The 57,671-nt window shown below is 30.0% G+C and carries 57 protein-coding genes, 3 tRNA genes and 3 pseudogenes (2 of these 63 running past the window's edge); 44 read left to right on the forward strand and 19 right to left on the reverse strand.

Going from position 1 to position 57,671, the window contains the following annotated elements; genetic code table 11:
* The 22 genes from SAR11G3_RS07820 to SAR11G3_RS04890 all read left to right on the forward strand — a co-directional run.
* A protein-coding gene (locus SAR11G3_RS07820) for a type III pantothenate kinase (RefSeq protein WP_013695662.1) crosses the window boundary here: on the forward strand, window positions 1–42 show its end. 183 nt of this gene lie to the left of the window's left edge; the window shows 42 of its 225 coding nt (coding positions 184–225); its start codon lies off the left edge, out of view; the stop codon is at window positions 40–42.
* A gap of 50 nt (window positions 43–92) precedes the next feature.
* On the forward strand, window positions 93–569 hold the full coding sequence (locus tag SAR11G3_RS07825; protein WP_255346867.1) for a type III pantothenate kinase: 477 nt from the start codon (window positions 93–95) through the stop codon (window positions 567–569).
* A 2-nt stretch (window positions 570–571) separates the two neighbouring features.
* Complete coding sequence (locus SAR11G3_RS04800) at window positions 572–2,242, forward strand: ribonuclease J (RefSeq protein ID WP_013695664.1); 1,671 nt, start codon at window positions 572–574, stop codon at window positions 2,240–2,242.
* A gap of 2 nt (window positions 2,243–2,244) precedes the next feature.
* Window positions 2,245–2,502 (forward strand): DUF1467 family protein, encoded by a 258-nt coding sequence (locus SAR11G3_RS04805; RefSeq protein WP_041862374.1) that lies wholly within the window; start codon window positions 2,245–2,247, stop codon window positions 2,500–2,502.
* Entirely contained in the window at window positions 2,499–3,824 is a 1,326-nt protein-coding gene (proS, locus tag SAR11G3_RS04810) for a proline--tRNA ligase (protein ID WP_013695666.1), read from the forward strand. Before SAR11G3_RS04805 ends, proS begins: the two co-directional genes overlap by 4 nt.
* Window positions 3,821–4,075 carry a hypothetical protein gene (locus tag SAR11G3_RS07380; protein WP_041862375.1) on the forward strand — a complete coding sequence of 85 codons (255 nt, stop codon included), beginning with the start codon at window positions 3,821–3,823 and terminating at the stop codon, window positions 4,073–4,075. The genes proS and SAR11G3_RS07380 overlap by 4 nt, the downstream gene beginning before the upstream one ends.
* Before the next feature lie 53 nt (window positions 4,076–4,128).
* The gene (locus SAR11G3_RS04820; protein WP_013695669.1) at window positions 4,129–5,055 is read left to right on the forward strand and encodes an FtsX-like permease family protein; all 927 of its coding nucleotides are present in this window, start codon (window positions 4,129–4,131) and stop codon (window positions 5,053–5,055) included.
* Window positions 5,048–5,728: an ABC transporter ATP-binding protein gene (locus tag SAR11G3_RS04825; RefSeq protein WP_013695670.1), complete on the forward strand. Its 681-nt coding sequence runs from the start codon at window positions 5,048–5,050 to the stop codon at window positions 5,726–5,728. Before SAR11G3_RS04820 ends, SAR11G3_RS04825 begins: the two co-directional genes overlap by 8 nt.
* Window positions 5,728–9,150, forward strand: coding sequence for a DNA polymerase III subunit alpha (dnaE, locus tag SAR11G3_RS04830; protein ID WP_013695671.1), 3,423 nt, complete (start codon window positions 5,728–5,730; stop codon window positions 9,148–9,150). The genes SAR11G3_RS04825 and dnaE overlap by 1 nt, the downstream gene beginning before the upstream one ends.
* Before the next feature lie 118 nt (window positions 9,151–9,268).
* A complete protein-coding gene (gene rpsB, locus SAR11G3_RS04835) occupies window positions 9,269–10,072 on the forward strand; it encodes a 30S ribosomal protein S2 (RefSeq protein WP_013695672.1) in 804 nt (267 codons plus the stop codon).
* Between the two features lie 7 nt (window positions 10,073–10,079).
* Window positions 10,080–10,985 (forward strand): translation elongation factor Ts, encoded by a 906-nt coding sequence (tsf, locus tag SAR11G3_RS04840; protein ID WP_013695673.1) that lies wholly within the window; start codon window positions 10,080–10,082, stop codon window positions 10,983–10,985.
* Between the two features lie 9 nt (window positions 10,986–10,994).
* A complete protein-coding gene (gene frr, locus SAR11G3_RS04845) occupies window positions 10,995–11,555 on the forward strand; it encodes a ribosome recycling factor (protein WP_041862376.1) in 561 nt (186 codons plus the stop codon).
* A complete protein-coding gene (gene uppS / locus SAR11G3_RS04850) occupies window positions 11,552–12,235 on the forward strand; it encodes a polyprenyl diphosphate synthase (RefSeq protein ID WP_041862377.1) in 684 nt (227 codons plus the stop codon). Before frr ends, uppS begins: the two co-directional genes overlap by 4 nt.
* Complete coding sequence (locus SAR11G3_RS04855; protein ID WP_049775431.1) at window positions 12,168–12,860, forward strand: phosphatidate cytidylyltransferase; 693 nt, start codon at window positions 12,168–12,170, stop codon at window positions 12,858–12,860. The genes uppS and SAR11G3_RS04855 overlap by 68 nt, the downstream gene beginning before the upstream one ends.
* Window positions 12,850–13,083: a hypothetical protein gene (locus tag SAR11G3_RS07730; protein ID WP_013695677.1), complete on the forward strand. Its 234-nt coding sequence runs from the start codon at window positions 12,850–12,852 to the stop codon at window positions 13,081–13,083. Before SAR11G3_RS04855 ends, SAR11G3_RS07730 begins: the two co-directional genes overlap by 11 nt.
* 62 nt (window positions 13,084–13,145) lie before the next feature.
* Window positions 13,146–14,018: a 1-deoxy-D-xylulose-5-phosphate reductoisomerase gene (locus SAR11G3_RS07735; RefSeq protein WP_013695678.1), complete on the forward strand. Its 873-nt coding sequence runs from the start codon at window positions 13,146–13,148 to the stop codon at window positions 14,016–14,018.
* Window positions 14,015–16,267, forward strand: a complete 2,253-nt coding sequence (bamA, locus tag SAR11G3_RS04865; RefSeq protein WP_013695679.1) for an outer membrane protein assembly factor BamA — start codon at window positions 14,015–14,017, stop codon at window positions 16,265–16,267. Before SAR11G3_RS07735 ends, bamA begins: the two co-directional genes overlap by 4 nt.
* 134 nt (window positions 16,268–16,401) lie before the next feature.
* Window positions 16,402–17,241 carry a UDP-3-O-(3-hydroxymyristoyl)glucosamine N-acyltransferase gene (lpxD, locus tag SAR11G3_RS04870; protein ID WP_237697318.1) on the forward strand — a complete coding sequence of 280 codons (840 nt, stop codon included), beginning with the start codon at window positions 16,402–16,404 and terminating at the stop codon, window positions 17,239–17,241.
* Window positions 17,242–17,248: 7 nt separating this feature from the next.
* Window positions 17,249–17,704 carry a 3-hydroxyacyl-ACP dehydratase FabZ gene (fabZ, locus tag SAR11G3_RS04875; RefSeq protein WP_041862378.1) on the forward strand — a complete coding sequence of 152 codons (456 nt, stop codon included), beginning with the start codon at window positions 17,249–17,251 and terminating at the stop codon, window positions 17,702–17,704.
* Window positions 17,697–18,464, forward strand: coding sequence for an acyl-ACP--UDP-N-acetylglucosamine O-acyltransferase (lpxA, locus tag SAR11G3_RS04880; RefSeq protein ID WP_013695683.1), 768 nt, complete (start codon window positions 17,697–17,699; stop codon window positions 18,462–18,464). The genes fabZ and lpxA overlap by 8 nt, the downstream gene beginning before the upstream one ends.
* 151 nt (window positions 18,465–18,615) lie before the next feature.
* A complete protein-coding gene (locus tag SAR11G3_RS04885; protein ID WP_237697319.1) occupies window positions 18,616–19,269 on the forward strand; it encodes an LpxI family protein in 654 nt (217 codons plus the stop codon).
* A gap of 55 nt (window positions 19,270–19,324) precedes the next feature.
* Window positions 19,325–20,377, forward strand: coding sequence for a lipid-A-disaccharide synthase (locus tag SAR11G3_RS04890; protein WP_445082402.1), 1,053 nt, complete (start codon window positions 19,325–19,327; stop codon window positions 20,375–20,377).
* Here the strand turns inward: SAR11G3_RS04890 and SAR11G3_RS04895 are convergent.
* The 8 genes and pseudogenes from SAR11G3_RS04895 to SAR11G3_RS04930 all read right to left on the reverse strand — a co-directional run bounded on the left by SAR11G3_RS04895 (window position 20,374) and on the right by SAR11G3_RS04930 (window position 29,089).
* Window positions 20,374–21,663 carry a citrate synthase gene (locus SAR11G3_RS04895; protein ID WP_013695687.1) on the reverse strand — a complete coding sequence of 430 codons (1,290 nt, stop codon included), beginning with the start codon at window positions 21,661–21,663 and terminating at the stop codon, window positions 20,374–20,376. The two genes, SAR11G3_RS04890 and SAR11G3_RS04895, sit on opposite strands and share 4 nt — an antisense overlap.
* A 41-nt stretch (window positions 21,664–21,704) precedes the next feature.
* Entirely contained in the window at window positions 21,705–23,081 is a 1,377-nt protein-coding gene (gene gltX, locus SAR11G3_RS04900) for a glutamate--tRNA ligase (RefSeq protein WP_013695688.1), read from the reverse strand.
* Between the two features lie 25 nt (window positions 23,082–23,106).
* Entirely contained in the window at window positions 23,107–23,787 is a 681-nt protein-coding gene (gene lexA / locus SAR11G3_RS04905) for a transcriptional repressor LexA (protein ID WP_041862380.1), read from the reverse strand.
* A gap of 73 nt (window positions 23,788–23,860) precedes the next feature.
* A pseudogene (locus tag SAR11G3_RS07920) lies at window positions 23,861–24,645 on the reverse strand (indole-3-glycerol phosphate synthase TrpC).
* Window positions 24,642–25,640, reverse strand: a complete 999-nt coding sequence (gene trpD / locus SAR11G3_RS04915; protein WP_013695692.1) for an anthranilate phosphoribosyltransferase — start codon at window positions 25,638–25,640, stop codon at window positions 24,642–24,644. The pseudogene SAR11G3_RS07920 and the gene trpD overlap by 4 nt, the downstream one beginning before the upstream one ends.
* An 8-nt stretch (window positions 25,641–25,648) precedes the next feature.
* Window positions 25,649–26,208, reverse strand: a pseudogene (locus SAR11G3_RS07925) (anthranilate synthase component II).
* Between the two features lie 2 nt (window positions 26,209–26,210).
* A complete protein-coding gene (gene trpE, locus SAR11G3_RS04925) occupies window positions 26,211–27,656 on the reverse strand; it encodes an anthranilate synthase component I (RefSeq protein WP_013695695.1) in 1,446 nt (481 codons plus the stop codon).
* A complete protein-coding gene (locus SAR11G3_RS04930) occupies window positions 27,656–29,089 on the reverse strand; it encodes a SurA N-terminal domain-containing protein (protein WP_041862381.1) in 1,434 nt (477 codons plus the stop codon). Before SAR11G3_RS04930 ends, trpE begins: the two co-directional genes overlap by 1 nt.
* Before the next feature lie 192 nt (window positions 29,090–29,281).
* Between SAR11G3_RS04930 and SAR11G3_RS04935 the strand changes: the two genes are divergently transcribed.
* The 8 genes and pseudogenes from SAR11G3_RS04935 (at window position 29,282) to SAR11G3_RS04970 (ending at window position 35,626) form a co-directional block, all read left to right on the forward strand.
* Complete coding sequence (locus SAR11G3_RS04935) at window positions 29,282–29,893, forward strand: triose-phosphate isomerase (RefSeq protein ID WP_202794996.1); 612 nt, start codon at window positions 29,282–29,284, stop codon at window positions 29,891–29,893.
* 7 nt (window positions 29,894–29,900) lie between these two features.
* Window positions 29,901–30,203 carry a preprotein translocase subunit SecG gene (secG, locus tag SAR11G3_RS04940; protein ID WP_041862525.1) on the forward strand — a complete coding sequence of 101 codons (303 nt, stop codon included), beginning with the start codon at window positions 29,901–29,903 and terminating at the stop codon, window positions 30,201–30,203.
* A 43-nt stretch (window positions 30,204–30,246) separates the two neighbouring features.
* Entirely contained in the window at window positions 30,247–31,863 is a 1,617-nt protein-coding gene (locus SAR11G3_RS04945) for a CTP synthase (RefSeq protein WP_013695700.1), read from the forward strand.
* On the forward strand, window positions 31,860–32,684 hold the full coding sequence (gene kdsA, locus SAR11G3_RS04950) for a 3-deoxy-8-phosphooctulonate synthase (RefSeq protein ID WP_013695701.1): 825 nt from the start codon (window positions 31,860–31,862) through the stop codon (window positions 32,682–32,684). The genes SAR11G3_RS04945 and kdsA overlap by 4 nt, the downstream gene beginning before the upstream one ends.
* A 6-nt stretch (window positions 32,685–32,690) precedes the next feature.
* Entirely contained in the window at window positions 32,691–33,947 is a 1,257-nt protein-coding gene (eno, locus tag SAR11G3_RS04955) for a phosphopyruvate hydratase (protein ID WP_013695702.1), read from the forward strand.
* Entirely contained in the window at window positions 33,948–34,250 is a 303-nt protein-coding gene (locus SAR11G3_RS04960) for a hypothetical protein (RefSeq protein WP_013695703.1), read from the forward strand.
* A gap of 2 nt (window positions 34,251–34,252) precedes the next feature.
* Window positions 34,253–35,189, forward strand: a pseudogene (gene lipA / locus SAR11G3_RS04965) (lipoyl synthase).
* Window positions 35,180–35,626 carry a type II toxin-antitoxin system RatA family toxin gene (locus tag SAR11G3_RS04970; protein WP_013695706.1) on the forward strand — a complete coding sequence of 149 codons (447 nt, stop codon included), beginning with the start codon at window positions 35,180–35,182 and terminating at the stop codon, window positions 35,624–35,626. Before lipA ends, SAR11G3_RS04970 begins: the two are co-directional and overlap by 10 nt.
* Here SAR11G3_RS04970 and SAR11G3_RS04975 read toward each other — a convergent pair.
* From SAR11G3_RS04975 to ispF, 3 genes are read right to left on the reverse strand one after another with little or no spacing between them, the layout of a single operon-like run.
* A complete protein-coding gene (locus tag SAR11G3_RS04975; RefSeq protein ID WP_013695707.1) occupies window positions 35,623–36,099 on the reverse strand; it encodes a CinA family protein in 477 nt (158 codons plus the stop codon). The two genes, SAR11G3_RS04970 and SAR11G3_RS04975, sit on opposite strands and share 4 nt — an antisense overlap.
* Window positions 36,090–36,593 (reverse strand): phosphatidylglycerophosphatase A family protein, encoded by a 504-nt coding sequence (locus SAR11G3_RS04980; protein WP_013695708.1) that lies wholly within the window; start codon window positions 36,591–36,593, stop codon window positions 36,090–36,092. The genes SAR11G3_RS04975 and SAR11G3_RS04980 overlap by 10 nt, the downstream gene beginning before the upstream one ends.
* Window positions 36,583–37,686 (reverse strand): 2-C-methyl-D-erythritol 2,4-cyclodiphosphate synthase, encoded by a 1,104-nt coding sequence (ispF, locus tag SAR11G3_RS04985; RefSeq protein ID WP_013695709.1) that lies wholly within the window; start codon window positions 37,684–37,686, stop codon window positions 36,583–36,585. The genes SAR11G3_RS04980 and ispF overlap by 11 nt, the downstream gene beginning before the upstream one ends.
* A 3-nt stretch (window positions 37,687–37,689) precedes the next feature.
* On the opposite strand from ispF, the gene SAR11G3_RS04990 reads away from it, so the two are divergent.
* The 11 genes from SAR11G3_RS04990 (at window position 37,690) to SAR11G3_RS05035 (ending at window position 48,143) form a co-directional block, all read left to right on the forward strand.
* Window positions 37,690–39,465: an ATP-binding protein gene (locus SAR11G3_RS04990; RefSeq protein ID WP_013695710.1), complete on the forward strand. Its 1,776-nt coding sequence runs from the start codon at window positions 37,690–37,692 to the stop codon at window positions 39,463–39,465.
* Window positions 39,462–39,695: a response regulator gene (locus SAR11G3_RS07590; protein ID WP_013695711.1), complete on the forward strand. Its 234-nt coding sequence runs from the start codon at window positions 39,462–39,464 to the stop codon at window positions 39,693–39,695. Before SAR11G3_RS04990 ends, SAR11G3_RS07590 begins: the two co-directional genes overlap by 4 nt.
* Window positions 39,696–39,697: 2 nt before the next feature.
* Window positions 39,698–40,810: a sigma-54-dependent transcriptional regulator gene (locus SAR11G3_RS04995; RefSeq protein WP_013695712.1), complete on the forward strand. Its 1,113-nt coding sequence runs from the start codon at window positions 39,698–39,700 to the stop codon at window positions 40,808–40,810.
* On the forward strand, window positions 40,807–42,180 hold the full coding sequence (gene trkA, locus SAR11G3_RS05000; protein ID WP_013695713.1) for a Trk system potassium transporter TrkA: 1,374 nt from the start codon (window positions 40,807–40,809) through the stop codon (window positions 42,178–42,180). The genes SAR11G3_RS04995 and trkA overlap by 4 nt, the downstream gene beginning before the upstream one ends.
* A gap of 255 nt (window positions 42,181–42,435) precedes the next feature.
* Window positions 42,436–43,593 (forward strand): TrkH family potassium uptake protein, encoded by a 1,158-nt coding sequence (locus tag SAR11G3_RS05005; protein WP_013695715.1) that lies wholly within the window; start codon window positions 42,436–42,438, stop codon window positions 43,591–43,593.
* A 58-nt stretch (window positions 43,594–43,651) separates the two neighbouring features.
* A tRNA-Arg gene (locus tag SAR11G3_RS05010) sits at window positions 43,652–43,728 on the forward strand.
* A gap of 5 nt (window positions 43,729–43,733) precedes the next feature.
* Window positions 43,734–43,988 (forward strand): GIY-YIG nuclease family protein, encoded by a 255-nt coding sequence (locus SAR11G3_RS05015; protein WP_013695716.1) that lies wholly within the window; start codon window positions 43,734–43,736, stop codon window positions 43,986–43,988.
* A gap of 84 nt (window positions 43,989–44,072) precedes the next feature.
* Window positions 44,073–45,104 carry an amino acid ABC transporter substrate-binding protein gene (locus SAR11G3_RS05020; RefSeq protein WP_013695717.1) on the forward strand — a complete coding sequence of 344 codons (1,032 nt, stop codon included), beginning with the start codon at window positions 44,073–44,075 and terminating at the stop codon, window positions 45,102–45,104.
* 60 nt (window positions 45,105–45,164) lie between these two features.
* Window positions 45,165–46,361, forward strand: coding sequence for an amino acid ABC transporter permease (locus tag SAR11G3_RS05025; RefSeq protein ID WP_013695718.1), 1,197 nt, complete (start codon window positions 45,165–45,167; stop codon window positions 46,359–46,361).
* A gap of 2 nt (window positions 46,362–46,363) precedes the next feature.
* The gene (locus SAR11G3_RS05030) at window positions 46,364–47,407 is read left to right on the forward strand and encodes an amino acid ABC transporter permease (protein ID WP_013695719.1); all 1,044 of its coding nucleotides are present in this window, start codon (window positions 46,364–46,366) and stop codon (window positions 47,405–47,407) included.
* 1 nt (window position 47,408) lies between these two features.
* Window positions 47,409–48,143: an amino acid ABC transporter ATP-binding protein gene (locus tag SAR11G3_RS05035; protein ID WP_013695720.1), complete on the forward strand. Its 735-nt coding sequence runs from the start codon at window positions 47,409–47,411 to the stop codon at window positions 48,141–48,143.
* On the opposite strand, the gene SAR11G3_RS05040 is transcribed toward SAR11G3_RS05035, so the two are convergent.
* From SAR11G3_RS05040 to SAR11G3_RS07600, 6 genes are read right to left on the reverse strand one after another with little or no spacing between them, the layout of a single operon-like run.
* Window positions 48,135–49,130 (reverse strand): cysteine synthase A, encoded by a 996-nt coding sequence (locus tag SAR11G3_RS05040; RefSeq protein ID WP_013695721.1) that lies wholly within the window; start codon window positions 49,128–49,130, stop codon window positions 48,135–48,137. The genes SAR11G3_RS05035 and SAR11G3_RS05040 overlap by 9 nt on opposite strands.
* Window positions 49,131–49,175: 45 nt before the next feature.
* Entirely contained in the window at window positions 49,176–50,351 is a 1,176-nt protein-coding gene (locus tag SAR11G3_RS05045; protein ID WP_013695722.1) for an SAM-dependent methyltransferase, read from the reverse strand.
* Window positions 50,344–51,102: a DUF1365 domain-containing protein gene (locus tag SAR11G3_RS05050; protein ID WP_013695723.1), complete on the reverse strand. Its 759-nt coding sequence runs from the start codon at window positions 51,100–51,102 to the stop codon at window positions 50,344–50,346. Before SAR11G3_RS05050 ends, SAR11G3_RS05045 begins: the two co-directional genes overlap by 8 nt.
* A complete protein-coding gene (locus tag SAR11G3_RS05055; protein WP_013695724.1) occupies window positions 51,103–52,335 on the reverse strand; it encodes an NAD(P)/FAD-dependent oxidoreductase in 1,233 nt (410 codons plus the stop codon).
* Entirely contained in the window at window positions 52,332–52,886 is a 555-nt protein-coding gene (locus tag SAR11G3_RS07595; RefSeq protein ID WP_013695725.1) for an FAD-binding domain-containing protein, read from the reverse strand. Before SAR11G3_RS07595 ends, SAR11G3_RS05055 begins: the two co-directional genes overlap by 4 nt.
* 44 nt (window positions 52,887–52,930) lie before the next feature.
* Window positions 52,931–53,746, reverse strand: coding sequence for a deoxyribodipyrimidine photo-lyase (locus tag SAR11G3_RS07600; protein ID WP_013695726.1), 816 nt, complete (start codon window positions 53,744–53,746; stop codon window positions 52,931–52,933).
* A gap of 118 nt (window positions 53,747–53,864) precedes the next feature.
* Between SAR11G3_RS07600 and SAR11G3_RS05065 the strand changes: the two genes are divergently transcribed.
* Window positions 53,865–54,227, forward strand: a complete 363-nt coding sequence (locus SAR11G3_RS05065; protein WP_013695727.1) for a helix-turn-helix domain-containing protein — start codon at window positions 53,865–53,867, stop codon at window positions 54,225–54,227.
* A gap of 4 nt (window positions 54,228–54,231) precedes the next feature.
* Here SAR11G3_RS05065 and SAR11G3_RS05070 read toward each other — a convergent pair.
* Window positions 54,232–54,307, reverse strand: a tRNA-Asn gene (locus SAR11G3_RS05070).
* Window positions 54,308–54,352: 45 nt separating this feature from the next.
* Window positions 54,353–54,426, reverse strand: a tRNA-Cys gene (locus SAR11G3_RS05075).
* Between the two features lie 70 nt (window positions 54,427–54,496).
* On the opposite strand from SAR11G3_RS05075, the gene SAR11G3_RS05080 reads away from it, so the two are divergent.
* Both SAR11G3_RS05080 and SAR11G3_RS05085 read left to right on the forward strand, forming a co-directional pair.
* Entirely contained in the window at window positions 54,497–55,153 is a 657-nt protein-coding gene (locus tag SAR11G3_RS05080) for a protein-L-isoaspartate O-methyltransferase family protein (protein ID WP_013695728.1), read from the forward strand.
* Window positions 55,154–57,671 carry the 5' portion of a valine--tRNA ligase gene (locus SAR11G3_RS05085; protein WP_013695729.1) on the forward strand. It continues 137 nt past the right edge of the window, so 2,518 of the gene's 2,655 nt are visible here — the first part of the coding sequence; its start codon is at window positions 55,154–55,156; its stop codon lies off the right edge, out of view.

The raw sequence follows: 57,671 nt of genomic DNA on the forward strand, positions 1-57,671 counted from the left end.
GTTTTTTTGAAAATTAAATCTGTATTGAAAAAAAAAATATAAAATGTTATGAGATTTTAGATAAAAAGTTAAAAAACCCAATTAAAATTAAGATTAGAAAGCCTAAGCAGTTAGGTTCTGATAGGTTAGCAAATGTATTTGCAGCTAACCAACTTTATAAATCTAATTGTATTGTGATTGATTTTGGCACAGCAACCACTTTTGATATTTTGTCTAAAAATGGAATTTATAATGGAGGGTTGATTACTCCTGGTGTTAGACTCTCTTTATCTACACTAAGTTCATTAACCGCACTGTTACCATTAATAAAGCTAAAGAAAACGAAGCAAATTATAGGAAAAGATACTATTTCAGCTATCAATTCAGGAGTTTATTGGGGCTATGTGGCAATGATTGATGGATTGTTAAAAAAAATTATATCAACTACTAAAAAAAAATATAAAGTAATTTTAACTGGTGGTTTGGCACATATTTTTTCAAATTCACTTCAATACAAATCTACAATCAATACAAACATCACCCTACATGGTGTTGTTGAAACCATTAAATACAATAAAAAATTATTTTAAATATGACGCAAGATAAAAATGAATTAGTTTTCTGTCCTCTGGGAGGAGCTGGTGAGATCGGCATGAATATGAATTTATATGGCTATGGATCTCAAGATGAAAAAAAATGGATTATGATAGATATTGGAGTTGGATTTACGGACGATTCCGTTCCGGGAATAGATTTGATGGTTGCTGATCCTGATTTTGTTGTGCAAAGAAAAAAAGATTTATTAGGAATCTTGTTAACTCATGCTCATGAAGACCATATAGGAGCTATTGCGCACCTTTGGCCATTATTAGAATGTCCAATATACGCAACTCCTTTTACTGCTTCTTTAATTAAAGAAAAACTAAGAGAAAAAAGAGTTCAAATAGGGGAGAACCTTAAAATCATTCAATTAAATGGAAATGTAAATTTAGGTCCTTTTGATATTGATTATGTATCGCTCACACATTCTATACTAGAGCCTAATGCCCTTTCTATAAAAACTCCTGCTGGTACATTATTTCATACAGGAGATTGGAAATGTGACAGTGAGCCTTTGATTGGTGAAAAAATGGATGAGGGTAAACTTAAGGACATAGGGGACAAGGGTGTTCTTGCTATGATTTGTGATTCTACCAATATATTTTCAGAAGGTAGATCAGGTTCTGAAAAAGATGTTCGTGATAGCATGATGACTATTATGGAAAATATTAAAAATAGAATTGTTGTTACTACTTTTGCTTCTAACGCTTCAAGAATGGAAACAGTTTTTAAATGTGCCGAAAAAGCAGGAAGGCACTTGTCTTTAGTGGGCAGGTCGATGCACAGAATTTATAACACAGCACGAGATTGTGGTTATCTACAAGATATTAAGCCACCATTAGATCCAAGGGATGCAAAAAAAATTCCAAGAAATAAAATTGTTTATCTTTGCACCGGTAGTCAAGGAGAGCCGATGGGAGCTATGAATAGAATAGTAAATGAAGAGCATCCAGATGTATTTTTAGACAAAGATGATACGGTTATTTTTTCTTCAAGAATTATTCCTGGGAACGAAAAAAAATTATTTAAAATGCATAATATACTGGTCAAAAGAGAAATAAATGTCTTATCTGAAGACAATGCTTTCATCCATGTCTCTGGCCATCCTGCAAGAGATGAAATGAAAGACATGTATAGTTGGATTAGACCCAAAATAGCAATTCCTGTTCATGGTGAACATCGTCATCTAAAAGAGCATTATGATTTTGCAAAACTTCAAGGAGTTAAACACCCAGCACTAATAGAGAATGGAGATATAATTAAAATATATCCTGGAGAACCAAAAATTATAGACAAGGTTCATAATGGAAAAATGCTAGTGGATGGGAATAGACTGATAGATGAGGATTCAAGATTTTTAAAAGATCGAAAAAATATTGCTAGCAATGGATTGATGGATGTAACTTTGCTTATATCTAAAAAGGGTCAGTTAGATCGAAACCCTATTATTAATTTAAGAGGTTTGCCATTGAATGAGGAGGAGTTTGATGAAATTTTATACGACCTTGAAGATGAGATAGTTAATATTACTAGCACCTACTCTCTCAATAATAAAAAACAAGAAAAAAATTTAATAGACGGGCTAAAATCTAATCTGAAAAAAATTATTTATAGCAAAACTAAAAAAAGACCTTACACCAATATAATTCTAATTCGTTTATAGGCATGTCCATAGGGGGTGGTTTTGTAATTTTTGTAGTTATTTGGATGGTAGTGTTATTCATGATTTTGCCAATTAGAATTTCTTCACAAATTGAAAATGACAATATCACCCCTGGAACCGATCCTGGTGCTCCCTCCAATCCTAATATAGTTAAAAAATTCTTAATAACCACTCTGGTTTCAGTAATAATATTTGCGATTATTATTCTTTTGACATATTTTGAAATTATAAATTTAAGAGAATATTTTTCACAACAATGAAACTATCAAACTTTTTTTTACCCATTCTTCGAGACGTTCCATCAGATGCCACAATAAAATCACATCAACTAATGCTTAGATCTGGAATGATACGACAGTCTGCTTCAGGAATCTATTCATGGCTACCTCTTGGCTTCAAAGTATTAAAAAAAATAGAATCCATTGTAAGGGATGAGCAAAATAAAGCTGGTGCTCAAGAGATGCTGATGCCCACTATTCAATCTGCAGATTTGTGGAAAGAAAGTGGACGTTATGACGGTTACGGATTGGAAATGTTAAGGATTAGAGACAGGCAAGATAGAGAACTTTTGTATGGCCCAACCAACGAAGAGCTTATTACACAAATTTTTAGAGATAATGTAAAGACTTACAAGTCATTGCCGTTAATTCTTTACCATATTCAATGGAAGTTTAGAGACGAAATTAGGCCTCGTTTTGGAATTATGAGATGTAGAGAATTTTTAATGAAAGATAGCTATTCTTTTGACGAAAATAAAGAAGGGGCCATTATTTCATATAACAAAATGTTTTGCGCCTACCTTAAAACTTTTGAGCGCTTAGGTTTAAGGGCAATCCCTATGGCAGCAGATACCGGTCCTATTGGAGGAGACCTTTCTCATGAGTTTATAATCTTGGCTGATACTGGAGAAAGTCAAATTTTTACAAGCAAAAAAATATTAGATTTGAAGATCAGCGATTTTAAGAATGATTCAGAAAGTTTAGCAAAAATGGTAAAATCTTACACAGATATATATTCTGCTACAGATGAAAAGTTTAACCAGTCTGATTTTGACAAATCTGTAGAAAAAAAAGATCAGCTTGTAACAAGGGGAATTGAAGTTGGGCACATCTTTTATTTTGGAGACAAGTATTCTAAGCCTATGAAGGCACTGGTAAACTCCAGTGAGGGAAAAAATATAACTATAGAAATGGGCTCCTATGGTATTGGCGTTTCAAGATTAGCTGGAGCAATTATAGAAGCTAATTATAAAGACAATGTTATGAAATGGCCTGCTAGCGTAACCCCGTTTCATGTAGCTGTTATATATTTAGGTAAAAAAAATGATGAAACTTTAAAGAAAAAAACTTCTGATGTTTATGAGAAGTTATTAAATAATTCTTTTGAAGTCCTTTTGGATGATACTGACGAAAGTCCAGCGAGTAAATTTAAAAATTTTGATCTCATTGGAATACCTTATCAGATTATTATAGGCGCAAAACAAAGTGGTGATGAGTTTGAGTTTAAAGAGCTAGGAGAAGAAAAAGAAATTATTAATCTTGATATTATTATAAACAAATTAAAGAAAATATATTTCAATTGATAACACAATCGGAGCTTCTTATTGTTAAAAGATACTTAAAACCCAAGAAAAAAGAAGGCATTCTTAAAATCATTTCAATTTTTTCATTTTTGGGAATTGGCTTGGGTGTAGCTACCTTAATCATTGTTATGTCTGTTATGAATGGTTTTCGATCCGACTTGATTGGAAAGCTCCTGTTATTTCAGCCACATATTTTAATTTATGAATTCGATAGTTTTAAGAAAAACAAAAAAAAATTGAAGGAATCTTAAGCAAGAATAAAATCAATCATCAAAGCATAAAACTTTCCTATAGTATTCAAGGATTGGTTATTAGTCAGGGAATAAATAAGGGAACTAATATTAGAGCAATTACTAAAAATGATTTTTTATCTGATGAGTTAATTAAAAAAAACATTATTAAAGGTGAATTAAAAAATTTTGAAAACAATTATGCCTCTATAGGTTCCAATTTTGCAGCAGATTTAGGTGTCACAGTAGGTGATAAAATTACAATTTTATCCTCCACAACAGAAAGCACTCCATTTGGAAACATTCCAGAGCAATTTGATTTTATTGTAGGTTCGGTATTTCATTCTGGCATTTACGAATTTGATAGCAATTTTGTTTTAATAAATGCAGAAAGCTCACCAGATTTTATAAAAAAACAAGGTACTAATAAAAATATAGAATTAAAGCTTAATAACCCTGATCAAGCCCAAAAAGTTAAAGATCTTTTAGAAGAAAATAAATTTAAAGTTTTTTCATGGATTGATAATAATAAAACTTTCTACGATGCTTTGTTGGTAGAAAGAAATGTTATGTTTATTATCTTAACTTTAATTATAATAGTTGCAGCTTTTAACATAGTCTCAGGACTAACAATTCTTGTTAAAAATAAGACTAAAGAAATTGCCATATTAAAAACAATCGGTTTTTCCAGCCTATCAATAAATAAAATATTTTTTATAACAGGATCTTTTATTGGAGCGGCAGGAACTTTGTTTGGCGTTGTTTTGGGTGTTTTGTTTTCTTATAATATCGAAAGTGTACGAATTTTTTTAAGTAATGTTTTAAATATAGAGATATTTCCAGCAGAAATATATTTTTTAAGCAAAATGCCTAGCGAGATTAGCATTCCAACTATTTTAACTATTTCTGGTATAGCTCTGGCTATTACTTTTTTGTCATCAATTATTCCTTCGATTAAAGCTTCAAAAATAAACCCAATTCAATCTTTAAAGTATGACTGATAATTTTTTAAATATTTCTGCTTTAAACAAATCTTATACAGACAGTAATGAAAAAATAAATGTTTTGTCAGATCTCAATTTAACATTGGCAGATAATTTAATTGTATCTCTATTGGGTCCTTCTGGTTCAGGAAAAAGTACATTGTTGCACCTTTTGGCACTCCTAGATAAGCCAAATTCAGGTGTGATAAAATTTAACAATACTGACCTAACAACCTTGTCAGATTTTGAAATGACCATTTATAGAAGAAATGAAATTTCTATAATTTATCAGAACAATAATTTGATTTCTGATTTAACAGCATTAGAGAATGTAGCAATTGCAAATATTTGCAAAAATAATGATAAAAAAAATGCAAACATATTAGCAAAGAAACTGCTGGTAGATTTTGGATTGGAAAATAGGGTAAATCATTTTCCCTATCAGATGTCTGGAGGAGAACAGCAGAGAGTTGCTATTGCTAGAGCAGTCATCAATGAGCCAAAATTAATTTTTGCAGATGAGCCAACAGGTAGTTTGGACCAAAAAAATTCGGATCTAGTTTTAGATTACCTATTTCAATTAAGAAAAAAAAATCGTTTGATTGTAATTGCAACCCACAATAGAGATTTGGCCCGCAAAACAGATTTAAGATTAACTTTATCAGATGGCAATGTTAAAGTTGATTCTTAATGCCTGAAAATAATTATTTTAATCACTTTAAAGTTCATACTCAGTATTCAATATGCGAAGGTGCTTTAAAAATTGTTGATCTAGCAGTGCATTGTACATCTAATAATGTTGCTTCAGTCGGTATTTCTGATTCTTTCAATATGTGTGGTGTTTTAGAATTTTCGCAAGAAATTTCAAAAGCAGGATGCCAGCCTATTATTGGCACTCAAATAAACTTTTCTTTTTCAGAAAATAATCTTGAGAAGATGGGTAAAATTTCTCTTGTTGCTAAAAATGACACTGGTTATAAAAATTTATTAAAACTTTCTTCAAGCTCTTACCTATCCATAGAAAAAAATGAAGACCCTCATTGCGATATTCAAGAATTAATTGACAATTCTGATGGTTTAATAGTTTTAGTGGGAGCCAGCCACTCTTTATTATCTTCCCTGGTACTAGAAAACAATATTTTAGATTCTGAACTTCTTCTTCAAAAGATTCAAAAATTTTTTGAAGGAAATCTTTATATCGAAATACAAAGACATAATGAACCTCATGAGCAAGCTTTAGAAACTCAACTTCTTTATTTTAGTGAAAAATTTTCCATTCCAATAATAGCTACGCACGAAGTTTTTTATTTAAAAAAAGACATGTATGAAGCTCACGACGCTTACATTTGTGTTGGTCAAAAAACTTACGTAAATGATATCAAGCGTCTTAGATATTCAGAAGAGCATTATTTTAAGTCAGATTATGAAATGAGCGAGCTTTTTTTGGATTTACCAGAAGCCTTAGAAAACAACAAGAACCTAGCCTTGAGATGTAGCTATAGACCCTTGACTAGTAAGCCGATGTTGCCAAATTTTAATACAGAATCTTCCAATGTTAATGACGAACTAAAAATTAATGCAAACAAAGGTCTGGAAGATAGGCTTAAGAATTTTATTTTAATTAATATAGCTGATGAAGATCAAAGACTAGCAACCAAACAGGTATATAAAGAAAGGCTAAATTATGAAATTGAGATGATTTCTAAAATGAAATTTTCAGGATATTTTTTAATTGTATCAGATTATATTAAATGGGCTAAAAGTAATAATATTCCTGTAGGACCAGGAAGAGGATCTGGTGCAGGATCATTAGTTGCCTGGTGCTTATCCATAACAGACCTTGATCCTATTAAGTTCGGTTTGATTTTTGAACGATTTCTAAATCCAGATAGAATTTCAATGCCAGATTTTGATATAGATTTTTGCCAAGAAGATCGTGATAAAGTTATTAATTACGTTAAAGACAAATACAAAAACAAGGTTGCGCAAATAATTACTTTTGGAAAACTTCAGGCTAGAATGGCTTTGCGTGATATTGGTAGAGTTATAGGTTTGCCGTATGGACGCGTAGATCAATTATCTAAAATGATTCCCTTTGATCCTTCAAGACCCTTAACGCTAGCAGAATCTGTTGCTATGGAACCAAGACTTCAAGAAGCTCAAAAAGAGGATCCGACAATCGAAAAACTTATCAATCTAGCTTTGAAGTTAGAAGGTTTATTTAGAAATATTGCAACTCATGCTGCAGGAATTGTAATTGGTGATAAAAATTTAACAGAAATAGTTCCATTGTACAAAGATCATGATTCAAGCATTCCTATTCCCGTTACCCAATTTGATATGAACTGGTCTGAGCAAGCGGGATTAGTAAAATTTGATTTTCTAGGATTAAAAACACTTACAGTTATTAAAAAAACAATTGAGTTAATAGAAAAAGATAGTCAAAAGCTAGATATAGAAAAAATTCCTTTAGATGATAGCAAAACATTTGAACTCCTCAGTTCAGGAGAGACAATGGGAATTTTTCAGTTGGAAAGCGCCGGCATGAGGGAAGTTTTAAAACAAATGATACCTAATAAGTTTGAAGATATTATAGCATTAGTAGCTTTGTATAGACCTGGCCCTATGCAAAATATTCCCTCATATAATAATCGAAAACATGGACTTGAAGAGCCTGATTATCTTCACCCTAAAATTGAAAACATATTAAAAGAAACTTATGGTGTGATTATCTATCAAGAACAAGTTATGCAAATTGCTCAAGCTTTATCAGGTTTTTCAGCAGGAAAAGCAGATATTTTAAGAAAAGCAATGGGTAAGAAAAAATCAGCTGAAATGGATAGGCAAAAAAAAGATTTCATTGAAGGCGCTATTAAAAATGACATTCCAAAAGAGCAGGCTGTTTATATATTTCAGTTAGTGGAGAAATTTGCTCAGTACGGATTTAACAAAAGTCATGCAGCTGCCTATGCTTTAATAGCTTATCAAACAGCTTATTTGAAGACTCATTATCCATTAAGTTTTTTTTCAGCATCTATGAGTATGGAGATGTCCAATACTGATAAGCTAAATCAGTTTTATGAAGAGTTAAAAAGACTTTCTATAAAAGTACATAACCCATGTATCAATCATTGTTTTGCAGATTTTGTCCCAAAGGATGGTACAATTTTTTATGCACTATCGGGAATTAAAGCCGTAGGATTTGAGGCAATATCTAATGTTATCAAAGAGAGAGAGGAGAATGGAAAGTTTTTATCTATGGAGGATTTTCTTAAGAGGGTAAGTAGCAAAGATATAAACAAGCTGCAACTCGAAGGCCTTATTAAAGCCGGTGCATTTGACTGCATAGATAAAAATCGTAGTAAACTTTATGAAAATGTCCCTGAAATTATTAAGCAATCAAAAAGTTACGATGAAAACCTTCAGGTAGATCAAATAAATCTATTTGAATCTCAGACAAATGACAATTTCAAAATTAACTTTACTGTACATCCAGCATGGGATGAGCCTGAAAAAATTAAAAGGGAATTTGAATCTATTGGTTTTTTTGTAAGTGAACATCCATTAAAAAACTATAAACACATTTTAGATAATTACAGTGTTGTTCAATTTCAGAGTTTTTCAGATAATAAAAATATTAATGAATGCATGTTGTCAGGCACAGTTATGGCTATACAGGAAAAAAAAACTGCAAAGGGTATGCCTTTTGCAATAGTTAAGTTTAGTGACCTAAGTAGAATGTTTGAGTTTTTTATTTTTTCAGAAGTGTTGGTTACCAATAGAGAAAAGTTATCTGCAGGAAAGTCTTTTTTAATAAATGTTAAAAGAGAAGTGCTCAAAAGCGGAATTGAAAGAACAAATGTTACAAAAATTTTTTTAATTAATGATATTTCTGAAAAGAAAATAGACAATCTCGATGTTACAATTAATAAGTTGGATGATATTGGAAGTTTAAAAAATCAGCTTTCCAAAAACGGAAAAACAGCAGTATCCTTATCTCATGTTGATAATGGTAAAAAAATGATTTTTAACCTTAAAAACAAAAGAACTGTTACTCTAGAATCGGTCAAAACCATTGAAAATGAAGGTTTTTTAACAAAAATTAATAATTAATAACCTTGATTTAAATTTTCATTCTTTTATAAGATCTTAAAATTTCGCACGAAGAAAATGGCGTAAGCTCCCGGTCCTGAAAAGGTAGTTTCTTCGGTGGATTAACCGAAAATATTTTATGAACTTACCAAGTGTAACAATTAAAGACCTTTTAGAAGCAGGAGTACATCTGGGTCATAAGACTTTTAGATGGAACCCAAAAATGAAACCTTTTATTTTTGGAGAAAAAAACTCAGTACACATTATCGACCTTTCACAAACCTTAGAACTTTTGAACAAAGCTCTTTTAGAGCTTCATAGATGTGCATCAAATAATGGAAAAATTCTTTTTGTTTCTACTAAAAAGCAGGCTTCAGAATTGGTTGCTAACGTAGCAAAAGAAACTAATAATTTTTATGTAAATCATAGATGGCTTGGTGGAATGTTAACAAATTGGAATACGATCAACAAATCAATAAAAAGATTAAAAAGAATTGAAGAAGATCTAAAACTAGAGGATACGGGATTCACTAAAAAAGAACTTATTAAAATGAGTATGGAAAAAGAAAAGTTAGATCGATCGTTGGGTGGTATCGCTAATATGAAAAAACTTCCAGATATGATTTTTATTATTGATACGAACATAGAATCTTTAGCAGTACTAGAAGCAAAAAAATTGAATATTCCAATAGTTGCTGTTGTAGATAGCAATTCAAATCCAGAGTTTATTGATTTTCCTATTCCAGGCAACGATGATGCTAGACGATCTATAGATTTGTATTGTGATCTCGCATTAAAAACAATTCAAGATGCACAATCTAAAATGAGCGGAGATAAAGATCAAGTATCAAATATTTCTGATATTTCTGAAAAAGTATCGGAAATTAAAAAAGAATCAAAACCTGAAGTATCTTTAGAAATTGATAAAAAGTTAATTAATTAATTTTTTCATGAGCATTTTTGATAAAGTAAAAGAATTGCGTGACCTTACAGGTGCAGGAATGGTTGATTGCAAAAACGCCCTTTCAGAGAATGATGAAAATATTGATTTAGCTATTGAATATTTAAGAAAAAAAGGAATTGCAAAAGCTGCAAAGAAATCCGACAGAAGTGCTGCAGAAGGTTTAATTACTATTGTTAAATCTTCAACAAAAGCATCTATTGTTGAAATAAACTCCGAAACAGATTTTGTTGCAAAAAATCCAGAATTTAATTCTTTTTGTGAGCAGGTTTCAAATCTTTGCTTAGAATCAAATAGTTTAGAATCTCTAAAAGAGAAGAAGACAGATAAAGATTTAACTGTATCTGAAACTTTAATAAATTTAATTGCAAAAATTGGAGAAAATATTCAAATAAGAAGATTTAAAAACATTCATTGCAAGTCTCAAGTGTCTACCTATATTCACAATAAGCAAAATGATAATTCTGGTAAATTGGCAGTACTTTTGTCTTATGCGTCTGACAATAAGGATTTAAGTAAAGATTTTGCAAATCAATTATGCATGCACATAGCGGCGATGTCTCCTCAGTCATTAGATGAAAGAGGAATTAGTCAAGAATTTTTAGAAAGTGAGAAAAAAATTATGAAAGATCAATTGTTAGAGGGCGGGAAAAAACCAGAGATGATTGATAAAATTATTTTAGGAAAAGTTTCTAAAATCATTAAAGACAATACATTATTAGGACAGAAGTGGGTTATCAACCCTGAACTAACAGTGCAACAAGCAATTGATGGTTTTGTAAAAGACAACAAATCCTCATTTTCAATAGAGGACTTTGTTAGATATAAAGTTGGTGAAGGTATAGAGGTAAAAAAATCTGACTTTGCCAATGAAGTTAAAGATTTAACTAGCTAGGTTTGTTCTATGAGTACGAATTCTAAACTCATTTCTTTTGAAGCTAAGATGCAAAACACCATTCAAAGTCTCACACAAGACTTGTCAACTATAAGAACAGGTAGAGCGCATGTTTCTATGCTAGATTTAATTAAGGTTGAAGTCTATGGACAAAAAATGCCCATCAATCAAGTTGCTACAATTTCTACTCCAGAATCTCAATTATTGACAGTTCAAGTTTGGGATGCAGCTAATGTAAAATTTGTAGATAAGGCTCTTAGAGAATCTGATTTAAATATCAATCCCACAGTTGATGGTCAAATAGTAAGAGTCCCTGTCCCAAAGCTTTCAGAAGAAAGAAGATTGGATCTTATAAAGATTGTAAAAAATCAGTCTGAGAAAATAAAAATATCTATAAGAAATATTAGAAGAGAAGGCATGGACTTATTAAAAAATTTACTAAAAAATAAAGACATTTCAGAAGATGATAACGCCAAACTCTCGAATGAACTACAGCAAATAACCGACAAGTTTATTAATGAGGTCGACAAAAAAATATCAGAAAAAGAACAAGAAATCATCAAGGTATGAATAAAGTAAACCACGTTGCTATCATTATGGATGGTAATGGGAGGTGGGCATTAAAAAGAAATAAGCCGAGAAATTTTGGTCACCAAGAAGGTTTGAAAAATATTTCATCTTTAATTGATTTTGCTAAAAAAAATAAAATTAAGTTTTTAACATTATTTGTTTTTTCTTTAGACAATTGGAAAAGGTCCAAAAGAGAAGTAAATTTTTTATTTAATCTTTTAGAGAAATTCTTAGATAAAAATATTAACGAATTAATAAAAAAAAAGATAAAAATAAAATCAATTGGTGAGAGAAAAAATCTAAGCAAAAAACTTATTAATAAAATTAAAAAAGTAGAAAAGCTATCCTCTGTTAATTATGACATTACAGTTAATCTTGCATTTAATTATAGCTCGAAAACTGAAATAATTGAATCTTTAAAAAAATCCATTAAGCAAAAAGCAAAGATTACTGTAGATACCATTAAAAACAATCTTTATACCAAAAATATTCCTGATCCCGAGCTGCTTATTAGGACTGGAGGTAAAAATAGACTTAGCGATTTCATGCTTTGGCAAATGTCTTACACAGAAATTTTCTTTCTAAATAAATTATGGCCCGATTTTAATAAGAATGATTTTAAAAAAATTCTTCGAGAGTATCAAAAAATTAAAAGAAATTTTGGAAGTATTGATGATTAATTTTTTCTTTAGAATGATCAGCAGTTTAGTTTTGGTACCTCTTTTTTTATGGGTTGCTTATATTAATAATATCTTTTTTCATCTACTTCTCTTGCTAATTTTTACTATCTCTTTGTACGAATTAAAATTTGTTTTTATAAAAAATAAGATTTTTTTTATTTTTTTATTTTTCTTAATACTTGCATTTCTATTCTCCACATTGGGTGTCAGGGGGAATTCTAATAATGGTTTTTATTATTTCTTATGGATAATATTAGTCGTCTGGTTAAGCGATATAGGGGGTTATCTATTTGGCAATATTTTTAAAGGACCACCTTTTAGCAAATGGAGTCCCAAAAAAACCCTTTCAGGATTGTTTGGTTCTTTGACTTTGTCACAATTTGCATTTGCAATTCCATCTATGTTAGGACAAGGATTTCAATATAGTTTGGCCATTTTTTTATCTCAATTTCTTTTAGCAATAATAGCCATACTAGGAGATTTATTTTTTTCATTTATAAAAAGAAGTTATAATATTAAAGATTATTCAAATTTAATTCCTGGTCACGGTGGTCTTTTAGATAGAATTGATGGAATGATTTTTGTTATGGTATTTGCATATTTGTTAAAAAGTTATGGCTATTAAAAAAATAAATATTGGGATTGTTGGCTCGACTGGAAGTGTAGGAAAGACATCATTAAAAATATTCAAAAAATATAAAAAACAGTTTAATATTGAATTGTTGGTTTGTGATCAAAATTTGAAGGAAATTACAAATCAAATAAAAATATACAGTCCTAAATATGTATTTGTTAACAATCTTCAAGCCTACAATTCTATTAGGTTAAAAAAATTTAAAAAAAAGTAATTCTTTTTAATGATTTTTTTCTTTTTCAAAAAAAATTTAAATCTAAATTAGACAAGGTAATTTTGGGTACTCCAGGACTGTCAGGACTTAAGTTTGCTTTTTTTTTCACCAAAAATTCAAAAGAACTTTTGATTGCCAATAAAGAAAGCTTAATATGCGGAGCTTCAATTTTATTAAAAAAAGCTAAAGCTAATAACTGCAAAATTACGTCTATTGATTCAGAACATTTTTGTATTAAGCAAATCATTAAAGATAAAAGTTTAAATGAGATTGATTCTGTTTTTTTAACAGCATCAGGAGGGCCGTTTTTAAAAAAAAAGGAAAGTTCTTATTCACGAGCCGGTATTGCAAAAGTTACAAATCATCCAAAGTGGAGTATGGGGGGTAAAATTTCAGTAGATTCTGCTACTATGTGTAATAAAATTTTTGAATTAATAGAGGCACATGTTCTTTTTAATATTCCAATTAATAAATTAAAAATAAAAATACATGAAGAATCCCATATTCATTCTGCTGTAATTTTTAAAAATGGGCTTGTGCACATGATTATGCACGATACTACCATGATTATACCAATTAGAAATTCTTTATTTGATAATAAATTCAACAATCAATCTAATAATTTTTTCAAATCAAAAAAAAATATTCAGTTAAATTTTGATGAAATAAAATTATCAAAATTCAAAATTCTAAAGACAGGTTATAAGGTTCTTAAATTAGGCCACACAGCCTGGATATTATTCAATGTTATAAATGACAATTTGGTTGAAAGATTTTTGAATAAGAAAATTTTTTTCTATGAAATTGTTAGAAATTTGATAAAAATATTTAGTCGAAAAAGTATTATACTTTATTGCAAAAAAACAAAAGTTAACAACATGAGCGATATAAATAAAATCATTAATTATGGAAACGTTGTAGCTGATAAATTATGAAACTTTTAAAAACTTTTCTTTCTGCATTTGTTTTCTTAATTTTGTTTTTAAACAGTTCTTTTGCTGAAAGTGTAAAAAATTCAAATATTATAATAGAAGGTAATAAGAAAATTTCTTCAAATACCATTGTTGAGCTTCTTAATTTAACTGGCAATATTGCAAATTCTAAAAATTTAAATAGATATCAAAAAAAACTTTTTCAAAGTAATTTTTTCTCATCTGTAGATGTTTCTTTTAGTAATAAAAAAATTTTTATAAGAGTAATGGAAAACCCAATAGTCGATTATATTTTTATAGAAGGTATTGAGTCTGACCAATTGTTAAATAAAATTAAAGACATTCTTCAGCTAAAAGAAAATGCTTTATTTTCTGAAGTATTATTAAACTCTGATATTAAAAAAATATCCACTTTCTTAAGATCACAAGGTTACTTCAAAAGCAATATTAAATTCACGGCTGTGAAGCCAAGTGCAGATAAAATTAATATCTTTCTTAATATTGACATAAATAAAAAGTTTTCCATTAAAAATATTTTTTTTATTGGAGATAAGAAAATTAAAAATTCGAAATTACTTTCAGTGGTCACATCTAGACCTAAAAGTTTTTTTAGTTTTTTTTCTAGTGCAAATACCCCATCATCTGAAAGAGTTGATTTTGACATATCTCTGCTCAAAAAGTATTATTTAAATAGAGGTTATTATAATGTTCAAATTCCTAGCGGTTCGATTAAAGTCATTGACGATTCTAGTGTGGACATTGTTTTTACAGTAAATGCGGGCAATCAATTTACAATAAAAAATATTCAAATCGAAGATGCAAACAGTATTTTGCTAGATGCTAATATTACATCAATTAGAAAAATCGTAGAGCCATTGCAGAATGATATTTATAGTTTAAGTTTTTTGAAAAGAATTCAAAATAAAATCTCTACATATCTAGATAAAAATAGTCTTAATGCGACTCTAGCTTATAATATTCAACAACTTGATATTAACAATATGGCTATAGTTTTTAATATCAATGAAAATTCAAAAAAAAGCTATATTAGAAATATTATTATAAAAGGAAATGATCTTACTGAAGAGAAAGTTCTACGTAATAATATTGATTTCGCTGAAGGGGATCTTTTAACTAAGTTAAAAATTTCAAACTCTATTGATAAGCTTAAAACAACTGGTTTTTTTAAAGATGTAAAAATTAAACAAAACAATGTTGTTAATACCGACAACGTAGATATTGTAATTAAAATTGTAGAGTCTCCCACTGGGGAAATAGGAGCTGGAGTCGGCGTTGGAAGCAATGGGTCTAATGTTTCTTTTAATTTTAAAGAAAATAACTTACTTGGAAAAGGTTTGGGCTTTAGCGTGCTTGGTAGCTTCGGAACAGAGAGTTTATCTGCAAATATTTTTCTTACAAATCCAGACTTTGCCAATTCTGGAAATTTATTAAAAACAGGAGTTTATGTATCAAAATATGAAAATGAAACATCAGGATATGAAAATAAAATAATTGGAAGCAGTGTATCTACAGGCTTTGAATGGTTTGAAGATGTTAATCTAAACTATGGAATTTCAGTTGATATTGATGATTTAACAGCTGAGGGAAGTGCCTCTAGCTTGATTAAGTCAAGGGACGGTCAGTTTTTTACTAATAAATTTTTCTATTCTGTGACAGAAGACAAGAGAGACAAAAAATTTAAATCTGAAGATGGATATATTTTTGGCTTCGGTCAGGATATTGCTCACCTGGGCTCTGATATTCCATATTTACAAAATAGTATTTTTGGATCTTTTTATAATAAATTTAACGAATCTTTCACTGGTACAATCCGCTATAAAGTCAAATCAATAAATAGCTTTGAAAGTAGCAAAGACATTAAGCTTAGTGATCGCCTGTTCTTATCTGATAATGAGTTACGTGGTTTTAAATTTAGATCATTTGGACCCAAGGTTGATAAGGATTTTATAGGAGGTAATTATTCTTACTCAACGACCTTTTCCAGCACAGTACCTAATTTTTTGCCTGAATCCTGGAACTCTTCATCCAGTGTTTTTTTAGACGTAGGAAATATATGGGGAACCGACTTTGAAGTTACTAATGAGGCTAATCAAATGAGATCCTCTATAGGTCTAGGTTTTTCTTGGTTTTCTCCAATTGGCCCGATAGCTGTGTCGTATGCAGAACCAATTCAAAAAAGCTCTTCAGATGAAATAGAAAAATTTAATTTTAAATTGGGTGGTGTTTTTTAATTTAAAATTATGAAAAAAAAAGTATTTTTTTTGAATCAGTTGCTTAAAGCTGTTGATTTGCAAGTAATTTTAGATAAAAAAAAAATATTAAAATTATTAATGTTGCTGATCTTACTTTAGCAACGAAAAATACGATATCTTTTTTTTCTAATGTCAAATACTTAGAACAATTAAAAAAAACAAAAGCATCTTGTGTTTTTACTAAAGAAAAATATCTTAACTTAATTCCAAAAAAGATTACTGCAGTTATATGCAAAAACCCTGAGATAGAATTTATTAAAGTAGCAAATTTTTTTTATCCAGACAGTTATTATTCAAAAGTATCTAATAGAAAATTAAGTTTAAAAAAAATTGATAAAAAATTTAAAACATTAAAATACGGCGTTAATCTTTATTTGGAAAAAGATGTAAAAATTGGAAAAAATGTATTCATAGGAAACAATGTTTCAATAAAAGAAAATTGTATTATAGGAAATGATGTCGTAATAGGATCGAATGTTATTATGGAGAATTCAGAAATTGGTAACAAGACGCATATTTGTGACGGTGCTATTTTAGGAAAAAAAGGTTTTGGGTTTAAATTTATTGACAAAAAGTGCTTAAGAATTCCACACCTAGGAAATGTTGTTATTGGAGAGGATTGTGAAATTGGTGCAAACTGCGTGATTGATCGTGGATCAGTTAAAAACACTGTTATTAATGACAGAACTTTCTTAGATAATCTTGTGCATATTGCTCATAACGTTACCATTGGCAAAGATTGTATAATTGCTGGCCAAGTAGGCATTGCAGGAAGCGCAATAATTGGAAATAATGTAGTGATAGGTGGACAGGCCGGTATTTCTGGGCACATTAAAATTGGAAATAATGTTAACATTGGTGGAAAAAGCGGAGTTGTAAAAAATATAGAAGACAATCAAACAGTAATGGGTTATCCAGCAACATCATTAAAAAAATTTTTAAAAAATCAATAATTGAATAATGAAAAAAAGTTTAGATTTAAATGATATAAAGAAACTCCTCCCGCATCGAGAACCGATGCTTTTGATTGAAAAAATTTCGGATATTGTTTCTATGGTTTCTGCAACAGGGCATATAAGTGTTGCTTCTAACAAGTTTTTTTTTGATGGTCATTTTCCTGGGCAGCCTGTGTTTCCAGGGGTTTTAATAGTGGAAGCTTTTGGACAAACAGCAGCAGCATTATCAGCTCATTGTATTGACCCAAAAGAATTTGAAAACAAACTAGTTTTTTTAATGACAATTGATAAGGCAAGATTTAGAATTCCTATAATGCCACCTTGTGAACTATTATTAAATGTAAAAGTTGAAAAGATAAAAGGTAAAATCTGGAAGTATTCAGGAAAAGCTACTGTGGACGGAAAGTTAATGGCCGATGCCCAATGGATGGCTACTATTGCAGATAGACAAGATGACTAATACCACTTCATCAGTCATTCACCCAAGCGCTAAAATAGGAAAAAATTCAATAATTGGTAATTTCTGTGACATCGGAGAAGATGTGTCTATTGGAGAAAATTGTATTGTAATGAATCATGTAAATATACAGGGAGTTACCTCTATTGGTTCAGGTAATACTATTTATCCATTTGCATCTATTGGTACGAGCCCTCAGGATTTGAAATACAAAGGAGAGAAAACAAAGCTAATAATTGGAAATAACAATGTAATTAGAGAGCATGTAACAATAAACACTGGAACAGTTCAGGATAATGGAATAACCAAGGTTGGTAATAACTGTCTTCTTATGATTGGATCCCATATCGCCCATGATTGCAATATCGGAAATTCTGTAATTTTAGCAAATAGTGTTGCGGTTGCTGGTCATTGCCTTATTGATGACGAGGTAATCGTAGGTGGTAATTCTGCAGTACAACAGTTCTGCTCATTAGGAAAAGGCTCAATGATCGGTGGAATGACTGGAGTGGACAAATCAGTTTTGCCTTATACTCTAGCAATGGGCAATAGGTGTTATTTTGAAAATCTTAACTTAGTAGGGTTAAAAAGAAAAGGTTATGACACTAAAGTTATTACTGAATATAGAGACGCTATAAAAATTTTTTTTGAAGACAGGAGCAAATTAGATTCTATTAAAGAATCAAAAAATACTTTGGTAATTGAGCTGGTTGATTTCCTGTCTAAAAATAATAATAAACAGCTTTGTGTGCCCCTGACCTAATGATTGGACTCTTGATTGGAGATGGTAATTTGCCAAAAGTTTTAATTAATAAATTAGAACAAAAAAAAACAAGATTTATAGCAATTAATCTTTCTAAAAAAAAATATCTAAAAATTTTTTTTATAATTTCAATATATCGCAATTTTCCAAGATTGTAGAAACGTTAAAAAAAAATAACTGCAAGGAAGTAATTTTAGCAGGCAAAGTAACAAGACCAAGAATAGAGGATATAAAAATAGATTTTGGCACATTGAAAATATTACCAAAAATTATACTATCTTTAAAAAAGGGAGACTCTCATGCTCTTGACTTTGTAATTAATTATTTAAAACTAATAAACATGAAAGTTGTTTCATGTACTAAATATTTACCCGAGCTTTTAGCTGAAAATTTTGTGAATAAATTTAAATTGTCCAAACAGGATTCTAGAGATATAGAAAAAGGAAAAGCAATTTTGAATCATGTTAATAAAAAATATGATGTTGGCCAATCTATTATAGTTAACAAGGGTTTGGTTATTGGTATTGAAGCTGCTGAGGGTACAGATGAAATGATTCTTAAGTCATCTAGCATTATGAAAAAAATTAATAAAAAAATGCCATCTGGTGTTTTAATCAAAGTACCAAAAAAAATACAAGATTTAAGAGTAGATTTGCCTACTATTGGCTACGACACGATACGTAACTGCATTAAAATTGGGTTACGCGGAATAGCTTTGAAAAAAAACCAAAATATATTTTTAGATCAAACAAAGTCTTCAGATCTAATTAAAAAAAATAATTTTTTTATAACGGTTATAAATTGAAAAAAAAATATTTATTTTAACGGGTGAATCTTCAGGTGATAAGCTAGCATCTAATATAATTCCTTATTTTAATAGTAAAAATTTTTATATTACAGCTATTGGATCTAACCATATTAAAAAAAAAGGCGTTAAATTACTTTTTAATTCAAAAGAAATATCTGTGATGGGTTTTGTCGATGTTTTAAAAAAAGTTTTTTTTCTAAAAAAAAAAATAAACTTAACAATTAGTTATCTTTTAAAATTTAAACCTGATGTTATTTTTTCTATTGATTCTCCAGATTTTAGCTTTCGTGTTCACAGTGTGATTAAAAAAAAATTACCACAAACTAAAATAGTTCATTTCGTAGCTCCAACGATTTGGGTTTGGAGAGAGAGAAGGGTGTTAGTTTTTCGAGAGTTTTTAGATCATTTGTTATTACTCTTTCCATTTGAAGCACCATTATTTAGTAAATGGAAGATGAAAAATACATATGTGGGTCATCCTTTTTTTGAAAAAAAAATTATTTATAAAAAATTCCCAATCAATTTAGAAAAAAAAATTATTACCCTTTGTCCTGGCAGTAGAACTTCTGAAATTAAGACTTTTATGCCAATATTTATAGAGCTTATTAAAGAAATTAATTTTAGGTATCCTGATATTTTTTTATTTCACTTTCCAATTTCTTTTGAGCATGCCAAAACTATAAAAAATTTTTTACCCTCAAAAATTTCTTTTTTTATCTCATCTACAGAAGATAAAAAAAATTTTTATATAAAAAAGTCTATTTTATCTGTAGCTAAATCTGGAACTATTTCTTTAGATATTTGTAAAAACAAATCTCCATTAATTACTATTTTCAAAACTTCGTGGTTTAATTATTTTTTAATTAAGCCATTTGTGAAAGTTAAATTTGCAAATATTGTTAATATAATCGCTAATAAAGAATTAATACCAGAATTGATCCAATCTGATTGCAATGTTTCAAGTATTTTTAAAAAAGTTTCTTTGTTTATTGAAAATAAAGAACTAAGAAATCTTAATGTCTCTAATTATCAAAAAATAATAAAAAAGATTACGAAAAATAACTCTAGTAAACTAATTGCCCAAACAGTGAAAGGTTATCTTTAACTACGGTCTTTTAATTCTAAAAACTTTCTAGGTTTTTCACCAATATATAGTTGTCTCGGTCGACCTATTCTGTTTTTTGGATCAAGATACATTTCTTTCCAGTGTGCTATCCAACCAGCTGTCCTTGCCACTGCAAATAAGGGGGTAAACATTGTAGAAGGAAATCCCATGGCATTCAGTGTTATTCCAGAATAAAAATCAATATTTGGATAAAGTTTTTTTTCAATAAAATAATCATCTTTCAATGCAATTTTTTCAAGTTCAAGAGCAACTTGTAAAATCTTGTCGTCTTTTTTTCCTATTTCAGAGAGAACTTCGTGGCAAGTTTTTTGCATGACTTTAGCCCTAGGGTCATAATTTTTATATACTCTGTGACCAAACCCCATTAACTTAAATGGATCATTTTTATCTTTGGCTTTTTCTATAAATTTTGGAATATTTTTAACATCTCCAATTTCTCTTAGCATATTTAATGCAGCTTCATTAGCACCACCATGCAAAGGTCCCCACAAAGAAGTAAATCCAGATGATATAGAGGCAAAAGGATTGACACCAGAGGACGCTGCTAATCTAACAGTAGATGTTGATGCGTTCTGTTCATGATCGGCATGAAGAATAAATATTTTATCCAAGGCTCTAGACAAAACTTTGTTAATTTTGTATTTTTCTGCTGGAACACCAAAAGTCATCTGAAGAAAGTTTTCAGAATAATCTAAAGAATTGTCAGGGTATATAAATGGCTGACCTATTGAATATTTATAAGCCATAGCTGCAAGAGTAGGAACTTTTGCTATCATACGTCTTGCTGCAATTTTTCTTTGATCTAAATCATTTACATCAGTAGAGTCAGGATAAAAAGCTGACATAGCAGCCACCACAGATGTTAATATGGCCATTGGATGAGAGCCTCTTCTAAATCCATTGAAAAAACTTTTCATTTGTTCATGTACCATTGTGTGGTTTTTGATTGCCTCTGAATACTCAAACCACTCATCTTTTGTTGGTAATGAGCCATTCCATAGCAAGTGCACAACCTCTAAAAAAGTACTTTTTTCTGCTAGTTCATCCATCGGGTAGCCTCGATAGTAGCATTCGCCCTTATCTCCATCTATGTAGGTAATTGAAGATTCGCAGCTTGCCGTTGATGTAAAGCCAGGATCGATCGTAAAGTTGTTTGTTAGTGCATATAACTTTGTGATGTCTATGGTGTCTGGTCCAACTGTTCCTTCAAGAACAGGAAAATCATAATTTTTACCGTCAATAGATATAGTGGCTTTCTTATTCATAAGATGGGTCTAAATATCAGCTTTGCTTAAAAATGTCTATTTCAAAGATACAAGGATATTCTTCTTTTTACCTCACCAATCCCAAGAGATTGAATAATATCTGTAATGGATGGGGCAAATTTAGTTCCTGTTAAAACAATTCTTATAGGTTGTCCAAAATCTTTAAATTTAATTTTTTCTTCTACAATAACTTCATCAATAATAGCTTTTATTTTTTCAACATTACTGTCGGAAACTTTATCTATTTTTTGTAAAAAAAGCTGAATTATTTTTTTTTCATTTTCTGAAATTAGGTCGCTGAATTCAATTTTTTTGTAATTAAAAATAAATTTAGCATTTTCATAAATATTTTCTAAAGTCTTTGCTTTATTTAAGAAGACTAAGAAATTATCTTCAATTTTTTTAAGGAACTCTTTGTCGATAGGATCTTTAAATTTTTTAGTATAATCACAGAAATTTTCAAATATTTTTTTTCTATCAGAATTCTTCATATAAGTTTCGTTAATTGATAAAATTCTGTCCATATCTAATTTAGAGGGTGATTTTCCCACTCCATCTAAATTAAATAGTTTGATACTCTCTTCTAAAGAAAAAATTTCCTTGTCTTTGTGGGACCATCCAAGTCTTAAAAGATAGTTTCTTAGGCTCTCTGGCAAAATGCCTATTTTTTCATAATCTTCAACAGTTGCAGCACCGTCTCTCTTGGATAGCTTTTTCCCTTCTTTTGAATGAATTAAAGGGATATGTGCATATCTAGGAACAGGCCACTCCATAGCCTTAAATATTTGAGTTTGCTTAAACGTATTTATTTTATGATCATCACCTCTAATCACGTGTGTTATATTCATTAAAAAATCATCTACAGATGCAGAAAGTTGGTAAGTTGGCGTTCCGTCAGTTCTTACAATAACAAAGTCTTCAATAGTAGAATTGGAAATAGTAATTTTCCCTTGAACCAAATCATCCAATTCTTCTGTTCCAATTTGATTTGATTTGAATCTTATTATGAAAGGTCTTTTTGCCTCTCCTTTGTTTCGGCATTTTCCACTATAAATATATGGTAGATTTTTTTCTCTAGAACTTTTTTTTTCTTGCTCCAATTCTTCTGTGGTGCAGTAGCATTTATAAGCGCTGCTATTTTTAAGTAACGTCTCGGCAATTTCTATATGTTTTTTTAAGTTTAAACTTTGACTAAATGGTTTTTCATCTGGATTGATACCTAGCCAATCCAAAGTGTCCAAAATCTGTTTTTCATATTCTTTTTTTGACCTTTCTTTATCAGTGTCCTCAATTCTTAATAGACATTTTCCCTCATGGTTTTTTGCAAAAAGCCAATTGAATAGAGCAGTACGTGCGCCACCTATGTGCAAAGGACCAGTAGGAGAGGGTGCGAATCGAACTACAATTTTATTATTCATCAGTAGTGTTGTTTACACTAACTGATTAAAAGTTTCTATAAAGAGAGCTTAAAACGCCTTGAATTTTTATTCTTTCAGGGCCGAATATTCTAGTTTCGTACGCCGGATTGGCACTTTCAAGAGCGATTGCATTAGACTTCTTTCGATACCTCTTTAGAGTAGCTTCGTGATTATCGATTAAAGCCACTACAATTTTTCCATTTTCTGCAGTGCTTGTTTTTTTAATTATTACAGTATCTCCATCATGAATTCCCGCGTCGATCATAGAATCTCCTTCTACTTTCAGTGCGTAAAAATCATCTGGGTTTTTCGTTCCAGGAGGACACGGTATATCCTCATGGTGCTCTTCAATTGCCTCAATAGGTAAGCCCGCTGCAATTTTTCCAATTAAAGGAATAAAATTTTCTTTTGTTTTTTTAACATCATCAAGTCCACCCTTAATCAAACTTGGGGTAAAATTGTTAAAAAGGTCTTTTACGCTAGCATTTTCAGGAAGTTTTACCACCTCTAACGCTCTTGCTTTATGAGCTAGTCTTTTAATAAAGCCACGCTCTTCTAAAGCAGAAATAAGTCTATGAATCCCAGATTTTGACTTCAATGATAACGACTTTCTCATCTCATCGTAAGAGGGTGAGACACCATCACTTTTCAACTTCTCGTTGATATAAACTAATAAATTTTTTGTTTTTTTGTAAGCATAGAACAAAACCTGTACAAATATGTTCTACAAGTGTTCTTAATTTTTTACAATAGATTATTATTATTGGTATACAACAATTCTAGGCGATCAATTCTTTCATTTTATCATAAATTGACGGTGATCTGATGAGTGATTCACCAACAAGAAAATTTGAAATTTTGGTTTTTTCAAAAATATAATTGATATCCTCTTTGTTATTAATGCCACTTTCGCAAATTAATGTTTTTTCACCCAAGTTAAAAGTTTTACAAATATTTACTGTTGTCTTTAGATCTGTTTCAAAACTTTTTAAATTCCTGTTGTTAATTCCTATGATTGCATTTTCAAATTTGATTGCACGTTCCATTTCATCCTCATCATGAACTTCAATAATACAATCCAAACCACATTCCATAGCAGCATCGTAGAGATTTAAAACTAGTTCATCATTAGATGATTTTAGAATAATTAAAATACAATCTGCTCCAATCATAGAAGCTTCGTAAACTTGATAAGGGTCAATAAAAAAATCTTTACAAAGAATAGGTAGGTTAATTTTTTTTTTATATCCTGAAGATATTTTTTACTACCAAGGAAATAATTTTTTTCAGTTAGAACGGATAGGCATGCGGCACCAGATTCAAGATATTGATTTGCAATACTAAGGTGATCAAAGTCATTAACAAATACACCCTTAGAAGGACTAGCCTTTTTTACCTCTGCTATAATTGCAATTTTCTTCTGTTCTTTAAATTTATTTAGCTGTTTTTTAAAATTGAAATTATTTTTGTTAATAGAATTTTTTACTTCGCTTAGAGGAAGTTTTTTTTTATCTTCAATTATCTCTAATCTTTTTTTAACTATAATTTTATCTAATATATTCATATTTTCAATTCTTTGTATTTCTTCATCACCGAACCATTAAGAATATGACTTTTGACTTTTTTATAAGCAGACAAAAGATCAGTTTCCTGATTCATAACCATTAATCCAGCTGCACTATTCAAGGAAACAATCTCTAAAAATGCGCTTTCTTTTCCTTCAAACAGCTCAATAATTTTACTTGCATTGTATTCTGCATCACCACCAACTATATCTTTAAATTCATAATTTTTTTCTAAAAAATCTCTTGGTTCTATTGTAAATTTCCTTAAGTCTTTCTTGTTAATTTCAATCACCTCTGTTTTTGCGAAAATAGAGATTTCATCAAGACCATCATGGCTATGAAAAACCCAAGCTTTTTTTGCACCTAATTTTAAAATACTCTCAGAATAAGCGCTCAATAGTTCTTTAGCATAGATACCAATGCACTGAAATTTTGCATTAGCAGGGTTACAGAGTGGCCCAAGTAGATTAAATATTGTTCTTCTGCCTAATTTTTTTCTTACACCTGCAACATTTTTCATTGCTGAATGGTAGTGCGGTGCAAACATAAATCCAAACTGATGTTGTTGAATGCTTTTTTTTACCTGGTCTGGATTTTTTAATATATTGATGTTGAGTTTTTCCAAAACATCAGCTGACCCAGACTTCGAGGTTAAGGCTTTGTTACCATGCTTTGCTACATTTATATTCATACTGGCAAGCACAATAGATGCGGCAGTCGAGATATTTAAGGTGTGTTTTCCGTCCCCACCTGTACCACACATGTCTAAAACATCCTCTTCCAAAGTTACTTTTAAAGATTTTTCTCTTAATATTGAGGCCCCACCGGTTATTTCGTCAGAGACCTCACCTTTATCAGCCAAGCCCAATAGAATAGTGCCAATCTGTTCATCATTGTATTCAGAGTTCATTATCTTGCGAAATAAAAATTGCGTCTCTCCTATGGTTAAATTTTTCTTATCAGCTAGTTTTTTAATTAATTCCTCGTAATTCATATAAATAGTTAGTTTTTTAAAAAGTTTTTTATAATTTTTTTCCCAAATGTGGTTTTAATACTTTCAGGATGAAATTGTATCCCATGTACATCAAATTTTCTATGCGACAAACCCATTATCACATTGTCATCAGTCATGGCTGTAACTTTTAGTGAAGCTGGTATTTTTTTTGGATCAGCTACCAGGCTATGATATCTAGTTGCTGTAATGAGCTTTGGTATATTAGTAAAAATTTTTGATGAAAATGTTTTTATACTACTTGTTTTTCCATGCATTATTTTTTTTGCTTTAATAATTTTTCCACCAAAAGCTTGTGCTATTATTTGGTGACCAAGACAAATACCAAAAATGGGTTTTTTTTAAAATATTGATCAACAACTTCTAGGCAAAGACCTGCACGATTAGGATTCCCTGGACCAGGAGAGATCACAATTTTATCAAATTTTTTTAATTGGCTAACTTGAAATTTATCATTTCTAGCAACTGTCACACTGCAACCTAGTTCAGAAAAATAATGAAATACATTGTATGTAAAACTGTCATAGTTATCTATGAGGAAAATTTTAATCATTATTTAGATGCCTCAATTAACGCTTTAGCTTTATTTAATGTTTCTTGATATTCTTTTTCGGGGTTACTATCCGCCACTATTCCAGCGCCAGCCTGAATATAAACTTTGTTATTTTTCACAATTGCAGTTCTTAAAGCTATGCAGGTATCCATGTTATTTTTTGGGGAAAAGTAGCCAATGCCACCAGCGTAAAGTTTACGCTTACTTTTTTCAAGGCTATCTATTATTTCCATAGCTCTAATTTTTGGAGCTCCAGAAACAGTTCCAGCTGGAAAGCCAGACATTAAAACATCAATTAAAGAGGAGTTTTTCTTAAGAGTTCCAGTAACATTTGAGACAATATGCATTACATGAGAGTATTTTTCAATTTTGAACTGACTATCAACTTCAACCGTACCCGTTTCTGAGAATTTACCAACATCATTTCTGCCAAGATCTAGGAGCATTAAATGTTCAGAAATTTCTTTAGGGTCAGCCAAAAGCTCTTTTTGTAAAGAATTGTCTTTTTGCTTATTTTTTCCCCTAGGTCTTGTTCCTGCTATAGGTCTGATAGTAATCTTATTGTCTTTGACACGAACTAAGATTTCAGGACTACTACCAACAATTTGAAAATCATCATAGTTAATAAAGTATAAAAAAGGAGATGGGTTAGTTTTCCTAATTTTTTTATATATTTCTAAAGGTTTTTTTTGAAGCTTGGCTTCAAATCGTTGGCTCAAAACTACTTGAAAAATGTCACCTAATTCTATGTGTTTTTTTGCTATAGAAACATTTTTTTTAAACTGCTTTTTTGAAGTATTGCTTTTTACTATTATTTTTTTTAATTCCTTTTTATTTTTTTTAGCAATTATTTTTTTAGAAGAATCTTTGATAATTTTTTTTAATTCTTTAATATTTTTATTATAATTTAATTCAGAGCATTTTTTTAAATTGTATTCACAAGATATAAAAAAAAGTTTTTTTTTAAAGTTATCATGAATAATAATTTTTTTGGGTCTTTGTAGCCTAATATCTGGTATTTTAAGATCATCCTTATTTTGATTTGGAATCTTTTCCACAAATCTTATGGTATCATAGCCAAAATAACCAACTAGCATTAAAGCCATAGGAGGTAAATTTTTTGGTAAATCGTAATCAAAATTCTTTATTAATTTTTTTAAATACGAGTAGACATTGGTTGTTTTAATTTTTTTTTTATTTATGAACAGTGAGTTGTTTTTAACTTCGTATATTTTATCTGAGTCATATCCAAAAATGGTATAGCGTCCACGATGAATAGCTTTTTCGACTGATTCAAATATAAAACTATTTTTCTTACTTAGGATATTTTCAATTAAAGTCTCAATTTTAGACGGCTCTGAATTGTGCTCTGTGGAGTAAACTAGAGATATTTTGTTTTTTTTAAAATTATCTTTGTAAGTTTTGTAATTACTAAACTGTAGCATTAAAAAGAGTTTGTTATTCTATCTAAAACTTTTTGATTAATTTTTACTTTATATTTGTTATTTAGAAACTTATCAAAAGATTGCATTATTTGCTCATCAAAATTCATAGCTACCTGTCTTTCATAAAGTTTATCCATCTCATCATTAGATTTTGTCCGATCATAAGAAGTATCGATGGCTTTAATTAGGTAGTTTTTAGGACCTTTTACTACCAACAATTCATTTTTTTTTAAATTAAATATTTGTTGAATTTGATTTGGAGAAAAAGTTTTATTTTTTTCTAGCCTATTTTTTAAATCAAGTTGCTTAACAGTTTTTTTCTTTTTCGAAATAAGCTGATCAAATAAGTTTTGCTCTTTAATTTTATTAATTAAAAAATTGGCTTTACTGTTAATATTTGTTTTTTTAATTTTATTTATGATATTTTTTTTAACTTCGTCATTTAATATTAGTGGTTTTTTCTTTACGATCTCGTTAATACCAATTAAATAAAAGCTACCCTTAACCTCAATTAATTCTGAAGTTATTTGATCATTAAGATAAAATGATTTTTGAATAATGCTTCTATCAAAAGCTGTTGCTTTAAGTGAATTTTTAATAACTCCATCTTTATTAAACAAATCACTCTTTTTTATATTGAGAGAGAACTGAGTTGCTATGTCATCAAAGGTTCTGTTAGATAAAACCATATTTTCTATATCTGAAATGTTTTTAAAAAATAAGTCTGAACTTTGATTTGCTTCTTTATTTTGGTTTATGACTGCGTACTTTATGCTTCTTAGTTCATTGGAGTAGCTAGGTTTTTTTTTGTGGTAATCTAAAATCTCTTTTTCTGTTATATCGACATCTTCATAGAGATCCTCCAAGTTTATATAGCTTATAGAGATTTTTTTTTCAAAATAGTCTTTTACTCTTGTCGTATGGTAGGAGGTTGATATGGAGTCCAAATTTTGACTTTCTACAATTAGTTTTTTTAATAAGTTTTTTTTAAAACTTGTTTCAAAAGAGAAACTACTAATTTGATTTTTTAGTAGATACTTTTCGTATTCAGTTCTTGAAAATTTTTCATTTTTAGAAAATTCTGGAATATCTTTTATAAAATTCGACAAGGTTTTATCATTAATTATTATTTTTTCTTCTTCAGCATAAATTTCAAATATTTTCTCAGCAACCAATTGATTTAAAATTTGTATGTGGAGATTATCTTTAATGGCATCAGATACATTTTGATAATTTTTAGTTTGCAAACCGTTTCTTAATTCATTTACATAATCTTCAGAATATATATTTTTTCCAGAAACCTCAGCAACTACATTGGTTTTGCCCGCACTAAACATGTCTCCCACACCCCATGAGGCAAAAACTGCGATTATTATAACAATCAACAATTTAACAAGTATGCTCTTGGATAATGCTACTAATTTATGTTTCATATTTATTTAGTTTAAAAATAAAGATTAATAGATTAAAAAAGTCTTTATGTCTTTGAAAAGTACTATGTTTGTTGCAAATTGGAAAATGAATGGAACTTCATTTAATTTCAAAGAAGTAAGTAAAGTTGGAGGTTTTTTAAATAAAAATTTAAAAAATATAAAAAATCTATTATTTTTTGCCCTCCCTTACCTTTGCTCACATATTTTAGCAAAAAAAATGTTAATAGTAATATTCAATTCGGTGCTCAAAATATATCCAATACAAGTTTGAGCTTTGGTGCAGCTACAGGATCTATTAGTGCCTCCATGGTAAAAACTAGTGGAGCTGAATATGTAATTTTGGGTCATTCGGAATCAAGATCTTCTGGCGATAGTCTTTTGATAATTAAAAACAAAATACTACATGCAGATAAAACGAAATTAAAAATAATTTTTTGCATGGGAGAAACCTTGAGCCAAAAAAAAAGGAGCCAGTCCTTGGCAGTTTTAAAAAAACAAATTATAGGATCTGTGACTAAAAAAATAAATTTTAATAATATAATATTTGCCTACGAGCCAGTTTGGTCTATAGGCACGGGGCTTGTTCCTTCGCCAGAATATCTTGAAAAAACATTTTTATTTTTAAATAGCTATTTAAAAAATAATTTTAAAATTAAATCTCCAAAAATTCTTTATGGAGGATCTGTGAACCCTGCAAATATTAAAGGTTTGAGATCTATTAAGGCCTGTTCTGGCTATTTGGTTGGTGGAGCTTCTTTAAAAGCAAAGAATTTCATTGAAATTATTAAGAATTATTATAATTAGCATCTCAATGGAAAATATAATTCTTATAATTCACGTTATCATAGCGGTACTTCTGATTGGTTCAGTTCTGATGCAAAGTTCAGAAGGTGGCGCATTAGGAATTGGTACTGGAGATAGTGCATTGATGTCTTCAAGATCTGCTTCTAACTTTTTGACAAAATTTACTTCCGTGATGGCTATTTTTTTTATTATCACCAGTATTTCCTTAACTATCATTCACAAAAAGGACAAACCAACTGGCTCCATTATTGATAAAATAGAGAAAATAGAAGAAAAGAATAAGACGCCACAAATTCCTTCTGCCAAATAATTAAGCTTTAGTTTCTAGAGAAAATGTTTTATAACATTCTTCCATGGCTCGTTACATATTCGTTACTGGAGGCGTGGTTTCATCTTTAGGAAAAGGTTTATCATCAGCATCACTGGCATACCTGTTGCAATCAAGAGGTTATAAAGTTCGATTAAGAAAATTAGATCCTTATTTAAACATCGACCCGGGAACAATGAGCCCATTCCAGCATGGAGAAGTGTTTGTAACCGATGATGGTGCTGAAACTGATTTGGACCTTGGTCATTATGAAAGATTTAGTGGAATTTCAGCCAAACAATCTGACAATGTTACTACGGGAAAAATTTATAGCGATATTTTAAAAAAAGAAAGAAGAGGTCTGTATTTAGGTAAAACAGTTCAAGTCATTCCCCATGTTACTAATGAAATTAAAGATTTTATTAAAAAAGATATTAAAGATGAAGATTTTGTTATTTGTGAAATTGGAGGAACAGTAGGCGACATTGAAAGTTTGCCATTTTTAGAAGCCATTAGACAATTTTCTATCGATGTAGGATCTAATAAATCTTTATTTATTCATTTAACTTTAGTTCCATACATGAAAGCATCGGATGAAATTAAAACCAAGCCCACTCAACATTCTGTTAAAGAGCTGAGAGCGTTAGGCATACAACCAAATATAATTATATGCCGGTGTGAAAGACCAATTCCTTTTGGCCAAAGAAAAAAAATATCTCTTTTTTGCAATGTTTCTATCGACAATGTAATTGAAACTATTGATGTAAAAACTATCTATGAAGCACCAATTAGTTTTCATAAAGAAAAACTAGACCAGCAAGTTTTAAATTATTTTAAAATAAAATCTAAAAGACAGCCAAATCTTTTGCCTTGGAAAAAAATTACCAAGACAGTTCTGTCTTCCAAGAATTCTGTCAACATTGCTATTATAGGTAAATATGTAAATCTTAAAGATGCCTACAAATCATTAGATGAGGCGTTAACTCACGGAGGGATTAAAAATAATTTAAAAATAAATCTTATACGAATAGAGTCTGATTATTTAAAAGTGTCAGAAGTTAAAAAAAAATTAGCTGCTGTTAATGGTATTTTAATTCCAGGTGGATTTGGAAAAAGAGGGACGGAGGGTAAGATAGCAGCAATTAGCTACGCAAGAAAAAATAAAATACCTTTCTTAGGTATATGTTTTGGTATGCAAATGGCAGTAATTGAGTTTGCAAGGAATGTGCTTAAAATAAAGAAAGCTAGCTCAACTGAAATTTCAAAACAATGTATACCAATTGTAGGTTTGATTGATGAATGGAGCAAAAACGGAAAAGTTCAAAAAGGTACTTCTAAAAATTTAGGTGGCACGATGCGCTTGGGTCTTTACCCGGCCAAACTTAAGGAATCTAGTTTGATTAAAAAAATTTACAAATCCAGAAATATTAACGAAAGACATAGACACAGGTACGAAGTTAACATCAACTACCAAAAAAACTTTGAAGAGAAGGGCATGTCTTTCTCAGGAATATCTCCTGACAATAAGTTACCAGAGGCAATAGAAATTAAAAAACACCCATGGTTTATAGCCGTTCAATTTCATCCAGAATTTAAATCTAGACCTTTGTTACCACATCCTTTATTCTCCTCATTTATCGCTGCTGCAAAAAAAAATAAATGAAACAAAAAAATATAAACATCTCTAATTTTAAAATTGGAAACAGTCTTCCATTCACTTTAATTGCAGGTCCATGTCAGCTTGAGAGCAGGGCTCATGCATTTAAAATGGTTGAAAAAATTCAAAAAATTACAAAAAAACTTAAAATTAAATTTATTTACAAAACATCTTTTGACAAGGCTAACCGCACAAGCCTTAAAGGAAAAAGGGGTTTGGGTCTTACTAAATCTTTATCGATATTTGATGAAATTAAAAAGAAATTCAAAGTTCCAATTTTGACAGATGTTCACACTCCAGAACAGTGCTCATTAGTATCTAGCCATGTTGATATTTTGCAAATACCAGCTTTCTTATGCAGACAAACAGATCTGTTGGTAGCAGCAGCAAAGACAAAGAAAATTATTAATATTAAAAAAGGTCAATTTCTTGCTCCGTGGGACATGGGCAATGTTGTGAATAAGATTAAAAACTCTGGAAATAATAATATTTTAGTTACAGAAAGAGGAGTTAGCTTTGGATATAACACTTTAGTTTCTGATTTTAGAGCAATACCCACTCTAGTAAAACTAGGTTATCCTGTTATTTTTGATGCTACACATTCCGTTCAACAACCCGGAGGCAAAGGAACAGCAAGTAGTGGTCAAAGAGAATTTGTTGAACCTCTTTCAAAAGCTGCAGTTGCAATTGGTGTTGCTGCCATTTTTATTGAAACACACGAAAACCCAGATCGTGCTCCTTCAGATGGAGCTAATATGATAAATATTAATAAATTAGAATCATTGTTAAAAAAATTAAAAAAAATAGACTCAGTCGTTAAAAGATAATTTACAATGTCCAAAATAAATTTCGTTAAAGGTAGACAAGTTTACGATAGTAGAGGCTTTCCTACAGTGGAAGCTGAAATAATCTTAGATGATGGAAGCTACGGGTTTGCTATAGTTCCATCTGGAGCTTCAACGGGAACACATGAGGCTCATGAACTAAGGGATGAAAATAAAAAATATTTAAACAAAAGTGTTTTGAAGGCCGTTGAAAACATTAATAATAAAATATTTCCAGCCGTAAAAAGCATTTCAGCACTAGAGCAAGAAAAAATAGATGCAATAATGATCGATCTTGATGGAACATCTAACAAATCAAATTTGGGAGCAAATGCGATACTAGCCGTCTCAATGGCATGCTGTAAAGCAGCAGCACAATCCCAAAAAATTGAAATATACGAACACATTAGCAAAGATAAAAATTTTTCTCTTCCTTATCCTATGCTAAATATTATTAATGGTGGCGCTCACGCTAACAACTCTCTGCAAATTCAAGAATTTATGATTAGACCTGATGGAGCAAAAAATTTCTCTGAATGTATGCGTATGTCTTTTTTGGTTATACAAAATTTAAAAAAAATTCTTATTGAAAAGAAACTTAGCACCAACGTCGGTGATGAAGGTGGGTTTGCGCCATCTTTAAATAGTGACGAAGAAGCCTTGGATTACATTGTAGAATCTATTGAGCGTGCAGGCTTTGCACCAGGTTCGGATTTTAATTTATGTTTAGATGTGGCTGCTAATGAAATTTATGATGGGAAATCTTACAATATAAAAAACAACAAAAGTAGTAGCCCCGACGAGATGATAAGCTTTTATGAGAAAATCACATCTAAGTACCCAATAAAGTCTATAGAAGATCCTATATTTGAGGATGATTGGGGTACATGGAACAAGCTCACTAAAAAAATTGGAGATAGGGTTCAGGTAGTAGGGGATGATTTGTTTGTTACCAATAAGACAAGATTGCAAAAAGGGATTCAAGACAAGTCAGCAAATGCAATTTTAATTAAAGTAAACCAAATAGGCTCTGTGACAGAAACACTTGATACAATAAACTTGGCTCAAAAAAATTTATTCAATACTATTATTTCTCACAGATCTGGTGATACAGAGGACACTTTTATAGCTGATTTAGCCATTGCAACAAATTCTAACCAAATTAAAACGGGATCTTTGGCCAGATCTGAGAGAGTTGCTAAGTACAATCGTCTTTTAAGAGTTGAGGATACCAACAAGAACAAAATTACAATGGCGAGCATTTAAATGAAAAAAATCTCAGCTTACTTAAATCTCCATAAATTTTTTTTGATTAATTTATTTATTTTTTTGTATATTTTTATCAATTTACTTGATGGAGACAGGGGTTATTTTTCCTACGTAAAAAAAGATAACTTGCTTATAGAAAAAACAGTAGAAGAAAAAAAAATCACCTCTAATCTAGATTCTTTTAGATTAAAAAATTCAATGCTTTTAAAGGAAACTATTAATGTAGATTATTTAGACTATTTATATAGGAACCTTTTTGTTGTAGGAAAACCTGGAGAAAAGATTTATCTAATTAAATAATTATGAGCAAATTACGCCATCCAGAAAAAGTTAACAAAGAATACAATCCTATCCAAAAAAAACCTTCTTGGATAAGAGTTAAAATAAGCAATTCAAATGTATTTGCAGAAACTAAGAAAATTATAAAAGATAAGAACTTAGTGACTGTATGTGAGGAAGCTGGTTGCCCTAATATTTCTGAATGCTGGTCAAAAAAAACATGCAACATTTATGATTTTGGGAGACACCTGCACTAGAGCATGTGCTTTCTGTAATGTAAAAACAGGTATACCAAATAAGGTGGATTTGGAAGAGCCTCAAAAAATTGCAAATTCTGTTAAAGAGCTTAATCTTAACCATGTAGTTATAACATCAGTCGATAGAGATGATCTGGAAGATGGAGGAGCACTTCATTTTGCTAATGTGATTACTTCTATAAAGTCACTTAACAGCAAAACAACCGTTGAAATATTGACGCCTGATTTTTTGAGAAAAAGAGATTCCTACAAAATTGTAGTAGATTCTAATCCTGATGTTTTTAATCACAACCTAGAAACTGTCCCTAGCTTGTACTTAAAGGTCAGACCTGGTTCTAGGTATTTCCAATCATTAAACTTATTAGCTAACGTAAAAATTCACAATCCTGAAATTTTTACAAAATCCGGTCTAATGGTTGGTCTAGGAGAAACTAAAGATGAATTGTGCCAAGTAATGGATGACTTGAGGTGTGCTAATGTAGATTTTATAACTATCGGTCAATATTTGCAGCCTACACCGCAGCACTATCCTATAAAAAAATTCATTACACCCGATGAATTCGAAACCTACAAAGAGATTGCTTATTCAAAGGGTTTTTTGATGGTCTCATCTAGTCCGCTGACAAGATCTAGTTATCATGCAGGAGAAGATTTTGCTGTTCTACAAGCAAACAGAAAATCTGGAATAGAAAATTGCCAATAAAAAAAGTTGTAAAAAAATTTAATTTTCCTAAGAACGATTTAATAAAATTGGTTCTAGATATTGATAATTATAATGAATTTTTACCTTGGTGTAAAAGTTCTAAGATTTTAAAAATCGACGAAGATAGTATAAAAAAAATAATTCATGCAGATTTAGAGATAGGGTACAAGCTCATTACAGACACTTACACTAGTGAAGTTGTATTCGATAAAAAAAAATCTGAAATTATTGTTAAGTCATTGTCTGGTCCTATCAAAAAATTATCTAACATATGGTCATTTAAAGACATTAATGAATCTTCCTGCGAGGTTAATTTTTTTATAGAAATAGAACTGAATAATCTTCTTTTAAACGCAATGTTTAGTAAATTTTTTGATATAGGTTTTGAAAAAATCCTTTCCTCTTTTGAGGATCGTGCAAAAGATAAATTGGCCTAAAGAAATTCCTCAATAAGCTTTAAGGCTTTTATACAAGTTTTTTTTTGAATTTGTGCTCTACTTAATTTTCTATTAAAAAAATATTTTCTAAAATCAATTTTAGATTTTTTACAGATGCCAATATATACCAATCCAACAGGCTTTTTTGTAGTCCCTCCATCAGGCCCAGCAATACCTGTTATAGACAGGGAAATATGTGATTTGCTTATTTTCTGAATATTTTTAGCCATAGATAGACAGCATTCTTTGCTCACAGCACCAAATTTAAGAATGGTTTTTTTTGGAACTCTTAAAGTTTTAATTTTTGATTCGTTGGAGTAAGAAACAATTCCAAGACCAAATATTTTAGAAGCCCCTTTAACAGATGTTATTTGACTAGATAGCATACCGCCAGTGCAAGATTCTGCTAAAGATATTTTTATCCTTTTCTTTTGTAAAATTTTAACAATTTTATTAGGAAGCTTTAGAACCATAGCAACACAACTGCATAAATTAATAGAGCAGAAAATATACCAGCAATTACATCATCCAACATAACACCAAATCCATTTTTCATTTTTTTATCAATTAAATTAATAGGGTAGGGTTTTAAAATATCAAAAAATCTAAAAAAAAAAAATGACAAAATAATTAAAGTTACAAAGTCTTTATTGTAAGTGTTTGTATTTAGCGGAATAAACAAAAGAAAAAAAAGTGGTATATTTTGTCCAACAAATTCATCTATTACAATCTCTTTTGCATCCATTTCATTAAAGGAACTTGAAAACTTGTCTATTAGTAAAACGGAGAGAAAAAATATTATAATATTTATATAGATAAGATAAATACCTCGGCTTTCTAGATATCCAATTGAATACAGGAAGTAAAAAATCACACAAGTAACAAAAGACGCTAACGTTCCTGGTGCGTATCTTGAATATCCAACTCCAAACATTGTTAAAATAGATAATAAAAATTTATTGATCATATTTCAGTACAGACAAAACTTCACATGCTAAGGCTTTATTCTCACCTATAATTCCTAATCGATCTGTTGTTTTTGCTTTTATGTTAATTTTGTTTTTATCTAGTTTACATAGTTTTGAAAGATTATTTTTTATTTTTTCTTTATACTTTCCTAAATTAGGACTTTGTAAAATTATATTTAAATCAATTGAATCAATTTTTATTTTTTTTTTATTCAAGATTATAATTATTTTTTTTAGAAGAAGCGAAGACTTAACATTTTTGAATTTATTAATATTGGGAAACAAAGTTCCTATGTCCCCACTTTTAATTGCTCCCAAAAAACTATCAATTAATGCATGCAACAAGCTATCACCATCAGAATGACCCATGGGCCCCATTTTAGAGGGCACCAAAACTCCACCCACTATTAATTTACGACCCTTTATCATTTCATGAATGTCGTAACCTATGCCATAGAAAGTTTGCATTGGAATATCTTTTACGTAGGTTATTTTTTTATTAGCAACTTCACCTCTAGTAATTTTTATGGGTAAATTGTTTTTTAAAAATAAACTAGAGTCGTCTGTCACACTTTTGTCTTTATTTAATTTGTGTAGATTGTAAATTAATCCTAAATCAAAAGCTTGAGGCGTCTGTATTTGAAAAACTTCATTTCTAGGAATAATTTTGTTTTTATAAATAGTGGTATCGGAAGATCCAATAGCTGGAATAACTGCATTAAATTTTTTTAAGAGACTTATTTGGTTGTTTATCATTTTCGTTGAAAAATAAGGTCTAGCAGCATCGTGAATCAGTATCTTGGTCAAACGGTGATTTTTTGCAATTTTTAGACCATTTTTGACAGAGAGGGCCCTAGTTTTCCCCCCATTTGTTATTATAATTTTTTTGTCTTTTATAATTAATTTTTCAAATTTAATGTAACTTTTTTTATCTACTGCTATTATTATCTTCGAGATTTTTTTATTTTTTAAAAACTTTTTAATACTATGATTTATAACCATATCGTCATTAACAATATTAAACTGCTTGGGTATTTTGCTAGCAAATCTTTTGCTACGACCACCAGCAACAATTAGAGCGCCTAAATACATTTTATGAATTTTAAAAAATTAAACATGAATTATTTGATTGGATTTATCACCTTTTTATCTTTGTTGGTAGGTTTTTTAACAATCGAAACATTTGCTGGAAAAGGACTACTTGAACTCAACTCTCTTAATATTCAAGTTCTTTTAATAATTAATTTGGTACTTTTGTCAATTTTTTTATTTTTTGTAATTTTTAAATTTTTTAGACTCTTTACGGAGGGAAAGAGCTCAAATTTAATTGGAGCTAACACAAAAAAAAAGTTCTTAATTTATTTTATTTCTTTGTCTGCCATACCAGGTATCGTTATTGCAATATTTTCACTTTTAATTTTTAACTATAGTATCGAAAAATGGTTTGATAAAAAAATTAATGAAACTGTTACGAATTCAGTAGCAATAGCTAAAGAATATTTGCGTGAGCATCAGTCGTCTATCAGTAAAGACATTCTATTAATTGCAAATGATTTTAGCAGAAGTAGCAAAAGATTGATGAACAACAATAGTGATTTTGAAAAATACATTCAGATTCAGAGCAATGTAAGGTCAATTAAAAATATTTTTATAGTGTCTGATAAGGGATTGCTTACTCATAAGAATCCAAAGTTTAATGTTAAAAAATTTATTAAACCAGATGTATATATTTTGACGGCGGCTAAAAAAGGAAAGCCTGTAATTATTTCAAGTGCGTACACTAACAAAACCTATGGAATGGTCAAGTTACGGGGATTTAAGAATTCCTTTTTATATGTAGTTCAAGATGTTGATCCTAAAATAGTAAATTATATTAAAAAAACAGGAAAAGTTTCTGAGTATTATTTTAATATAAAAAATAACATTTTTAATCTTCAAATAACTTTTACGATTATTTATATAATTATTACTCTTTTGCTAATATTTGTTGCAAGTATTGTTTCAATTAATCTATCTAGCTACATTTCAAAACCTCTAACTTATCTTTTTGATGCCTCATCCGAAGTAGAAAAAGGAAACTATAGTATTCACTTAAAAAATGAAAATTTAGATTCCGATTTTTCCCAATTGTACACAACCTTTAATAATATGATTAAACGGATAAAGGATGATCAAACCAAAAAATCTCAGGAAGGTCGCTACGAGGCCTGGAAATTAATAGCCAAAAAATTAGCACATGAAATTAAAAACCCTCTCACCCCAATACAACTTTCTTTAGATAGAATAGATTCTAAATTTAAAAAACAAATAGTAGAAGATAAGACTTTGTTTGAAGATCATATAAAAACTATAAATTTGCAAATTTCTGAGATTACCAATTTGCTAAATTCTTTTTCTGAATTTGCCAGAATGCCAAATCCTGAATTTTCAGATACTAATATCATTGATCTTATCGACAGGGCAGTATTGCCTTACAAAACCAATTACAAACAAATATCTATAACCATAAATTCTAGTTTAAAAAGCAATGTTATTAAATGTGATAAAAATCAAACATTTAGACTTTTTACCAATCTGATTAAGAACAGCGTAGAATCTATAGTTGAAAAAAATGAAAACAAAGGAAAAGTAGAAATATTAATACAGGGTAATGACAGCAGTGTTGATTTTTTATTTCAAGATAATGGGATTGGTTTTGAGCTAGATCAGATGTCAAATATTTCAGAACCTTACTTCACTACTAAACAAAATGGATCTGGCCTGGGCCTGTCTATTGTCTCTAAAATTATTTTTGAACACAAGGGGAATATTAATTTTTATAACAGTAAAAATGGTGCAAATATTCATTTTACATTTAATAAACATCTATGAAAAAAATTTTAATTATTGATGATGAGAAAGATATAAGAATTCTTCTATCTAGTATTTTAAAAGAAGAGGGCTACAGTTGTATTGTCGCTGGAACAGTTGAGGAAGCTGAAAATATTATAGAAAACAATTCTTTTGATCTTGTGCTCCTTGACATTTCTTTAGATGATAAAAAGAAAGATGGAATATATCTTTTAAAAAAAATTAAAAAATTAATAAAGATATTCCTGTGATCATGATATCGGGACACGCAACAATTCAAGTTGCCGTAGAATCTGTAAAACTTGGTGCGTTTGAATTTTTGGAAAAACCTTTTAATACGGATAGGCTTTTGAATTTTACTAAAAGAGCTTTTGAAAACCTAGATTTAAAAAAAGAAAATAAAAATCTAAATAAGCTTTTTTTCGATACCTATGAAATTGTTGGAGATAGTGAGGAAATTACAAAAATTAAGAATATAGTCAAAAAAATAGCTACTACAGAAACAAGAGCTATGATTCTGGGACCAGCTGGATCTGGAAAAGAATTGATTGCAAGAACTATTCACAAAAGCTCATTAAGAAAAGATTTCCCTTTCGTTGTATGCAATGGAGCACTTTTGGACCCAAAAAATTTTGACCGAGAATTATTTGGTATTGAAAATCCAGATAGCACCATAACAGTCGGTTTTTTTGAAAAAGCAAACAATGGAACCTTATTGATTGATAATGTTTCTGAAATACCATTGGAAACACAAACTAAAATTTTAAGAGTTTTAACTGATCAAAAATTTCATCGTGTAAATGGCAATAAGGAAATTTTAACTAATATACGATTTTTAAGTTCTTCTAGTAAGAATTTAAGAAAAGAAATAGAACTAGGGAATTTTCGTGAAGATCTTTTTCAAAGACTTTCCGTTGTAGAAATAAAACTACCCGATCTTCAAAGTAGGACTTCAGATATACCATTATTAATTGAATATTTTATGGAAAAAATTTCTAAGAATTTGGGAAAAAAAGTAATTTCAATTAAGCCTAATTATGTAAAATTATACAAGCACGCATGGTCAGGAAATGTTAGAGAGCTTCGAAATTTAGTTGAGCGTGTAATAATTTTATCAGATGGCACCAAAGAAAACATCGAATTGTTGGTTAATGAAAGCATAGAATCAAAAAATACTAATGAATCTGATGGTTTTTTAGACTTTAATTCGCCTCTAAAAACCGCTAGAGAACAGTTTGAAAAAGAATACTTGATGCATCAATTGAAAAAAAATGGCTCAAACATTTCCAAAACTGCAGAAAGCATTGGCATGGAAAGATCAGCCTTGCATCGGAAGTTAACTTCTTTAGGAATCGAATATAAATGAATATTATAATTTGTGGTGCAGGAAGAGTAGGTATTTCTATTTCCGCCCAACTATGCAAACAGGGTCACTCTATTACAGTCATAGACAAAAATAGTGAAGATATTCAAATAGTAAATGACACTCAAGATGCAAAAGGAATTGTTGGGATTGCAACGCACCCTTCGGTATTAGAAAAGGCAGATGCAAAGAATGCAGATATGATTATTGCTGTAACTAGAAATGATGAAACTAATATGGTCGTCTGTCAAATTGCTCACTCTCTTTTTAATGTATCAAGAAAAATTGCAAGAATTAGATCTAAAGAATTTTTAAAACCAGTATGGAAAAATTTATTTAGTAAAGAAAATCTTCCTATTGATATTATTATTTCCCCAGAATTTGAAGTCGCAAAATCATTGTATAGAAAATTAGAAGCACCAGGCGCCATTGATAGCATACCCTTTGCTGACGATATGGTAAGATTGTTAGAAATACAAATAGATGAAAAATGCCCCTTATTAAACACCTCTCTATCTAAACTTTCTGAAATTTTTTTCGATCTACAGGCCAATGTACTTGGAGCTATAAGAAAAGATAAATTTATAATTTTTAAAAAAACAGATAAGCTTTTAAAAGACGATAAAGCATTTGTCTTGACCAACTCAAAACAAGTAGATCGAGCACTTTCTATTTTTGGAAGAGACGAAAAGTTTGCAAAAACAATCTTGATTATTGGTGCTGGTAACATAGGCCTGGATTTGGCAAAACTACTTGAGGAAGATGAGCAAAAGCCAAGAATTAAAATTATAGAAAAAAATCCTGAAAGAGCAGAAAAAATTGCAACCGATCTAAATGAAGCCATAGTTATCAAGGGCGATGGTTTGGATGAAAATTTATTAAAAGAAATTAATATTGATGAGATTGATACAGTCCTTGCATTAACAGAAGATGATGAGGTTAATATTATGTCTGCCCTAATGTGCAAAAAAAAGGGTGTAAGAAGAACCATATCTATTACCAATAGTTCTAATTATTCACTGTTACAATCTTCCTTAGATTTGGATGATATAGTAGACCCTCGCATGACTACAGTATCAACAATTCTAAAGCATGTTCATAAAGGAAAAATTGAAAGTGTATACACTCTAGATAATGGTGATTACGAAGTTATAGAAGCTAAAATTTTAGAAAGCTCTGAGCTGTTGAATTTATCAATAAAAAAAGCAAAAATTCCAGAAGGAATTAAAATTGGTTTAATTGAACGGGGCAAAGAAGTTATTGTTCCCAACAAGGAAACAATCTTTAACGTTAATGATAGGGTAATTTTGTTATCTAGTAGAGAAAATTTAAGTAAGGTTGAAGAGTTATTCAAAATATCACCTTATTTTTAAATTATAAAAAATGAACTTTAGATCGTTAATTTATTACCTTGGATGGTTTAATATTCCTTTAATTGGTCTTTGTCTTCTAACAATTATTTTTTCTTATTATTCCGGTCACGAGACTGCAATTAATTCTTATTATATTGTTTTATTTATTTCATCTTTTTTTTATTTTTAAGTAGGGTTTTAAATAAAAATTTAAAATTACGAAAATTTGATTTACTAATTATTATTTTTTTAGGATGGGTGATTTATCCAGCAATAATGGCCATACCTTTTTATATTAGTGCTTATCAAGTGGATTTGTTTCAGGCGTATTATGAAAGTTTCTCAGGTTTCATTGGATACGGACTCTCTATTTTTGCAAATCCTGAATTTGTAAATGAACCATTGCTTTTGTGGAGATCAGGGTCTCAATGGATTGGAGGATTTTATTTTCTATTTACTATCATTTCTGTCTTATCTACTAAAGATTTTAATTTTATTCCTTCATCTTATATTTCTAACTCTACAAACTCTTTAAATTTTGAAACTAAATTTATTGAAAATTTTTTAAATCTATTTTATTGTTACTTATTATTTTCTTTATTTATTCTACTTCTTTTAAATTTTTCTAGCTTTAATTTATTTGAAAAAATTAACCTAATGATGACGGCCGTTTCTTCTGGTGGTTTCTTTATCAAGCAAAAATTGTTTATTTTCAGCCAACTGGACAAATTTATAGTGGCGATCTGTTTTTTATTTAGCTCTTTAAATATTTTTATACTTTACGAAATATTTAAATTTAGTAAAAAATATAATTTTAAAGAAGATATCACTATAATTATTTTTTCTTTTTCTTTATCTTTTGTAATCTTGCTTGCATTTTCTCAGTTGGATAATTTTTATAATATTTTATTGTTTGTGAGCACTTCGATATCTACCTCTGGTATTGTGCTTGATACTAGCACAAAACTTCCCTATGTGTTTGTTTTGCTAGTTCTAACTTTTGTAGGAGGGTCAATTTTTTCAACAGGTGGTGGCTTTAAAATGTTGCGCGTGATGTTCTTTATAAAAAAATTTTTAATAGAAGTGACAAAGTTACTAAGCCCGTCCGTTACATTAAAAAAAACTATTTTCGGCAGCCTAAACACTATTAAAAATTCTGACTATTATACAATTTCCTTAATCTTTATTTCATACGGTTTTGTCTTGATTGCAGGTTGTGTTTTACTAAGCTTCGAGAGTCTCTCATTTGAGGATACTTTCAAAGTTGTTTTTTTAACTTTAAACAATACTCTTCCAGTAAACTATCTTGGCGATTCTTTTAAATTTGCAGATCTTTCTTACATCTCTCACTTTTTTTTATTAATAATGATGTTTCTCTCTAAGGTTTATTTTATATCGGTACTCGTATTTATTAAAAAAGTTATTTGGGATTAATTCTTTTGTATTATTGTATTTACTCTCTCAAATAAGTTAGTTAGAAGGATTAAATATTGCGCTCTTAGCTCAGCTGGATAGAGCATCGGTTTTCTAAACCGAGGGTCGGTGGTTCGAGTCCACCAGAGCGCACCATAAATATGCATTTTGTATATCTCTTAATTTCTTCTGGCACAAAACCCAATACTTACGTTGGTTACACTAATGATTTATTTAAAAGAGTAACAGCGCACAATTCAGGTAAAGGCGCTAAATATACTAGAGGAAGACATTGGATTCTTGCTTATTACGAAATTTTTAAATCTAAAAATTTAGCCCTAAAAAGAGAGCATGCTTTAAAAAAAAATTACAAATTAAGAAAATCCATAAAAGATAATTATTTAATCAACCTGTAGTTGTTTTTGTTTTTTTTTGATTAATTTTTATTTTTAATCAGTTATAGTTTGTGAAAATAAACAAATAAAAGGGGATACAATATAATGAAAATTATAAAATTCGCTGTTTCTATCTTTGCAGTACTTTTACTTGCTGCTTGTGGAAATGAATCAGCAAAAAAAACAAGTACTCTTGATACGACCAAGAGCCAAGGTTTTGTTAAATGTGGAGTCTCTCAGGGACTGCCAGGTTTTTCAAATGCTGATGCTTCTGGTAATTGGGCTGGTATGGACGTTGACGTTTGTAGAGCTGTTGCCGCTGCTGTTTTAGGCGATGCTACTAAAGTTAAATACACACCATTAAGTGCTAAAGAAAGATTCACTGCTCTTCAAGCTGGAGACATTGATGTTCTTTCAAGAAATACAACCTGGACATTAGAAAGAGATGCTGCAATTGGTTTAGAATTTGTAGGCGTTAACTTTTATGATGGACAAGGTTTCATGGTTAGAAAAAAATCTGGAATTAAATCTGTGAAAGATTTTCAAAATGGAACTAAAGTTTGTACAAATACTGGAACGACTACTGAGTTAAACATGGCTGATTTTTTCAAAGCGGCTGGTGTTTCTTATGAGCCTGTAGTATTTGAAAAAGCAGATGAAGTTGTTCAAGCTTACGATTCTGGACGTTGTGATACGTACACTACGGACAAGTCTGGTTTAGCTTCTCAAAGAACTAAATTAACTGCACCTGACGATCACATTGTTTTACCTGAAACAATTTCTAAAGAGCCTTTAGGACCTGTTGTTAGAGAAGGTGACGCAACATGGGCGGATGTAGTTAGATGGTCATTAAATGTTTGGATTGAAGCTGAAGAGTATGGCGTTAATTCTGAAAACATTGACTCTATGATGGATAGTAAAAATCCAGCGATTCAGAGAATAGTGGGAGCGGAGGGTACAAAGAACGGTGCTGCTCTAAACTTGGATCAAAAATGGAGTTACAATCTTATTAAACAAGTTGGAAATTATGCTGAGAGCTATAAAAGAAATTTAGCTGACACTGGTATAATGCCTGACAGAGGTCCAAATGCACTTTGGACTAATGGCGGAATTCTTTACGTTCCACCAGTAAGATAGTAAATATTTAAATTAAAAGGGGCTTTTAATTAAGCCCCTTTTTTTTATCTGTTCCCTAAAATGAAATTATTAAAAAAAAATATAGAAAAATTGAATTTGTTTTTGGAAAACTATCCAAAAATAGGAATATATTTTCCACAATTTTTAATTATTTTATTACTAGGTATTATTATTTCTTATTTTTCCTTGAATGCTAGCACGAACATGGCTGCTAGAGGAATAGAGACTGGCTTTGGTTTTTTAGCAAACAAAGCATCATTTGACATTCAATTCAGCTTAATAGATTTCGATAGCAATGATAGTTATGCAAGAGCCTATTTAGTTGGGCTGCTTAATACTCTTTTAGTTTCAGGAATAGGTATTTTTTTTGCAACAGTAATCGGTTTTTTTGTAGGTGTAACTCGTCTATCATCTAATATTTTGGCATCAAAAGTTGCTGAAGCGTATATAGAAATTTTTAGAAACATACCCTTATTATTGCAAATATTTTTTTGGTATTTTGCTATTTTACGTTTATTACCATCATCAGACAATTCGTTAATTCTTTTTAATTTTGTTTTTGCCAACATTAAAGGAATATACGTTCCTAGATTTGTATGGGAAAATCTTAATCATTTTGTTTATGGTTTTTTATTTTCTATTCTAGCTATTTATCTATTTGTTTCTTTTTCAAAAAAAAAGCAGGAAAAAACTGGAGTTCAAGTACCAACATTTACCACGTCTCTAGTCATTTTTTTTACAATTAACTTTATAGTAATCTATTTTGGAAATGTAGGCTTATCTTTATCGTATCCTGTATTAGAAACTAATAGGGGTTTGTACAATTATATGGGTGGCGTTTCTGTTATACCAGAACTCATAGCTTTAGCTTTTTCATTATCACTTTACACATCTACTTTTATTGCAGAGTGTGTGAGAGCAGGAATTCTTGGAATTGACAAAGGTCAAAAAGAAGCCGCAGCATCTATTGGTCTATCAAAAGGTCAAATTCTTAAATTAATAGTTATTCCTCAGGCTTTAAGGATAATTATACCTCCGGTTACAAATCAGTATCTAAATCTAACAAAAAATTCTTCTCTAGCCGCAGCAATTGCTTATCCCGATATTGTACTAGTTTTTGCGGGTACAGCTTTAATGCAAACAGGAAAGGCTATTGAAATTGTTTCAATTACTATGCTTACCTATTTGACTTTAAGTGTTTCAATCTCGCTACTTATGAACTGGTATAACAAAAAAAACTCAATAGTTGAAAGATAACAATGAATTTTATTAATTGGAGCAAACAAAATCTATTCGCAAATTGGAAAGACTCTCTTTTAACAATTACAATTTTGTATCTTTTTTATGTATCAATACCTCCTCTATTAAACTGGGTTTTTTTAGACGCCACTTTTTTTGGTGACAGCAAGAAGGATTGTACTGGTGGTGGAGCTTGCTGGGTTTTTATTAATGTTTGGATTAAAAGATTTACATACGGCATGTACCCAAATGATCAAATTTGGAGAATAAATTTAGCCTTTGTTATTTTCTTTATTTCAATAGGCTCTTACTTTTTTGTTAGTTCAAAAATAAAAAAATATATTTTTATTTTTTTAACTTTAGTTTTTCCATTTTTGGCAATTTTTTTATTTCATGGAGGATCTTTGGGTTTGGAAGAAGTAGAGACAAGAGTTTGGGGAGGTCTTTTTTTAACTTTATTTATATCCGTTTTTTCTATTATTTTTTGTTTTCCAATAGGTGTTTTGTTGGCCATGGGAAGAAGGTCTAACCTTCCTGTAATTAAGTATTTTTCTATTGGTTTTATTGAACTATGGCGCGGTGTGCCATTGATTACTGTTTTGTTTATGGCTGCAGTTATGTTCCCAGTTTTTTTGCCCAGTGGTACTAATTTGGACAAACTAATTAGAGTGATTATAGCAATTACGTTATTTGAATCTGCCTACATCGCTGAAGTAGTTAGAGGAGGATTGCAAGCTATACCACGAGGACAATACGATGCTGCAAATTCTATTGGAATGGGTTACTGGAAAAGCCATCTCCTAATCATTTTGCCTCAAGCATTAAAAATTGTTATTCCTGGAGTCGCAAACACCTTCATCGCATTATTTAAAGATACACCATTAATTCTTGTTGTTGGTTTGATGGAACTGCTTGGTATGGTCAATATGGCAAAAACAAATCCTGCATGGCTTGGTTTAGCTACTGAAGGTTATGTGTTCGCTGCGTTTGTATATTTTATTTTTTGTTTTTCTATGAGCAGGTATAGCCTAAGCTTAGAAAATAAGTTAAAAACTACCAATTAATATGTCAAAAATTATAGAGCTTAAAGATGTTAATAAATGGTTTGGTGACTTTCAGGTTCTGAAAGACATCAATTTAACTGTGTCTTCTAAGGAAAAAATAGTTATTTGTGGCCCTTCAGGATCTGGTAAATCTACTCTTATTAGGTGTATTAACCGTCTAGAAGAGCACCAGAAGGGTGACATTGTAGTTGATGGAATAACTTTGGATGCAAACACAAAAAATATAGAAAAAATTAGAAGTGAAGTTGGAATGGTGTTTCAGCAGTTTAATTTATTTCCACATTTATCTATTTTAGATAATTGTACTTTAGCTCCCATTTGGGTGAAAAAGAAATCTAAAAAAGAGGCTGAAGAATTAGCCAATCAATACTTAGAAAAGGTTCAAATTGTAGATCAGGCTAAGAAATTTCCAGGACAACTTTCAGGTGGTCAGCAGCAAAGAGCTGCAATTGCTAGAGCGCTCTGTATGGAGCCAAATATAATGTTATTTGATGAGCCTACTTCCGCACTAGACCCAGAAATGATCAAGGAAGTTTTGGATGTGATGGTAGATTTAGCCAAGGGTGGAATGACTATGTGCGTTGTAACACATGAAATGGGCTTTGCTAAAGAAGTGGCGGATAGAGTTATTTTTATGGATGAGGGCAGTATAGTTGAAGAGAAACGTACTGATCAATTTTTCAACAGTCCAGAAAATGAAAGAACTAAACTTTTCTTAAGTCAGATTTTAAACTAACCAATCTGGATAAGGTAAGTTTTTTGATTTTAAAAAATCAACATTAAAAATTTTACTAGCAGACCTAGATCCTACATCACAAAGGATTGTTACTATGGTGTTTCCAGGCCCCATTTCTTTTGCCATTTCTATAGCTCCCGCAACATTGATTCCCGAAGAAGTTCCGAGACACAACCCTTCATGCTTCAAAAGATTGAAAATTATATTTAACGCTTTTGTATCGTCTATTTGATAGGCATAATCTACGAGTGTATTTTCAAAATTTTTAGTAATTCTAGAAGTTCCAATTCCTTCAGTGATTGAAGATCCTTCTGATTTTAGGTCTTTATTTTTTACAAAATTATAGAGAGATGAACCAAATGGATCACTTAATCCAATTTTTATATTTTTATTTTTTTTTCTCAATCCTTCAGATACTCCAGCCAAAGTTCCGCCACTACCTACGGAGCATATAAAGCCATTAACATTACCAGAAGTTTGTAACCATATTTCTTCAGACGTTGTTTCTATATGAGCTTGCTTGTTGATAGTATTGTCAAATTGATTAGCCCAATAGGTCAGCTTACCAGATTCTTTTCTAATTTTTTCTGCTACAATCTTGGAATACTTTACATAATTATTAGGATCAGAGTAGGGCACTGCATCCACTTCTATAAGTTTTGCACCTAACTGTCGGATAGCATCTTTTTTTTCTTGAGCTTGTGTTTTTGGAATCACTATTACACTTTTAACACCAAAGTAGTTGGCAACTAAAGTTATTCCAATTCCTGTATTACCGGCCGTACCCTCAACAATAGTACCTCCTTTTTCTAATTCGTTTTTATTTAATGCATCTTTAATTATATAAAGGGCAGCCCTATCTTTTACAGATTGACCTGGATTTAAAAATTCAGCTTTTCCATAAATTTTACATTTCGTAAGTTCAGAAGCTTCCTTTAAATAAATTAAAGGAGTGTTGCCAATTAAATCTATAATACTATTTTTCATATTTGTTTGATCATTTAAACGAGTTAACTATTACGAAATTCTCTACTAAGCAACTTTCTTTAAATAAAATTGACTAACATCAGTATGATTTAAAGAAAATCCTGTTTCGCAGTAATCAAAATAATAATTCCATATTTTATTGAAACGCTCATCAAACTTAGTGTTTTTAATTGCAGGCCAATTCTTATTAAATCTTTTTTTCCATTCAATTAAAGTTTTTGCGTAATCATGACCAAAATCTTTCTGATGGTATAATTCTAATTTATGTTTTTTAAACAATTTCAGTAAAATTGACTTGCTAGGAAGCATTCCTCCTGGAAAAATATATTTTTGGATAAAGTCAACATTGTCTGCATAATGATTAAATGAAGCATCGTTAATAGTGATTATTTGCAAGCAAACCTTACCTTCGTTATTGAGCGAATGGTAAATCTTATCAAAATAAGTATCCCAATATTTTTGCCCAACTGCCTCAAACATCTCAATGGAGATAATTTTGTCGAATTTTTTTTCAATCTTTCTATAGTCCAAAAGGTTTAAATCTAAATTAGTTTCTTTGAGAGGTATTTCTGCTTGAACATACTCAAATTGATTTTTACTTATAGTATAGCCACTAAAATTAGTTTTTTTATTTTGTTTTAAAATTGTATTTACAAATCCACCCCAACCAGTGCCAATTTCACAAATATGATCATCATTTTTAATATCCAAATTATGAATTATATTTTCGTATTTCTTATTTTGAGCATCTATCAAGTTCAGCTCCTGATTCTCATATAGGGCAGAAGAGTAGCTCATGGTTTTATCTAGCCATTTAGAATAAAAATCATTCCCTAGGTCGTAATGAAACTCAATATTTTTTTTAGCCTGATAAATAGAATTTTTTTTAAAAAAAAATTTGATTTTCTCTAATAGCTTTAAATAAAAATTAGGCTTTAGAAGAAGATTGTTTTCTTTTTGATTTTTAAGCAGTACCTTCAACACACTACTTAGGTTGGAAGTGCTCCACTTGTTATTGATAAAGCCCTCTGCAAAGCCAAGCTCACCTTTTAAAACTATATCACGAATTAAAGAAGAATCGTTTATTGTTAAGTCGGCATTTAACCCAGACTGACTACCTTGGTATATTCTTTCATCCTTATTTTGAAATCTTACCTTCAGACTTCCCCAACGAATGTTATTTAAGTAATTTTCTAAGAAACTTAATCCAATTTTATTCATGAAAACTAACAGTATCTTTATTTTTTTTGGCTTTAAAGAAAAATTTTTTTCCTTTTTTAAAAATTTTGATTGCTTGGAAATGAATCAGAAGCATAATTTTTTGAGTAAAAAATAAATTTTTAAAAATTTCTTTTATAAGACCCATGTTAGAAAAAGAGATTTCTTTAGTTTTAAGGCCAGTTAATAATTGCATAGATTCGTTGTTAGCGTTTATTTTAAGACCTATACATGGAAAAATACTATTTAAACTAAAATCATATCTCATGTTAGATCTTAAAAATGGAGATACATACATTTTTTTAATTGCTGTATGTTTTATTTTATTTTTTTTATTAATCTTAAATACGTAGCAATGCTGCTCATGATGCGTATTCTTAACCTCATATATAACAAATTTTAATTTTTTTTTATTATCAATGCAAAAGTAAATAGATATGGGATTAAAAACATATCCTAAAAATCTTGGCACTGACAACAAGTAAACAGTTAAACTTTCACTCAGTTTATATTTTTTATTTATAGTATTTTTTACCCAGGTTAAAAGATTAGCATTTTTTTTTCGTGCTCCATGATCTTTTGAATGAAAGCTTAAAATATTAAACTTATTAATTGAGAAAAAGTTTTTTTTTTCAATTACATTATATTTTTCCAAATTAAGCATTATCGCTGGATAAGAATGAGAAAAGAAATTTTTAAAAGGCTTAGTTCGCTTATGAAAAATAGTTACTTGATAAAAATATAAATCTTTCATTTATTTAATATTTTTTACAATCCTTAGTGCTGATTTTAATCCATCTTCATGAAATCCATATCCCTGCCATGCTCCAGCAAACCAAACTCCGTTTTCGCCCTGAACTTCATCTAGTTTATTTTGTATATCTTGGGTTTTGTTATTGAATACTGGATGTGAGTATTTAATTCTTTTTATTATTTTATCTTTTTTTATTTTATCATCACAATTAATTGAAACAAAAATATTCTTATCTATTGTGAGGTTTTGTAATAAATTCATCCAGTACGTTAATGCAAAAGTTTTTTTTCTATTAAGAAAGTTCCAGCTAGACCAATTGTTTTTATTTTTTGGCATAACACTCGAGTCAGTATGCATAATTGCAGTATTGCCTCGGTACTTTACCATATTAAGTAATTTTTTTTGATCTATTGTAATCTTGCTCAGTATTTTTTTTGCACTATCTGTATGGGTTGCAATGATTACATGATCAAATTTATATTTTGTTCCTTTTAAGGTTGTGATGTATTTTTTTTGCTGGTTAATTTTTAACACTTTTTCATGAATAAAGTTTTTTCCTCCTACTAGTTTATAAATTTTTTCTACATAACTCTTACTACCATTGGAGATTGTGTACCAAATCGGTCTCTTTTTTATAATGTTGATCAATCCGTGATTTGAAAAGAAACTTAAAATAAAATGAATTTTAAAATTTTTTATTTTTCCAACTGGATTTGACCATATGGATGCACACATAGGGTAAAAGTAGAAATCTAAAAATTCTTTTGAAAATTTATTTGAGGAAAGAAATTGAGAGACGGTCTCTTTACTAACTATCTCGCTATTAATATATTGCTTGGTAATTTTATTAAACTTGAACACATCTTTTAAAACTCTCCAATATCTTAGCGTGAGACTATTTTTGCTTAAGAATATTGATTTTAAATTTTTACCTGACCATTCGTATTTTTTTTGCCTGTTTATGACTGAAAAGCTCATATTGCTTATTTGATATTTTATTTTAAGCCTTTGAATAAATTGAATGAAATTTTTGTAATTAAAATTGTTAAAAACAATGAAGCCACTATCAACGTTTACCGACTCTTGGTTTATCTTTATTGTGTGTGTGTGGGTATGACCACCCAAATACTCATTTTGCTCAAAAATTTTAACATTGAAATTTTTATATAAATAGTAAGCTGCTGAAAGACCAGAAATACCTGAGCCAATAATAATTACCTTCTTTTTTGTCAATTTTTTAAATTCTTAAATGCTTCTAGAGCGGAGTTTCTTGCTTCAGCATGATTTACAATGGGAGCGTAGTAGTTTTTTTTTAAATTAAAATTAACTTTAGATTGCTCATCTTCTGGCATTTCCCATGGCTTGTGAATATATTTTTTTGGTATCGGGTTTAATTCCTTTACCCATTTTTTTACATACATTCCTTCAGAGTCAAATTTCTCTCCCTGAAGAATTGGATTAAAAATTCTAAAGTACGGAGCTGCATCAGCACCACATCCAGCAACCCATTGCCAACCTGCAACGTTATTGGGTACATTAAAGTCTAATAAGCAATCTCTGAAATGCTTTTCACCTTCTACCCAATTAATTCTCAGATGCTTTACTAAAAAAGACGCTGTTATCATTCGAACTCTGTTGTGCATCCACCCTGTCTCAGAAAGTTCTCGCATTCCAGCATCGACTATCGGGTAACCAGTTTTTCCCTGTTTCCACTTTTTTAACTTAGCATCATCCCTGACCCAATTAAATTTATCAAACTGCTTTCTTAGATTACCAGTTTGCATTTGAGGGAAGAAATTAATTAAATGATGCGCAAATTCTCTCCAACCTATTTCATTAATATATTTTCTGAAGCCAATTTTTTTTTGAGAAATTTTATAGCATTCTTCAAATATTGTTTGTGATGATATTTCTCCAAAAGCCAAATATGGTGAAAGCTTAGAAGTTCCTTCCACAGAAGGAATGTCTCTATTGGTGCCGTAATCAACAATTTTTTTTTAATAAAATCTTTTAATAATGTTTTAGCCATATCTTCACCTGGAGTCCAAAATTTTTCAAATTTTTCAAACCATTCTTTTTTAGGCAGTATCAGATTTAATACAGCAGTATTATCTTCTTTAATTGTAGATTTTTTGTATGTAATTTTTTTACTAATAAAATTTTTATTTTTTAAATACTGCTCTTCAGCATTTCTCCAATAGGGAGTAAAAACTTGAAACGGTGTATTATCTTTTTTTCTAACGCTAAAAGGATCTTGTAACAAATTACTCTCAAATTTTTCATAATTCACATCATAAATAGCTAGATTTTTTTCAATTTCATTCTCAATTAGCCGCTCATCAGGTCTGGCAATTGCATTGTAGTAAAAGTTATCTATTTTTTCATTTTTAATTAATTTTTTTATATATACAATTTCATTATCAGCATAAACTTTAAAAGAAATTCCTATATTATTTAATTTATTTTGAAAGTTAACTAAAGTTTTGTGTAGCCACCATCTTTGAGCTGATCTATTTTTAAATTTTTTTTCATCATAAATAAAAAATGCCTCAATTTTTTCCTGGATATTACAAATATTGTATAATGCGGGATTGTCATCTATTCTAAAGTCCTCCCTGACCCATAAATAATTTTTTTTTGACATATAATTTCTTATATATAAATCAAGCTGTTTATTACATATTTTTGTTGATTTTATATCTTGCCATACAAGCTATTTTAGAGTGTATTAACCGAATATTAAAAAGGGGGACATTTTTTTTATGAGTGCACTATTAAACCAACATCTAGGAAAGAAGCTTAGACTTAGAAGAACTTCTCTAGGTCTTACACAAACACAAGTAGCACAAGCAATTAACGTTACATTTCAACAAATACAAAAATATGAAAAAGGAACTAATGGAGTTTCATCAGCTAGATTGTTGCAATTAGCTAATTTCTTAAAAGTTCCAATAAAATTCTTTTTTGAAGACTATCAAGACTTTTCCGAAACAACCCAAAATGACGGGACGCAAAGCCTCAATTATTCATTTTTAACTAAGCTATTTTCTGAATTGAGCTCTGATGAAAAGAGTAAGATAATTCAGTTTTTGAATACGAATAAAGAAGAAAGAAAAGTTATCTAATTTTTGGCTCCTCGAGCAGGACTCGAACCTGCGACCAATTGATTAACAGTCAACTGCTCTACCAACTGAGCTATCGAGGAATTTCAGCCACAATACAAATTTTTTTTACAAAAACAATATAAATATGGAGGCCACGTCCAGAATCGAACTGGAATAAAAGGATTTGCAATCCTCTGCGTAACCATTCCGCCACGTGGCCATATTTATTCAAAATATTTATTAATTCTGAAAGATGTATATATATATTTTAAAGACGTATAATCAATAATATGAAATTTGAAAATCAAAGAAATGAAATGGTTGAAAGCCAATTAAGACCAAATCTGGTGCTTAATGAAAATATTTTACAAGCATTTGGCACTGTAAAACGTGAAAAGTATTTTTCAACGAAACTCCAGTCAATTTCTTACATGGACGACAATATTTTTATAAATGATGAGAGGTTTGTTTTACGACCTTTTGTATTAGGAAAATTAATATCAAACTTGGATATTGGATTAGATAAAAATGTTTTAGATGTAGGTTCAACCAATGGATATAGCTCTTCTATCCTTTCCTATCTTTTTAAAAAAGTTGTCAGTCTTGAAGATAATGACACATGCGCTGATCTTATTACAAAAACATGTAAAGGTGAAAATTTACAAAACATTAAGGTTATTAAAAACTCCTTTTTAGAAACTGAAAATTTAAAATCAACTTTTGATAGCATTTTAATAAATGGAGAGGTGGATTCAAATCCAATAAATTTAATAAAGTTATTAAAATTAAATGGAAAGCTAGTTACTATATTTAGAGATGGTAGAAGTTCATATGCATGTATGTATATCAAAAAAGAAAATAACACTTTTGATAAATTGAGAATTTTTGATGCCTCTTCTCCCGCTCTTATTAATTACAAAAGCAAAGAGCCTGTTTTTACCTTTTAAATGAAAAATTTTGGGTCTTACAATCATACAAAAATTGAAGATAAGATATATAAATTCTGGGAGAAAAAAAAATACTTCAAACCTATTAAAAATAACAATAAAAAAAAATATTTTTCTATTGTTATTCCACCACCTAATGTGACAGGCAGTTTGCATATGGGTCATGCTTTAAATAACACAATCCAAGATTTACTTATACGTTTCAAAAGAAATCAAGGCTACGAAACCTTATGGCAGCCTGGTACAGATCATGCAGGTATTGCAACCCAAATGGTAGTTGAAAAACAATTGGCCTTAGCTGGAAAGACTAGGCAGCAGCTAGGAAGGAAAAATTTTATAAAAGAAATTTGGAAATGGAAAGCTAAATCTGGAAACGAAATAGTATCTCAATTAAAGAAGCTTGGATCTTCTTGTGATTGGAGCAAGGAAAGATTTACTATGGACAAGGGTCTATCCGAAGCTGTTACCAAAGTTTTTGTGGATCTTTATAAAAAGAAATTAATCTACAAAGATTTAAAGTTAGTTAATTGGGACCCGGTATTGCAAACGGCTGTGTCTGATCTTGAGGTTGTTCAAAAAGATGTAAATGGAAAATTATATTTTATAAAATACAGAATTAAAGATAGCAGTCAGGTTGTAACCATTGCAACTACCAGACCTGAAACTATGTTTGGTGATGCTGCTTTAGCCGTGAATCCTAAAGACGATAGATTTAAAAATATTGTTGGAAAAATAGCCATTGTGCCTGTTTCAAATAAAGAAATAACTATTATTGCAGATATTCATGCTGACCCTGAGCAGGGTAGTGGAGTTGTAAAAATTACTCCAGCCCATGATTTTAACGATTTCATAGTCGGTGAAAGAAATAATTTAGAAAAAATAAATATCTTCACTAAAGATGCCAAGCTTAATGAAAATGCTCCATCTGAATATATTGGTTTAGACAGATTTGATGCAAGATCCAAACTGTTAGATGAGTTAGAAAAATTAGATTTAATAGAAAAAATTGAAACGACCAAACACGCAGTTCCTTATGGAGACAGGTCCAATTCTATAGTAGAGCCTTATCTTACAGAGCAGTGGTTTTTAAATGCAAAAGTCTTATCTAAAGAAGCAATAAGCAACGTTAAAAAAAAAGAAACTTCCTTTTTTCCTAGTAGTTGGTCTAAGACATATTTTCAATGGATGGATAATATCCAACCATGGTGTATTTCAAGACAACTATGGTGGGGCCATCAAATACCAGTTTGGTATGCTCCCAATGGAGAGGTGTTTGTTGCTAACAATAAAAAAGAAGCTGAAAAATTAGCTAAAAAAAAATTTAAAAATAAAGTTTCCTTAAAGCAAGATGAGGATGTTCTTGATACTTGGTTCTCTTCAGCTTTATGGTCCTTTGCAACTTTTGGCTGGCCTAAAAAAACATACGAGTTAAAAAGATTTTATAGCACTTCAGTTTTGGTAACAGGTTTTGACATAATATTTTTTTGGGTTGCCAGAATGATGATGATGTCTCTTTATTTTATGAAAAAAGTACCTTTCTCAAATGTTTATGTGCACGCGTTAGTCAGAGATGACAAAGGACAAAAAATGTCGAAATCTAAAGGCAATGTAATTGACCCTATTGTATTGATTAATGAATATGGAGCTGATGCATTGAGATTTACCTTAATTGCAATGTCATCACCAGGTCGTGATGTAAAATTAGCAAAAGATAGGGTCAATGGTTACAAAAATTTTGTTACTAAAGTTTGGAATATTTTTAATTTTTCCAAATTTAATAAAACTTTTACAAAGCCAAAAATAAATATTAAAAAAATTAACCATCCATTAAACTTGTGGATTCTAAATGAGTTTGCCTTATGCAAAATAAAAACTAATGACTGTATCGAGGCTTATCGTTTTGATGAGGCTGCTAAACATGTTTATCAGTTTGTTTGGAACTTTTTTTGCGATTGGTACATAGAATTTTCTAAGCCGATTTTATATTCGGATGATAAAAAAAATATAAAGGAGCTAAAAGACACTATGACTTTTTTGCAGTCAGAGATTTTACTTTTATTGCATCCTTTTACTCCCTTTGTGACAGAGGAGCTTTGGAGCTTAACAAAATTTAATACATTTTTTAAAAAGCCATTAATTTCTCACGTAAGCAAAGCTTCTTACTTACTAACTAAACCTCAGATTTTAAAATCTAAAAATATCAATATACTAATTGGTTTTATATCTGAAATAAGGTCTTTAAAAGCTTCCTTAGGAATTAGCCCTGGTAGTTTTTGTAATCTTTTTTTAAACGAATCTTCGGCTACCTTCCGAAATTTAATTAAAAAAAACTCAGACATCGTTAAGAGATTAGCTAGAGTAAAAGAAGTAGACTTTTCACAGAATATAAGCTCCTCGGTAATTAAAATTTTAGTCAACGATGAAAACATTAAAATTAAATTTGATAACGATATTAATTTAAATGATCAAAAGGAACTTCAGGTTAAAAAAATTAATGAACTCAATAAAAAAATATCTT

The sequence above is a fragment of the Candidatus Pelagibacter sp. IMCC9063 genome (assembly GCF_000195085.1).
Classification (GTDB): domain Bacteria; phylum Pseudomonadota; class Alphaproteobacteria; order Pelagibacterales; family Pelagibacteraceae; genus IMCC9063.

Bases quoted from the DNA above. Each gene is read 5' to 3' on its own strand.
- SAR11G3_RS04800 (WP_013695664.1), top strand. From the start codon at position 572: ATGACGCAAGATAAAAATGAATTAGTTTTCTGTCCTCTGGGAGGAGCT.
- SAR11G3_RS04805 (WP_041862374.1), top strand. From the start codon at position 2,245: ATGTCCATAGGGGGTGGTTTTGTAATTTTTGTAGTTATTTGGATGGTA.
- proS (WP_013695666.1), top strand. From the start codon at position 2,499: ATGAAACTATCAAACTTTTTTTTACCCATTCTTCGAGACGTTCCATCA.
- SAR11G3_RS04825 (WP_013695670.1), top strand. From the start codon at position 5,048: ATGACTGATAATTTTTTAAATATTTCTGCTTTAAACAAATCTTATACA.
- dnaE (WP_013695671.1), top strand. From the start codon at position 5,728: ATGCCTGAAAATAATTATTTTAATCACTTTAAAGTTCATACTCAGTAT.
- rpsB (WP_013695672.1), top strand. From the start codon at position 9,269: ATGAACTTACCAAGTGTAACAATTAAAGACCTTTTAGAAGCAGGAGTA.
- tsf (WP_013695673.1), top strand. From the start codon at position 10,080: ATGAGCATTTTTGATAAAGTAAAAGAATTGCGTGACCTTACAGGTGCA.
- frr (WP_041862376.1), top strand. From the start codon at position 10,995: ATGAGTACGAATTCTAAACTCATTTCTTTTGAAGCTAAGATGCAAAAC.
- uppS (WP_041862377.1), top strand. From the start codon at position 11,552: ATGAATAAAGTAAACCACGTTGCTATCATTATGGATGGTAATGGGAGG.
- SAR11G3_RS04855 (WP_049775431.1), top strand. From the start codon at position 12,168: ATGATTTTAAAAAAATTCTTCGAGAGTATCAAAAAATTAAAAGAAATT.
- SAR11G3_RS07730 (WP_013695677.1), top strand. From the start codon at position 12,850: ATGGCTATTAAAAAAATAAATATTGGGATTGTTGGCTCGACTGGAAGT.
- bamA (WP_013695679.1), top strand. From the start codon at position 14,015: ATGAAACTTTTAAAAACTTTTCTTTCTGCATTTGTTTTCTTAATTTTG.
- fabZ (WP_041862378.1), top strand. From the start codon at position 17,249: ATGAAAAAAAGTTTAGATTTAAATGATATAAAGAAACTCCTCCCGCAT.
- lpxA (WP_013695683.1), top strand. From the start codon at position 17,697: ATGACTAATACCACTTCATCAGTCATTCACCCAAGCGCTAAAATAGGA.
- SAR11G3_RS04895 (WP_013695687.1), bottom strand. From the start codon at position 21,663: ATGAATAAGAAAGCCACTATATCTATTGACGGTAAAAATTATGATTTT.
- gltX (WP_013695688.1), bottom strand. From the start codon at position 23,081: ATGAATAATAAAATTGTAGTTCGATTCGCACCCTCTCCTACTGGTCCT.
- trpD (WP_013695692.1), bottom strand. From the start codon at position 25,640: ATGAATTACGAGGAATTAATTAAAAAACTAGCTGATAAGAAAAATTTA.
- trpE (WP_013695695.1), bottom strand. From the start codon at position 27,656: ATGCTACAGTTTAGTAATTACAAAACTTACAAAGATAATTTTAAAAAA.
- SAR11G3_RS04930 (WP_041862381.1), bottom strand. From the start codon at position 29,089: ATGAAACATAAATTAGTAGCATTATCCAAGAGCATACTTGTTAAATTG.
- secG (WP_041862525.1), top strand. From the start codon at position 29,901: ATGGAAAATATAATTCTTATAATTCACGTTATCATAGCGGTACTTCTG.
- SAR11G3_RS04945 (WP_013695700.1), top strand. From the start codon at position 30,247: ATGGCTCGTTACATATTCGTTACTGGAGGCGTGGTTTCATCTTTAGGA.
- kdsA (WP_013695701.1), top strand. From the start codon at position 31,860: ATGAAACAAAAAAATATAAACATCTCTAATTTTAAAATTGGAAACAGT.
- eno (WP_013695702.1), top strand. From the start codon at position 32,691: ATGTCCAAAATAAATTTCGTTAAAGGTAGACAAGTTTACGATAGTAGA.
- SAR11G3_RS04960 (WP_013695703.1), top strand. From the start codon at position 33,948: ATGAAAAAAATCTCAGCTTACTTAAATCTCCATAAATTTTTTTTGATT.
- SAR11G3_RS04975 (WP_013695707.1), bottom strand. From the start codon at position 36,099: ATGGTTCTAAAGCTTCCTAATAAAATTGTTAAAATTTTACAAAAGAAA.
- SAR11G3_RS04980 (WP_013695708.1), bottom strand. From the start codon at position 36,593: ATGATCAATAAATTTTTATTATCTATTTTAACAATGTTTGGAGTTGGA.
- ispF (WP_013695709.1), bottom strand. From the start codon at position 37,686: ATGTATTTAGGCGCTCTAATTGTTGCTGGTGGTCGTAGCAAAAGATTT.
- SAR11G3_RS04990 (WP_013695710.1), top strand. From the start codon at position 37,690: ATGAATTTTAAAAAATTAAACATGAATTATTTGATTGGATTTATCACC.
- SAR11G3_RS07590 (WP_013695711.1), top strand. From the start codon at position 39,462: ATGAAAAAAATTTTAATTATTGATGATGAGAAAGATATAAGAATTCTT.
- SAR11G3_RS04995 (WP_013695712.1), top strand. From the start codon at position 39,698: ATGATATCGGGACACGCAACAATTCAAGTTGCCGTAGAATCTGTAAAA.
- trkA (WP_013695713.1), top strand. From the start codon at position 40,807: ATGAATATTATAATTTGTGGTGCAGGAAGAGTAGGTATTTCTATTTCC.
- SAR11G3_RS05005 (WP_013695715.1), top strand. From the start codon at position 42,436: ATGGCCATACCTTTTTATATTAGTGCTTATCAAGTGGATTTGTTTCAG.
- SAR11G3_RS05015 (WP_013695716.1), top strand. From the start codon at position 43,734: ATGCATTTTGTATATCTCTTAATTTCTTCTGGCACAAAACCCAATACT.
- SAR11G3_RS05020 (WP_013695717.1), top strand. From the start codon at position 44,073: ATGAAAATTATAAAATTCGCTGTTTCTATCTTTGCAGTACTTTTACTT.
- SAR11G3_RS05025 (WP_013695718.1), top strand. From the start codon at position 45,165: ATGAAATTATTAAAAAAAAATATAGAAAAATTGAATTTGTTTTTGGAA.
- SAR11G3_RS05030 (WP_013695719.1), top strand. From the start codon at position 46,364: ATGAATTTTATTAATTGGAGCAAACAAAATCTATTCGCAAATTGGAAA.
- SAR11G3_RS05035 (WP_013695720.1), top strand. From the start codon at position 47,409: ATGTCAAAAATTATAGAGCTTAAAGATGTTAATAAATGGTTTGGTGAC.
- SAR11G3_RS05040 (WP_013695721.1), bottom strand. From the start codon at position 49,130: ATGAAAAATAGTATTATAGATTTAATTGGCAACACTCCTTTAATTTAT.
- SAR11G3_RS05045 (WP_013695722.1), bottom strand. From the start codon at position 50,351: ATGAATAAAATTGGATTAAGTTTCTTAGAAAATTACTTAAATAACATT.
- SAR11G3_RS05050 (WP_013695723.1), bottom strand. From the start codon at position 51,102: ATGAAAGATTTATATTTTTATCAAGTAACTATTTTTCATAAGCGAACT.
- SAR11G3_RS07595 (WP_013695725.1), bottom strand. From the start codon at position 52,886: ATGCAAACTGGTAATCTAAGAAAGCAGTTTGATAAATTTAATTGGGTC.
- SAR11G3_RS07600 (WP_013695726.1), bottom strand. From the start codon at position 53,746: ATGTCAAAAAAAAATTATTTATGGGTCAGGGAGGACTTTAGAATAGAT.
- SAR11G3_RS05065 (WP_013695727.1), top strand. From the start codon at position 53,865: ATGAGTGCACTATTAAACCAACATCTAGGAAAGAAGCTTAGACTTAGA.
- SAR11G3_RS05080 (WP_013695728.1), top strand. From the start codon at position 54,497: ATGAAATTTGAAAATCAAAGAAATGAAATGGTTGAAAGCCAATTAAGA.